The 57494-nt window shown below is 73.4% G+C and carries 48 protein-coding genes; 23 read left to right on the forward strand and 25 right to left on the reverse strand.

The genetic code is table 11. From position 1 onward, the window contains the following. Positions 1-672: NAD-dependent epimerase/dehydratase family protein (locus tag ACIP82_RS18110; protein WP_400654292.1), on the reverse strand; the 672-nt coding region annotated here is incomplete at its 3' end. A 240-nt stretch (positions 673-912) separates the two neighbouring features. On the opposite strand from ACIP82_RS18110, the gene ACIP82_RS18115 reads away from it, so the two are divergent. The 3 genes from ACIP82_RS18115 (at position 913) to ACIP82_RS18125 (ending at position 4465) form a co-directional block, all read left to right on the forward strand. Beyond that, positions 913-2238, forward strand: coding sequence for a DUF1254 domain-containing protein (locus ACIP82_RS18115; protein ID WP_400654294.1), 1326 nt, complete (start codon positions 913-915; stop codon positions 2236-2238). A gap of 102 nt (positions 2239-2340) precedes the next feature. Continuing rightward, positions 2341-3675 (forward strand): DUF1254 domain-containing protein, encoded by a 1335-nt coding sequence (locus ACIP82_RS18120; protein WP_400654296.1) that lies wholly within the window; start codon positions 2341-2343, stop codon positions 3673-3675. A gap of 118 nt (positions 3676-3793) precedes the next feature. Further along, a complete protein-coding gene (locus tag ACIP82_RS18125; RefSeq protein ID WP_363614423.1) occupies positions 3794-4465 on the forward strand; it encodes a GAP family protein in 672 nt (223 codons plus the stop codon). Between the two features lie 117 nt (positions 4466-4582). Here ACIP82_RS18125 and ACIP82_RS18130 read toward each other — a convergent pair whose 3' ends face one another. Beyond that, positions 4583-6445: a sigma-70 family RNA polymerase sigma factor gene (locus ACIP82_RS18130; RefSeq protein ID WP_400654298.1), complete on the reverse strand. Its 1863-nt coding sequence runs from the start codon at positions 6443-6445 to the stop codon at positions 4583-4585. A gap of 174 nt (positions 6446-6619) precedes the next feature. On the opposite strand from ACIP82_RS18130, the gene radA reads away from it, so the two are divergent. Both radA and disA read left to right on the forward strand, forming a co-directional pair. Then, positions 6620-8164, forward strand: a complete 1545-nt coding sequence (gene radA, locus ACIP82_RS18135; protein WP_400654300.1) for a DNA repair protein RadA — start codon at positions 6620-6622, stop codon at positions 8162-8164. Between the two features lie 138 nt (positions 8165-8302). Then, the gene (disA, locus tag ACIP82_RS18140; RefSeq protein WP_363614417.1) at positions 8303-9409 is read left to right on the forward strand and encodes a DNA integrity scanning diadenylate cyclase DisA; all 1107 of its coding nucleotides are present in this window, start codon (positions 8303-8305) and stop codon (positions 9407-9409) included. Positions 9410-9505: 96 nt separating this feature from the next. Here the strand turns inward: disA and ACIP82_RS18145 are convergent, their stop codons facing one another. After that, a complete protein-coding gene (locus ACIP82_RS18145) occupies positions 9506-10720 on the reverse strand; it encodes a S8 family serine peptidase (protein WP_363606046.1) in 1215 nt (404 codons plus the stop codon). 500 nt (positions 10721-11220) lie between these two features. Beyond that, entirely contained in the window at positions 11221-12093 is an 873-nt protein-coding gene (locus tag ACIP82_RS18150) for a hypothetical protein (RefSeq protein WP_400654303.1), read from the reverse strand. 196 nt (positions 12094-12289) lie between these two features. Between ACIP82_RS18150 and ACIP82_RS18155 the strand changes: the two genes are divergently transcribed. Next, positions 12290-13222 (forward strand): A/G-specific adenine glycosylase, encoded by a 933-nt coding sequence (locus tag ACIP82_RS18155; protein WP_400654305.1) that lies wholly within the window; start codon positions 12290-12292, stop codon positions 13220-13222. Positions 13223-13297: 75 nt separating this feature from the next. Here ACIP82_RS18155 and ACIP82_RS18160 read toward each other — a convergent pair whose 3' ends face one another. Continuing rightward, positions 13298-14914, reverse strand: coding sequence for an MDR family MFS transporter (locus ACIP82_RS18160; protein ID WP_400654307.1), 1617 nt, complete (start codon positions 14912-14914; stop codon positions 13298-13300). 232 nt (positions 14915-15146) lie between these two features. Between ACIP82_RS18160 and ACIP82_RS18165 the strand changes: the two genes are divergently transcribed. After that, positions 15147-15776 (forward strand): helix-turn-helix domain-containing protein, encoded by a 630-nt coding sequence (locus ACIP82_RS18165; RefSeq protein ID WP_363606041.1) that lies wholly within the window; start codon positions 15147-15149, stop codon positions 15774-15776. A gap of 155 nt (positions 15777-15931) precedes the next feature. Here the strand turns inward: ACIP82_RS18165 and ACIP82_RS18170 are convergent, their stop codons facing one another. Beyond that, a complete protein-coding gene (locus ACIP82_RS18170) occupies positions 15932-16876 on the reverse strand; it encodes a M23 family metallopeptidase (RefSeq protein ID WP_400654310.1) in 945 nt (314 codons plus the stop codon). Between the two features lie 348 nt (positions 16877-17224). On the opposite strand from ACIP82_RS18170, the gene ACIP82_RS18175 reads away from it, so the two are divergent. Then, positions 17225-18394 carry a beta-eliminating lyase-related protein gene (locus tag ACIP82_RS18175; RefSeq protein WP_363606038.1) on the forward strand — a complete coding sequence of 390 codons (1170 nt, stop codon included), beginning with the start codon at positions 17225-17227 and terminating at the stop codon, positions 18392-18394. 97 nt (positions 18395-18491) lie between these two features. On the opposite strand, the gene ACIP82_RS18180 is transcribed toward ACIP82_RS18175, so the two are convergent. The 16 genes from ACIP82_RS18180 to ACIP82_RS18255 all read right to left on the reverse strand — a co-directional run bounded on the left by ACIP82_RS18180 (position 18492) and on the right by ACIP82_RS18255 (position 36521). Then, complete coding sequence (locus ACIP82_RS18180) at positions 18492-20840, reverse strand: immune inhibitor A domain-containing protein (protein ID WP_400654313.1); 2349 nt, start codon at positions 20838-20840, stop codon at positions 18492-18494. Between the two features lie 352 nt (positions 20841-21192). Continuing rightward, complete coding sequence (locus ACIP82_RS18185) at positions 21193-23712, reverse strand: ATP-dependent Clp protease ATP-binding subunit (RefSeq protein ID WP_363606034.1); 2520 nt, start codon at positions 23710-23712, stop codon at positions 21193-21195. Positions 23713-24347: 635 nt separating this feature from the next. After that, positions 24348-24698, reverse strand: coding sequence for an Lsr2 family protein (locus ACIP82_RS18190; protein WP_363606033.1), 351 nt, complete (start codon positions 24696-24698; stop codon positions 24348-24350). Between the two features lie 92 nt (positions 24699-24790). Then, complete coding sequence (locus ACIP82_RS18195; RefSeq protein WP_363606031.1) at positions 24791-25327, reverse strand: amino-acid N-acetyltransferase; 537 nt, start codon at positions 25325-25327, stop codon at positions 24791-24793. A 9-nt stretch (positions 25328-25336) separates the two neighbouring features. Then, on the reverse strand, positions 25337-25753 hold the full coding sequence (locus ACIP82_RS18200) for a BlaI/MecI/CopY family transcriptional regulator (RefSeq protein ID WP_363606030.1): 417 nt from the start codon (positions 25751-25753) through the stop codon (positions 25337-25339). A 118-nt stretch (positions 25754-25871) separates the two neighbouring features. Next, positions 25872-25994, reverse strand: coding sequence for a hypothetical protein (locus ACIP82_RS18205; RefSeq protein ID WP_030304873.1), 123 nt, complete (start codon positions 25992-25994; stop codon positions 25872-25874). A gap of 4 nt (positions 25995-25998) precedes the next feature. Beyond that, positions 25999-27603: a bifunctional lysylphosphatidylglycerol synthetase/lysine--tRNA ligase LysX gene (lysX, locus tag ACIP82_RS18210; protein ID WP_400654548.1), complete on the reverse strand. Its 1605-nt coding sequence runs from the start codon at positions 27601-27603 to the stop codon at positions 25999-26001. A 66-nt stretch (positions 27604-27669) separates the two neighbouring features. Continuing rightward, positions 27670-28398 (reverse strand): hypothetical protein, encoded by a 729-nt coding sequence (locus ACIP82_RS18215; protein ID WP_363606026.1) that lies wholly within the window; start codon positions 28396-28398, stop codon positions 27670-27672. 184 nt (positions 28399-28582) lie between these two features. After that, on the reverse strand, positions 28583-29368 hold the full coding sequence (locus ACIP82_RS18220; protein WP_363606025.1) for a type III pantothenate kinase: 786 nt from the start codon (positions 29366-29368) through the stop codon (positions 28583-28585). A gap of 51 nt (positions 29369-29419) precedes the next feature. Continuing rightward, positions 29420-30391: a carboxylating nicotinate-nucleotide diphosphorylase gene (nadC, locus tag ACIP82_RS18225; RefSeq protein WP_400654318.1), complete on the reverse strand. Its 972-nt coding sequence runs from the start codon at positions 30389-30391 to the stop codon at positions 29420-29422. A gap of 4 nt (positions 30392-30395) precedes the next feature. Beyond that, positions 30396-32069: an L-aspartate oxidase gene (locus ACIP82_RS18230; RefSeq protein WP_400654320.1), complete on the reverse strand. Its 1674-nt coding sequence runs from the start codon at positions 32067-32069 to the stop codon at positions 30396-30398. A gap of 17 nt (positions 32070-32086) precedes the next feature. Beyond that, positions 32087-32563, reverse strand: coding sequence for an aspartate 1-decarboxylase (gene panD, locus ACIP82_RS18235; RefSeq protein ID WP_400654322.1), 477 nt, complete (start codon positions 32561-32563; stop codon positions 32087-32089). A 45-nt stretch (positions 32564-32608) separates the two neighbouring features. Beyond that, on the reverse strand, positions 32609-33514 hold the full coding sequence (gene panC / locus ACIP82_RS18240; protein WP_363606020.1) for a pantoate--beta-alanine ligase: 906 nt from the start codon (positions 33512-33514) through the stop codon (positions 32609-32611). Next, complete coding sequence (locus ACIP82_RS18245) at positions 33514-34479, reverse strand: Rossmann-like and DUF2520 domain-containing protein (protein ID WP_400654324.1); 966 nt, start codon at positions 34477-34479, stop codon at positions 33514-33516. The genes panC and ACIP82_RS18245 overlap by 1 nt, the downstream gene beginning before the upstream one ends. Positions 34480-34575: 96 nt before the next feature. Next, on the reverse strand, positions 34576-35265 hold the full coding sequence (locus tag ACIP82_RS18250) for a response regulator transcription factor (protein WP_363606019.1): 690 nt from the start codon (positions 35263-35265) through the stop codon (positions 34576-34578). 29 nt (positions 35266-35294) lie between these two features. Further along, positions 35295-36521, reverse strand: a complete 1227-nt coding sequence (locus ACIP82_RS18255) for a sensor histidine kinase (protein ID WP_400654327.1) — start codon at positions 36519-36521, stop codon at positions 35295-35297. A 129-nt stretch (positions 36522-36650) separates the two neighbouring features. Between ACIP82_RS18255 and ACIP82_RS18260 the strand changes: the two genes are divergently transcribed. After that, positions 36651-37688, forward strand: coding sequence for an SAM-dependent methyltransferase (locus ACIP82_RS18260; protein ID WP_400654329.1), 1038 nt, complete (start codon positions 36651-36653; stop codon positions 37686-37688). After that, positions 37685-38854 carry an NADH-quinone oxidoreductase subunit D gene (locus ACIP82_RS18265; RefSeq protein WP_363606014.1) on the forward strand — a complete coding sequence of 390 codons (1170 nt, stop codon included), beginning with the start codon at positions 37685-37687 and terminating at the stop codon, positions 38852-38854. Before ACIP82_RS18260 ends, ACIP82_RS18265 begins: the two co-directional genes overlap by 4 nt. 71 nt (positions 38855-38925) lie before the next feature. Here the strand turns inward: ACIP82_RS18265 and ACIP82_RS18270 are convergent, their stop codons facing one another. Continuing rightward, a complete protein-coding gene (locus tag ACIP82_RS18270) occupies positions 38926-39732 on the reverse strand; it encodes a hypothetical protein (RefSeq protein ID WP_363606065.1) in 807 nt (268 codons plus the stop codon). Between the two features lie 283 nt (positions 39733-40015). Here ACIP82_RS18270 and ACIP82_RS18275 point away from each other — a divergent pair, with 283 nt between their 5' ends. The 8 genes from ACIP82_RS18275 to ACIP82_RS18310 all read left to right on the forward strand — a co-directional run bounded on the left by ACIP82_RS18275 (position 40016) and on the right by ACIP82_RS18310 (position 50743). Next, complete coding sequence (locus ACIP82_RS18275) at positions 40016-40447, forward strand: hypothetical protein (protein WP_363606013.1); 432 nt, start codon at positions 40016-40018, stop codon at positions 40445-40447. Positions 40448-40518: 71 nt separating this feature from the next. After that, positions 40519-43578, forward strand: coding sequence for a toxin glutamine deamidase domain-containing protein (locus ACIP82_RS18280; protein WP_400654332.1), 3060 nt, complete (start codon positions 40519-40521; stop codon positions 43576-43578). Continuing rightward, positions 43575-44882: an SUKH-4 family immunity protein gene (locus ACIP82_RS18285; RefSeq protein WP_400654334.1), complete on the forward strand. Its 1308-nt coding sequence runs from the start codon at positions 43575-43577 to the stop codon at positions 44880-44882. Before ACIP82_RS18280 ends, ACIP82_RS18285 begins: the two co-directional genes overlap by 4 nt. Positions 44883-45035: 153 nt before the next feature. Continuing rightward, positions 45036-45995: a Ppx/GppA phosphatase family protein gene (locus tag ACIP82_RS18290; RefSeq protein WP_363606009.1), complete on the forward strand. Its 960-nt coding sequence runs from the start codon at positions 45036-45038 to the stop codon at positions 45993-45995. Positions 45996-46558: 563 nt separating this feature from the next. After that, positions 46559-47362 carry a sugar phosphate isomerase/epimerase gene (locus ACIP82_RS18295; protein WP_363606063.1) on the forward strand — a complete coding sequence of 268 codons (804 nt, stop codon included), beginning with the start codon at positions 46559-46561 and terminating at the stop codon, positions 47360-47362. Positions 47363-47392: 30 nt separating this feature from the next. After that, complete coding sequence (locus ACIP82_RS18300) at positions 47393-48172, forward strand: class I SAM-dependent methyltransferase (protein WP_400654336.1); 780 nt, start codon at positions 47393-47395, stop codon at positions 48170-48172. Positions 48173-48288: 116 nt separating this feature from the next. After that, positions 48289-50133: a dihydroxy-acid dehydratase gene (gene ilvD / locus ACIP82_RS18305; RefSeq protein ID WP_363606007.1), complete on the forward strand. Its 1845-nt coding sequence runs from the start codon at positions 48289-48291 to the stop codon at positions 50131-50133. Positions 50134-50215: 82 nt separating this feature from the next. After that, positions 50216-50743: a hypothetical protein gene (locus tag ACIP82_RS18310; RefSeq protein WP_400654339.1), complete on the forward strand. Its 528-nt coding sequence runs from the start codon at positions 50216-50218 to the stop codon at positions 50741-50743. A 15-nt stretch (positions 50744-50758) separates the two neighbouring features. On the opposite strand, the gene ACIP82_RS18315 is transcribed toward ACIP82_RS18310, so the two are convergent. Continuing rightward, the gene (locus ACIP82_RS18315; RefSeq protein ID WP_400654341.1) at positions 50759-52111 is read right to left on the reverse strand and encodes a hypothetical protein; all 1353 of its coding nucleotides are present in this window, start codon (positions 52109-52111) and stop codon (positions 50759-50761) included. 113 nt (positions 52112-52224) lie between these two features. Next, positions 52225-52674: a hypothetical protein gene (locus ACIP82_RS18320; protein WP_363606004.1), complete on the reverse strand. Its 450-nt coding sequence runs from the start codon at positions 52672-52674 to the stop codon at positions 52225-52227. 161 nt (positions 52675-52835) lie between these two features. Here ACIP82_RS18320 and proC point away from each other — a divergent pair, with 161 nt between their 5' ends. From proC to ACIP82_RS18345, 5 genes are all read left to right on the forward strand, one after another. Further along, positions 52836-53663 carry a pyrroline-5-carboxylate reductase gene (gene proC, locus ACIP82_RS18325; protein WP_400654343.1) on the forward strand — a complete coding sequence of 276 codons (828 nt, stop codon included), beginning with the start codon at positions 52836-52838 and terminating at the stop codon, positions 53661-53663. Between the two features lie 54 nt (positions 53664-53717). After that, positions 53718-54368, forward strand: a complete 651-nt coding sequence (locus tag ACIP82_RS18330; protein WP_363606001.1) for an HAD family hydrolase — start codon at positions 53718-53720, stop codon at positions 54366-54368. Between the two features lie 142 nt (positions 54369-54510). Beyond that, positions 54511-55698 carry an MFS transporter gene (locus tag ACIP82_RS18335; protein WP_400654345.1) on the forward strand — a complete coding sequence of 396 codons (1188 nt, stop codon included), beginning with the start codon at positions 54511-54513 and terminating at the stop codon, positions 55696-55698. Positions 55699-55828: 130 nt separating this feature from the next. Continuing rightward, a complete protein-coding gene (locus ACIP82_RS18340; protein WP_363605997.1) occupies positions 55829-57025 on the forward strand; it encodes an acetoin utilization protein AcuC in 1197 nt (398 codons plus the stop codon). Positions 57026-57258: 233 nt separating this feature from the next. Continuing rightward, on the forward strand, positions 57259-57468 hold the full coding sequence (locus tag ACIP82_RS18345) for a helix-turn-helix domain-containing protein (protein WP_148644250.1): 210 nt from the start codon (positions 57259-57261) through the stop codon (positions 57466-57468). The last annotated feature ends 26 nt before the right edge of the window (positions 57469-57494 follow it).

Raw genomic sequence — 57494 nt, forward strand, 5'->3', positions numbered from 1 at the left:
GGTCCGATATCCGCTCATCCGCAGGCGACTTGACCTGCCCCACCCTCGCCACACCACAACCAACGAGACACCGACCACAAAGTCACCGGCATTGGCCTTAGGGCAGGACGGCCAGCAGTCGCTGCCCCTTGGCCGGCGTGATGCCGGGCATCGTGCCACCCGGGCGGCCCTTTCGGCCCTCGGCATCGGTGTTCTCCAATTGCATCGTCCGGTTCGGATCCCCCGGGGCCGGCGCTGGGCCGTCCGTTCCAGCGCCGCACGCCCGCAACCGGCCTTGAGCGCATTGCTGAACGGCTGGCCGGGCGGGGTGTCGGCGGGGCAGGGGTGCAGCGGTGAGGTCTCGTCCACCGTTCGGGCCGGCCAGTCGGCGAAGGCGTGCACGGAGGAGACGAAGGTGTAGTGCCCGGCGTGCTCGCGCAGCAGCCCGGCGGAGAGCGCCACCTGGGCGGGCTGCTGGGCCGAGGTGTCCACGACGGCGTCCCAGTGCCGCCCCTCGACCAGGCGCGCCAGGTCGGCGGCGGAGTCACGCTCGCCCCGGACGGCCTGGACGCCGGGCAGGTCGGTGCCGGGACGGCCTCGGTTGAAGGTGGTCACCTCATCGCCGCGGGCCAGGGCTTCGGAGGCGAAGGCGCGCCCCAGAAAGGACGAACCCCCAAGCAGGAGGATCTTCATACCGGAAAGCTCTCCTGTCCCCCTCGCCCGCATGCCCCCGTTCGCGCTGAGCGGAGGCGCAGGGGATTCAGGGGAGCCCGGGGAGCAGGGCAGTCGGGTGCGGCGGGGACCGGCCGTCGGCGCCCCCGGCCGAGGTGCTGATCGAATCCGGCCCGCATAGCATCCCCTTTGTACCGATATGTCCGTATAGGAGCGGTGCTCCGGCACCGGGGCGAGCGACCACTGGGGAGAGCGACAGCAATGGGCAACCCGGCACTCGTGGACCCGGCCACCATCCGTGCGACCGCCGCCGAAGCGTGGATCCGCGGCTACCCGATCCTGCGGAACTACCGCACCCTGTACGCGCAGGCCGTGGACGACGCGGACCCGGGGTACGTCGGCGGTTTCGGCGTCTTCCGGCACTATCCGCAGCCCTTCACCCCGGCCGACACCGATGCCGACACCCCCGACAACGACACCTCCCGCTCCCGGGCCTGGCTCGATCTGCGCACCGAGCCCTGGGTGGTCTCCGTCCCCGCCGAGGACCGCTACTACGTCCTCCCGCTGCACGAACTCGACACCGTGTACGCCGGGTTCATCGGCGCCCGGGCCACCGGCCAGGAGGCCGGCGACTACCTGGTGGCCGGCCCGGGCTGGCAGGGCGAGGTCCCCACGGGCATCAAGGGCGTCATCCGCACCGCCACCCAGCTGGTCGGCATCCTCGGCCGCACCCACCTCGCCGGGCCCGCACCCGAGGCGGTCGAGGAGCTGAAGCTGGTCCAGCAGGGCTACCGGCTGCGCCCGCTGCACGAGTACGCGGGCACGCCGGCGCCCCCGCCCGCCCCCCACCCGGTCTGGCCGGTCTGGCGCGAGGAGGTCATGGACGGCATCGAGTTCTTCAGCTTCCTCGACTTCCTGCTCGGCTTCTTCCCGGTGCTCCCCGCCGAGGCCGATCTCCGTACCCGCCTGACCGACCTCGGCATCGACGGCCGCGGCGACTTCGAGCCCGCCGCGCTGCCGATCGTGGTGCGCGCCGAGATCGAACGCGGCATCGCCGACGGTCAGGCCGAACTGCGAAGCGCCGCCGACCGGACCACCACCTCGACCGGTCTCTTCGGCACCCGCGAGCAGATCGGCACCGAGTACCTCAAGCAGGCGGTCGCCGCCGCCGTGGATCTGTACGGGCTGCCCGCCGACGAGACCTGGTACGGCGGCTGGGCCGCCGACAGCGCGGGCAACCAGCCGCCGAACGCCAGCGACCGCGACTACGTCGTCCGGTTCGGCCCGGACGACCTGCCGCCCGCCCGCTTCTTCTGGTCGGCCACCATGTACGCGCTCCCGGAGCGCCGGCTCGTCGACAACACCCTGGACCGCTATGCGATCGGCGACCGCACCCCCGGGCTGGTCCGCGAGCCGGACGGCGGCCTCACCCTCCACATCCAGCACAAGCGGCCCGCCAACACCCAGCACTCGGCCAACTGGCTGCCCGCGCCCGACGGACCGTTCACGATCGTCGTCCGGCTCTACGGTCCGGACCAGTCCGTCCTCGACGGCCGTTGGCGACTCCCGCCACTGACCCCGCTCTGACCTCCGCTCCGACCCCCCGCACCGAACCCGCGCCGTCGCCCGTTCCCCGACCCCGACCCCGAGCCGCACCGCCCGTTCCCCCGGACCCGAGAAGGACTCCCGATGACCCAGCCCGAGCTGGAGGCCCTGGCCGCCGACGCCTACGTCTACGGCTACCCGCTCGTCTCCGACCTCACCATGGTCGAGCGCTTCACCCAGGGCGGCGTGGGGATCCTGCCGGCGGCGCCGTTCAACCACTTCAGCCACGCCACCCGGCTGGCCGGGCCGGACGACCCCTTCGCCTCGGTCAACAACGACACCGTCTACTCGGTCGCCCAGCTCGACCTCTCCGAGGGCCCGCAGGTGCTGAGCGTGCCGGACACCGGTGGGGCGTACTACGTGCTGCAGTTCGTCGACGCGTGGACCGACAACTTCGCCTACCTCGGCTCGCGGGCCACCGGCACCGGCGGGCAGACCTGGCTGATCGTCCCGCCCGACTGGCACGGCACCCCGGCCGACCCCCAGCGGGTGATCGTCGCGCCGACCACGGTGGCCTGCATCGTCGGCCGCTTCGCCTGCACGGGCCCCGACGACCTGCCACGGGTCCGGGCGCTCCAGGAAGGGCTGACGCTCGAACCGCTGGAGCCGGGCGGCCTGGTCGCCGGACTGCCCGAACCCGACTTCGAGGTGCCCGAGCGGCTGGCCTTCTTCGAACGGCTGCGGATCTGGATGGCGGCCTTCCCGCCCGCCGCGGCCGACATCGAGTACCAGCAGCGGTTCGCCCCGCTGGGCCTGCTCGACGTCGGCCCCTCCCCCTACCGCGCCCCCGCGCCGGAATGGACGCTGGCCCTGCTCAAGGGCATGGCGGCGGGCCGCGAACGGGTCGAGGCCGCCACCCGGCCACCGGAGGACCACCCGGCCGGCGAGTGGCGGGCGGGGCTGCACCTCTTCGACTACAACGTCGACTTCCTCGGCCCCGGCACCATCGACGACTCCGAGTGGCGCATCCCCGACCGCCGCGCCGCCTACCTCAGCCGGGCCGCCGCCGCCCGCGCCGGCCTCTGGGGCAACCACGCGTACGAGGCGGTCTACGCGACGACGTACGACGACGCCGACGGCCGGCCGCTCAGCGGCGCGCACGCGTACACGCTGCGCTTCGACGAACCCCCGCCGGCGGACGCCTTCTGGTCCGTCACCATGTACGGGCTGCCGGAGTACCACCTGGTGGCGAACCCGATCGCGCGCTACTCGATCGGCGACCGCACCCCCGGCCTGGTGTACGGCGAGGACGGTTCGCTGACCCTGCTGCTCCAGCACGAACCGCCCGCCCACCCCGCCGCGGTGGCGAACTGGCTGCCCACCCCGGAGGGCGGGTTCCGGCCGATCATCCGGCTCTACCAGCCGAAACGGCCCGCCCTGGACGGCACCTACCGGGTGCCACCGATCCAGCGGCACTGAACCCGGCTCTCCGAGTCCGAGCAACTGACCCCGAGCAACTGACCCCGAGTAGCCGCCCGAGGGTCACCGCGCCCGGTTCGCGGAGCCCCGAGGCGTCGTACCGACGAGAGGCAGGAGCATGGGCGACGCCGTCGGCCAGATGCTGGCCTCGGCCGTGGGTATCGCGATCAGCCCGTTGCCGCTGATCGCGGTGATCCTGATGCTGGCCACGCCGAAGGGCCGGGTCAACGGAGCGGCGTTCGCGGCCGGCTGGGCGGTGGCGCTGGCGGCGGTGGTCACCGTGGTGGTGCTGGCCGGTTCGGGGCTGACCACCGGTTCCTCGAAACCGGTCTGGGCGTGGTGGCTGAAGCTGGCGATCGGCGTGTTCCTTCTCCTCCTGGGCCTCACGCGGTGGAAGGACCGCCCGCGCGAGGGGCATGTGCACGGCCCGCCGACATGGATGCGGACGGTCCACCGGTCCACCCCCGGCAGAGTGGTCGGCCTGGCCGCCGTCCTGTTGACGGCCGACCCGAAGAACCTGGTGCTGGCGGTCGGCGGCGCCCTCTCGATCGCCACCAGCACGGCGTCCGGCAGCGGCAAGGCGGTGGCGGCCGCGCTGCTGGTGCTGGTCGGCTCGCTCTGCACACTGCTGCCGTCGGCGGTCCACCTGTTCGGCGGCGACGGGGCGGCCAGGACGCTGGGGGAGTGGAAGGCGTGGACGGCCGCCCACAACCCGGCGATCGTGCTGGTGTCCCTGGTCGTCCTCGGCGCGACGTACGTCGGCGACGCGATCTCCAGGCTGACCATCTGACGAACCGGCCATCTGGTGGCCCGACGACCCGGCACCCAGCCCGGTCCGGCACCCAGCCCGGTCCGGCATCCGCCCGGCTCGGCATCCGCCCGGTTCGGGCCTCGCCCGCGTCTCGGCTCAGCGCGACGAGGGAGAGACCGGAGCGGGTGTGGACGCGGTGACGGTCGGGGCCGGGGGCGAAGGCGAGGGCGAGGACGTGCTGGGGGCGGCCGTCGGTGAGGCGGTCGGCGCCGGGGAGGAGGGGACCGCCGTGGGCCCCGGACCCGTCGGAGTCGCGGACGGCGTGCCACCCGGCGTGCCGCCCTGGGACGGCCGGTCCGGGTCGGCGGGGCTCGTGGTCGGGTCGGTCGAGGCGGAGGTGCCACCGCCCCGGTTGTGCGGGCCGCCCTCCAGGGTGACCACGGCCTGCGAGGGCGGCAGCGCGATCCGGGCGGACCAGTGCACGGCCGGGGCGAGCTCCTCGTCCACGGTGACGATCACCGTGATCCGCTGGCCCGGGGCGAGCGTCCCGGCGTCCCGGCCGAGCCGGAGCCAGGCCGCGTCCACGGCGGCGTGCCAGCGGATCTCGGTGCTGCCGGAGTTGGTCAGGGTGAGTACGGTCCGGTTGCCGTACTCGCCCGCCTCGACGGTCAACTGTCCGGCCGGAGCGGGCGGCGCCGGCTGTCCGGCGGCTGTGGGCCCGGCCGGGAGGCCGCCGCCGGGGGCCGACGCGGTGACCGGCAGGGGGTTGCCGAGCGGGGTCGCGCCACGGCTCGGTACGGCGATTGCGGGGCCCGGGGCCCCCGGGGGCAACGTTTCTGCACTGACCACCCCGGTACCGGCGAGTTCCAGCCCGGCCGTCGCCGGTGCGGCACCGTCCTGGCCCATCCGGCCCACCGGATCCGGCCGGTCCACGGCCGACCCGGGGCCCTCCGGCCGGTACCCGGCGGGCCGCCCGTGCGCGTCCACCCGGACCGACGAGACCGAAGCGGCGACCCGTGCGGTGCCACCGCTCCGGTGGCCGGCCCAGAGCGCGGCCACCGGAGCGAACAGCACAGCCGCCAGCACCCCGGTGGTCACGACCCGCCGGCGCACCGCCGACCCACGACCCGCGTCCGGCGCGCGGTGACGCGGGAAACCGCTCTGGTCGAACCGCAGCCCCGGCTCGACCACCGCTACCCGTCCCGCCGACCCCGCACGCCCCACCGTCCGGGCCGCCTGCGGCAGGAACACCACACCGCCGCTCCGCCCGGGCCGGGCGGCGGGTGCGGACAGCACCGGCAGCCCGGACAGCCCCGCCGCACTCTCGGCCGCCCCTCCGGCCACCCGTTCCGCCGTACCCCGGCAGGTCGGGCAGTCCATCACGTGCCGCACCAGCTCCCGGCGCGGCGCCGGGCCGAGCACCCGGTTCCGTCGGCTCTCCGCCCCAGCCCCGCCGAGCCGGTCCAGCCCGGGGCAGCCGCGGACGCCGGGCACCAGCAGTGCCGCCCCGGTCCGGTCGACCTCCGCCTGCGCCGAGGCGAGCAGCGTCCGGGCGGTGTCGAACGGCACGCCCAGCACGGCCGCCACCTCGATCGGGCTCAGCCGATGCCGTACCGACAGCTCCAGCGCCTCGCGCTGCTCGGGATCGGTGCCCGCCGCCGCGGGCCAGGCCAGCGAGGCCAGCTCGCGCCGCCGCCGGGCGGCCTCGACGGCCGGGAGCCCCGGCCGCGGCCCGTGCGCCGCACCGGCCCCGTGGCCCGCACCGGACCAGGTCCCCGGCCCGTTCTGCAACCGGCGCAGACAGCAGTACCGCGCCAACGAGTACAGCCAGGCCCGCAGCAGCCCGGGCTCGGCCAGCCGGGCCCCGTGCCGCAGCGCCAGCTCCCGTACCTCCCGCAGGGCGTCGGCCGCCGCGTCGTGCTCGCACAGCACCGAGAGACAGTAGGTGAACAGGCCGTCCACCTGCCGGTCGTACGCCGCGAGCACGGCGTCGCGCGGCTCTTCAGCACTCGTCGTCACCTGTCCGACGGTAGAGAGCCCGGGGGCCGCACCCGGGCCATTCCCTGCTGTTGTACTTCTTTCGGGTAACAACATCGCCCATCTGTGGACCCACCCCGGTCCACGACCGGAGCCCCGACCACCGTCGTCGCCGTCGTACCCGGGCTGTCGGACCCAGGCGCTACGGTGGGCCGCATGGCTGCCCGTACCAAGACCACCGCCAAGCCGCGCCCGGCGTACCGCTGCACCGAGTGCGGCAACCAGCTGCCCAAGTGGGTCGGCCGGTGCCCGGAGTGCAACGCCTGGGGCACGGTGGAGGAGTACGGCGCGGTGCCGATCAGGACCACCGCCGCCGGCCCGGTCAGCGCGCCCGCCCGGCCGATCGCCCAGGTCGACGGCCAGGTGGCGACGGCCCGCTCCACCGGCGTCCCCGAGCTCGACCGGGTGCTCGGCGGCGGCATCGTCCCCGGCGCCGTGGTCCTGCTGGCCGGCGAGCCCGGCGTCGGCAAGTCGACCCTGCTGCTGGACGTCGCGGCCAAGGCCGCCGGCGCCCAGCACCGCACCCTGTACGTCACCGGTGAGGAGTCGGCCGGTCAGGTCCGGCTGCGCGCCGACCGGATCAACGCGCTCTCCGAACACCTCTACCTCGCCGCCGAGTCCGATCTCGGCGCGGTGCTCGGCCACATCGAGGCGGTCAGCCCGGGCCTGCTGATCCTGGACTCGGTGCAGACCATCGCCTCCGCCGAGCTGGACGGCGCCCCCGGCGGCCCGGCCCAGGTCCGCGAGGTGGCGGGCGCGCTGATCCGGGCGTCCAAGGACCGCGGCATGGCGACCCTGCTGGTCGGCCACGTCACCAAGGACGGCCAGATCGCCGGCCCCCGCCTGCTGGAGCACCTGGTGGACGTGGTGCTGAGCTTCGAGGGGGACCGCCACGCCCGGCTGCGCATCATCCGCGGTATCAAGAACCGGTACGGCGCCACCGACGAGGTCGGCTGCTTCGAACTGCACGACGAGGGCATCACGGGCCTGGCCGACCCCTCCGGCCTCTTCCTGACCAGGCGCGACAAGCCCGTTCCCGGTACCTGCCTGACCGTCACCCTGGAGGGCCGCCGCCCGCTGGTGGCGGAGGTGCAGGCGCTGATGGTGGATTCGCAGATCCCGTCCCCGCGCCGGACGACCTCCGGTCTGGAGTCGCCCCGGATCGCGATGATCCTGGCCGTGGTCGAGCGGCACGGCGGGGTGAAGCTCGGCAAGCAGGACATCTACACCGCGACGGTCGGCGGGGTGAAGCTGACCGAGCCGTCCGCGGACCTCGCGATCGCGCTCGCGGTGGCCAGCTCCTCCTCCGACACCCCGCTGCCGAGCAACCTGGTGGCGATCGGCGAGGTCGGTCTCGCGGGCGAGGTCCGCCGGGTGACGGGTGTGCAGCGGCGGCTCGCCGAGGCGCACCGGCTGGGCTTCACCCACGCGCTGGTCCCGCCGGACCCGGGCAAGGTGCCGGCGGGCATGACGGTGGTCGAGGTCGCGGACATCGGCGAGGCGCTGCGGGCCATTCCCGGCCGCCGTCGGGCCGCCGCCAAGCCGCGTGGTGAGGCACCGTCGACCCGCCGCGGGGCTTCGGAGGCCCCGCGCGAGACGCCGCCGGCCCCTCGCGCGGGGCGGCGCGAAACCCCGGTCGCGGCCTACCCGGAGGAGCTCATGGAGGGGTGGGAGCCGGTCGACTCCGACGAACTGCGCTGACCCAAGCCCTGTCGATGCCGCACGCAGTTAGACTTTCCCCTGTCTAATTGCCGATAAGGCAGTAATAAGCGACAGAGCAACAGACCGTAGGCCGGCGCACGCGCGAGGCGCGCGGTACGGGTCGACCGGAGGAGTCACGTGGCAGCCAGCGACCGGGCGGACAAGTCCTCCCGCGAGGAGGCCCTGCTGCGGGCCTCCCTCAGCGCCATCGCGCCCGGCACGGGGCTGCGTGACGGCCTGGAGCGGGTGCTGCGGGCCAACACCGGCGGTTTGATCGTGCTCGGCTTCGACAAGACGGTCGAGTCGATCTGTACCGGCGGGTTCGTCCTGGACGTCGAGTTCACCGCCACCCGGCTGCGCGAGCTGTGCAAGCTCGACGGCGCGGTGGTGCTGGACAAGGACATCACCAAGATCGTCCGGGCCGGGGTGCACCTGATGCCGGACTCCACCATCCCCACCGACGAGACCGGTACCCGGCACCGCACCGCGGAGCGGGTCAACCGGCAGACCGGGTTCCCGGTGGTCGCGGTCTCGCACTCGATGCGGCTGATCGCGATGTACGTCAACGGCACCCGCCGGGTGCTGGAGGACTCGACCACCGTCCTCTCCCGCGCCAACCAGGCGCTCGCCACCCTGGAGCGGTACAAGCTCCGCCTGGACGAGGTGGCCGGCACGCTCTCCGCGCTGGAGATCGAGGACCTGGTGACGGTCCGGGACGTCACCGCCGTCGCCCAGCGGCTGGAGATGGTCCGGCTGATCGCCACCGAGATCGCCGGCTACGTGCTGGAGCTCGGTACCGACGGCCGGCTGCTCTCGCTCCAGCTGGACGAACTGATCGCCGGTGTGGAGCCGGAGCGCGAGCTGGTCGCCCGGGACTACTTCCCGGAGCGGGCCGCCAAGAAGGGCCGGACGGTCGCCGAGGTGCTCGCCGACCTGGAGGCGCTGACCCACGCCGAACTGCTCGACCTGCAGACCGTCGCCAAGGCGCTCGGCTACTCGGGCTCGCCGGAGTCGCTGGACTCGGCGGTCTCGCCGCGGGGTTACCGGCTGCTGGCCAAGATCCCGCGGCTGCCCAACACCGTCATAGAGCGGCTGGTCGAGCACTTCGGCGGGCTGCAGAAGCTGCTCGCCGCCAGCATCGACGATCTGCAGACGGTCGAGGGCGTCGGCGAGACCAGGGCCCGCTCGGTCCGCGAGGGTCTGTCCCGGCTGGCCGAGTCGTCCATCCTGGAGCGCTACGTCTGACGGTCGGCGCACCCGCACGCACGGGACGGCCCCCGGGGATTCCACTCCCCGGGGGCCGTCCGTCGTTCCGGCCGTACTGCCGTCGTTCCGGCCGTCCTACTGGGTGACGCGCAGCAGCAGGTTGGGGCTGCCGCTGCCGATCGAGGTGAGCACGCCGCTGGTGGCGGCCGCGGTGAGGGCGCTGGTGACGCTCGCCGGGGTGTCCCCCGGGTGGTACGAGAGGTAGATCGCGGCGGCGCCGGCCACGTGCGGACTGGCCATCGACGTACCGGAGATGGTGTTGGTGGCCGTGTCACTGGTGTTCCAGGCCGAGGTGATGTTCGTGCCGGGGGCGAAGATGTCCACCCGGCTGCCGTAGTTGGAGTAACTGGCCTTGGCGTCCGTGTCGGTGGTCGCGCCGACGGTGATCGCGGTCGGGACCCTCGCCGGGGAGTAGTTCTGCGCCGGGGCGGCGGAGTTGCCGGCCGCGATGGCGTAGGTGACGCCGGAGGCGATCGAGTTGGCCACGGCGCTGTCCAGCGTGGTGCTGGGCGAGCCGCCGAGGCTGAGGTTGGCGACGGCGGGCTTCTTCGCGTTCTGGGTGACCCAGTTGACGCCGGCGATCACGCCGGCCGTGGTGCCGGAGCCGTTGTTGTCGAGCACCCGGACGCCGACCACCTTGGCGCTCTTGGCCACGCCGTAGGCGCTGCCCGCGATGGTCGCGGCGACGTGCGTGCCGTGGCCGTTGCCGTCCTGGGCCACGGCGTCGTTGTCGACGAAGTCGTAGCCGTCGGAGGCCCGGCCGCCGAAGTCGGTGTGCGAGACCCGTACGCCGGTGTCGATGACGTACGCGGTCACCCCGGCGCCGGCCGCGTCGGGGTAGGTGTAGCGGGAGTCGAGCGGGAGAGCCGGCTGGTCGATCCGGTCCAGGCCCCAGGACGGCGGGTTGACCTGGGTCGCGGCGACGGTGAAGGTCTGGTTGGCCTCGACCGCCGCGACGGCCGGATCGGCGGCCAGCCGGCGGGCCTGTTCGGCCGTCAGGGCGGCCTCGTAGCCGTTCACCGCCCGGTCCCAGGTCTGCCGGACCTGGCCGCCGTGCCGGGCCACCACCTGCCGGCCCTGCGCGGAGCCGGCCTTGATGCCCGAGGCCGCCTTGAGGATGACGATGTAGCTGCCCGGGACGGCGGTCGGCGAGTCGGCCTGCTGGACGACGCCTTCCGGGAGCTCTGCCGCGCCGGCCGGCAGGGTGGCGGCGCCGCAGAGGACGGCGGTGGCGATCGCGGTGGTGAGGGCGGCCGCGGTCCGGCGGCGGGTGATGCGCTGCACTGCCATGAGAGGTGTTCCTCCTCGTCGGTGGTGCGGAGCGGGGTCCGGGCGGTGTCACGGCCCGGGGTCATCAGGATTCGGCCAATGGCAGGAACGCGACAAGAAGGGTTTCGGGTCGTCATGGGGCCGCTATGCCGGGGACATTGCGGAGACACTCCGGGGACACGCGGAGCCGCGGCCAAAGCGGATGAAACGGGCATCCGGCGGGCGTCGGCCCGGCCTCGGTGCCACCCGGGGCCATCCGGGCGTCACCGGCCGATACCGTTCCTCAACGCCGTGGTCGCGCGGTGCCCCGTCGAGGCGGCCGGAACGCGTCGGACGGCGCCGCGGAACGCCGTCCGGGCGGCGTGCCCGGGGGCGCCAGGGGTGTCAGGGGTGTCAGGGGTGCCCGGGAAGTGCGGGAGGCACAGGAAGTGCGGGGAGGCGCTGGGAGCGCCGGGAAGGGCCGGAAACGCCGAGGCCCCGGCGCGGTGGCCGGGGCTTCGGACGGGACGGCTGAGTGGAGGTCAGTTCTCCAGCCGGATCGAGGAGCGCGCCGAGACCTGGCCGCCGGAGAGGCCGGCGAGGTCGGCGACCACCAGGTAGGTGCCGGCCGTGGCGGGCGCCGGGTCGGCCGTGGCGCACTGCTGCTTGCTGCGGCTGCGGTCCCAGGTGAAGGTCTCGGTCATGCCGCCGTTCGCCGGGACCTGCACCCAGCTGCTGCCACGGTCCGCCGGGCAGTCGCCGGAGGACCAGATCCGGTCGCCGTTGGCGGCCGTCACGGTGATGGCGGAGGTCGTCCGGCCCAGGTCCACTCGGCAGTTGCTGCCGGCGGAGTTGTGGATGGTCAGCGCCAGCCGGGGCTTGTCCTTGGGCTGGTAGGAGTTCTGCGCGCTGGCCAGCTCCAGCGTCACCTGCGACGAGGCACAGACCGGCAGGGCCATCACCTCGGTGGTGTTCACCGGCGGCGTGCCGCCACCGTTGCCGCCGGTCGAGCCGCCGCTGCCGCCCGCGCCGCCCGTACCACCGCCCGCGCCGCCGGGGGCCGGGCTGGGCGCGCTGCCCCCGCCGGTGCCGCCGGTGCTGAGGCTGACATCGCCGCCGCCGGAGCCGGCGACCGCGCCGCCGCTCGGAGCGGCACCGCCGCCGGGGCGTGCGCCGCTCACGGGGCCGCTCGGGGAGGCGCCGGGCGTGATCGCCTGGGCGGGTGACTGGGACTGGGACTGGGACGGCACGGCCTGGGCGGCCTTGCCCTGGGAGTCGTCGCCACCGCCGCCCTGATCGGACATCAGCCAGAGAATCAGGGCGATGACCACGACGGCGGCGGCGAGCACGACGATGCGCCGGCGCCAGTAGATCGAGGCCGGCAGTGGTCCCACGGGTTGACGCAGAGAAGGCACGCCCAAACTCTACGAGACAGTGTGTGTCCCTTGACGTACCAACACCGCACAGTCGCCCCTTCCTTCACATGATCCGCCATTTGCGCCGTTCGGGGGAGACCGAAACGAGGGTTTTTCCGTAGACCATCCGGAGCAGCGCGCTCCGATTCGGCCGGGGGCGCGGGCGTGAGCGCGGTCGTGGGAGGATCGAAGGGCCATGGCTGCCATCACCGTCACCCCCGCCGTCCCCGCACCCGCCGCCGCCCCGTCGGCGCTGCCGCTGCCGGTGCTGCACTCGACCGTCCTCGGCTGGTACGAGGCCAACGCGCGCGATCTTCCGTGGCGGACGCCGGAGGCCTCGCCCTGGGCGGTGATGGTGAGCGAGTTCATGCTCCAGCAGACCCCGGTGAAGCGGGTGCTGCCCGCGTACCGGGCGTGGCTGGAGCGCTGGCCCACCCCCGCGGACCTGGCGGCGGACGCGCCCGGCGAGGCCGTCCGGATGTGGGGGCGACTGGGTTACCCCCGGCGGGCGCTGCGGCTGCACGCGGCGGCGGTGGCGATCACCGAGGGGCACGACGGCCAGGTGCCGGACGACCACGCGACGCTGCTCTCGCTGCCCGGGGTGGGGGAGTACACGGCGGCGGCGGTGGCCTCGTTCGCCTTCCGCCAGCGGCATGTGGTGCTGGACACCAACGTCCGCCGGGTCTTCGCCCGCGCCGTGACGGGCGTGGAGTACCCCGCGCAGGCCACCACGGCGGCCGAGCGGCGGACGGCGACCGCGCTGCTGCCGGACACGGCCGAGACGGCGGCGACCTGGGCGGTCGGTGTGATGGAACTGGGCGCGCTGGTCTGCACCGCGCGCAGCCCCGAGTGCGGCGGCTGCCCGCTGTTCAGCCACTGCGCCTGGCAGCGGGCCGGCTGCCCGCCCTACGAGGGCCCGGCCCGGCGCGGCCAGTCGTACGAGGGCACCGACCGGCAGGTGCGCGGCAAGCTGCTGGCGGTGCTGCGGGACGCGCACGGCTCGGTGGAGCAGGCCCGGCTGGACGCCGTCTGGCCGGACGCGGTGCAGCGGGCCCGGGCGCTGGACGGGTTGGTGGCCGACGGCCTGGTCGAGCCGGTCGAGCAGGGTGTCTACCGCCTGCCGCAATGACGTGACGAACTCCGGGGCGGAGCCCGGAGAAAAAGAAATCCCCCCTCTCGGGTGAGAGGGGGGATTTGCGTAAGGTCAGATCGCCACTGCCTCGGCGTTGAGCTCGGCGGACTTCCCGCCGTCCTTCCCGTCCTCCGGCGGCGTCCCGGCGCCGCGCAGCGGCACCTCGCGCATGAAGACCGCGGCGGCGATCGCGATCACCGCGACCCCCGCGCCCCAGAGGAAGACGGTGTGCATGCCGTTGGCCACCGCGTGGTGGTAGGCGTCCTGGACCGGGGCGGGCAGCGCCCGGAGCGCGGCCGGGCTCATCTGGCCCGGGTCGGCCTGCGCGCCGCCGCCCGAGGCCGCGTCGCCGAGCCGCTCCTTCATGGTCGCGGTGACCCGGTTGTTGAACAGCGCGCCGAACAGCGCCACACCGAAGGAGCCGCCGATGGTGCGGAACAGGGTGGCGGTGGAGCTGGCCACGCCCATGTCCTTGAGCTCGACGCTGTTCTGCGCGACCAGCATGGTGATCTGCATCAGGAAGCCCATGCCGGCGCCCAGTACCACCATCCAGCAGGCGGAGGTGAAGCTGCTGGTCTCGGTGGAGAGGGTGGAGAGCAGCGCCATGCCGACGGTCATCACGATCGTGCCGATGATCGGGAAGATCCGGTACTTGCCGGTCTTGGTCACCGCCTGGCCGACCACCAGCGAGACCACCAGCATGCCGAACATCATCGGCATCAGCAGCAGGCCGGAGTTGGTGGCCGAGGCGCCCTGCACGGTCTGCTGGTAGAGCGGCAGGAAGACGGTCGAGCCGAACATCACGAAGCCGACGATGAAGCCGATCAGCGAGACCAGGGTGAAGTTCAGGTTCTTGAACAGGTCGAGCGGGAGCATCGGCTCCTGGACCCGCTGCTCGACGTAGCAGAAGGCGATCAGGGTGGCGGCGGCGAGCGCGGCCAGGCCCAGGATCTGCTTGGAGCCCCAGGCGTACTCCTGGCCGCCCCAGGTGGTGATCAGGGTGAGGGAGGTGATGCCGGTGGTGAGCAGGACGGCGCCGAGGTAGTCGATCCGGGCCTTGCTGCGGACCTTCGGCAGCTTCAGGGTGACCACCACGACGGCGAGGGCGACGACGCCGAGCGGCAGGTTGATGTAGAAGGTCCAGTGCCAGCTCAGGTGGTCGGTGATGAAGCCGCCGACCAGCGGGCCGCCGATGGTCGCGAGCGCCATCACCGCGGCGAACATGCCCTGGTACTTGCCGCGGTCGCGCGGCGGGACCAGCGCGCCCATGATCGACATCACGCCGACCATCAGACCGCCGGCGCCGAGGCCCTGGAGGGCGCGGAAGCCGATCAGCTCGTTCATGTTCTGCGAGAGCCCGGAGAGGGCCGAGCCCGCCAGGAAGATCACGATCGAGGTGAGGAAGGTGCCCTTGCGGCCGTAGAGGTCGCCGATCTTGCCCCAGATCGGGGTGGAGGCGGCGGTGGCCAGGGTGTACGAGGTGACCACCCAGGACAGGTGCTCGGCACCGCCCAGGTCGCCGACGATCGTCGGCATCGCGGTGCCGACGATCAGGTTGTCGAGCATGGCCAGCAGCATGGTGACCACCAGGCCGACCATGACCAGGCGGATCTCGCGGGGTGACCGCGGCACCTCCTCCTCGGCCGTCCTCTTCTCCGGTGCCGGGTTGTCGGCCTTCGGTTGTGACATGGGTTCCGTGTCTCCCGGACTGGATGTTGGACGACCGTCGGGCCTGCAACGGCTTACTTACTTGTCGCCCGGCTAGTTTCCTGACCGTCGGCACGGTAGGTTGTTTACCAGCCGGGCGTCAAGCCAGTTTTCCCACGGATCTCCGGGCCAGGGAGAATGAGCCCGAGGCGGGCGCTCCGACCGGCGCCCGCCGAGCGCAGCAGCAGTCACCGACGCAGTCATGAGGCAGGCCATGGGCACCACGCACAGCCCCCGTAGCGACACCCGGGCCCGCATCATCGCGGTCGCACTGGAGCTCTTCGCCGAGCACGGCTACGAGCAGACCTCGCTGCGTGAGATCGCCGACCGGCTCGGTGTCACCAAGGCCGCGCTCTACTACCACTTCAAGACCAAGGACGACATCGTCCACGGCATCGTGCAGAGCATGGCCGCGCCGATCGACGACACCATCGCGTGGGGCCGCGAGCAGCCGTGGACGCCGGAGCTCCGGGACGAGCTGATCCGGCGGTTCGCGGCCGGAATGTCCGAGCGGGCGCCGCTGCTGCGGTTCTTCCACGAGAACCAGCCCGCGCTGCGCGAGTCGCCGGCCGGGCTGGAGTTCAAGGAGCGCATGGTCGCGATGATCCGGCTGGTGCACGGCCCGGACGCGAGCTTCCAGAACCGGCTGCGCGCCGCGATGTCGCTGTTCACCATCAACTCGGCGCTGTTCATGCTCAAGCAGGACATCTCCGAATGCCAGGCGGCGGACCACCCGCAGGACGGCGAGGCGAAGGTGGCCACCCTGGGGGAGGCCATGACGGCCGCGCAGCAGGTCGCGCTGGAGATCGGCGGCCTGATCGGCCACCCGGCCGCGCACGTCTGACCCGCCCGCGCCCGTCCGGTCCACACGTCCGGTCCACACGTCCGACCCGCAGCCGGCTCGTGGCCGCCCGGGCCGCCCCGCGGCGGAGCACACCGAAGGGCGGCCCGACCGGCGAAAGCGCCGGTGACCGGGCCGCCCGGCCACCGGCGCGGTCGTCAGAACCCGGTGACCCCGTGCCCGGAGAGGTACGCGATCGGGTTGATCACCGCGCCGTAGTGGTTGCTGGCACGGATCTCGAAGTGCAGGTGGGGCCCGGTCGAGTTGCCGGTGTTCCCGGACCGGCCGATCTCCTCGGCCGCCGCCACCCGGTCGCCCGTCGACACCGAGACCGACGACAGGTGCGCGTACTGCGCGAAGCGCCCGTCCGCCAGCCGCAGGACGACCTCCTTGCCGTAGGCGCCGTCCCAGCCGGCCGAGACCACGGTGGCGTTCCCGACCGCGAGCAGCGGGGTGCCCGGGGCGACCGCGAAGTCCACCCCGGTGTGATAGCCGGCCGCGTACTCCGGGTTGGCCACGCCGTACGGGTTGCTGGTGGGCGCGCCGGGCACCGGGGCGGACCACTCCGGCGCGGGGGCGGGCGCCGGCTCCGGGGCCGGTTCGGGCGCGGGCGCCTGGTCCTCGGCGGGGGCCGGCTCGGCGGGCACCTCGACGGGTGGCTCGACGGGTGGCTCGACGGGCAGGAGATTCGCGGCGACCGTCACGTACTCCTGTGCCGAGTCCTGCTCGTGCGGCAGCTTGTACGGGCTCGGCCCCGACACCTGGACCAGGCCTGGGGCGGGGGCCGCGCCCTGCGGGGCGGTGAAGGCCGAGCTGCCGGGGGTGGTGGGTATGACCGTCTGGGCCGAGGCGCTGCCCGGGGAAGCGACCAGCAGGGCGCCGGACAGTATCACCGCGGTGGCGCCGACCGCGGTGACGGTGCGGTGCCGGTCGTCCCAGAGCCGGGTGCCGGGCAGGGCGGGAGCGGGCGCCGCGAGTGCGCGCAGCGGTGCGGTATGGGTGCGGACGGCGCGGCCGAGCCTGGGCTGCCAGGCCGCCGCCTGGGCCGCCGTGCGGGCGGCGAGGCGGCGCAGAGCCGGCCCCATGGGCGGGACAGAGGACATCGGTAGCTCAACCTCACGAACGTACGGGGGCAGCACAGGGGCCCGTTCGGGCGTGCTGAGCGGGGGACCACTCAGGTTTAACCGTCACCGAGCGGAGTCCCAAACGGTGTGACCTACTACGGCGTGTAGTCAGCGTTGCGTCGGAGATTCAAGCCGACGGAGTAACGATCATGTGATCCGATCGTCAGTTCACGGCTTTCGTCGCCCCGGCCGGCCACCGCACCGCTCTACTACCGCCGCTCGTATCGGAGCGCGGCGCTGTGACCAGTGCCACCCGCCGCCGGGGTTTGGCCGTCCGCCCGTGTCCGCACCGCTGACCGGACGGTCCCGCTGCGGGACCATCAACGCATGTATGCCAATAGGAGCAAAGAGACCGAAGGCGGCGACCGGCAGAGCATCCAGGACCGCCGCTTCGCCGCACTGCGCGGCTGTGAGCGGCTGCTCTCCGGCGCCCGGCCGCAGAGCCTGCGCGACCGCCTCGCCGCCCTGGCCGAGGAGGGCGCGAGCGTGTACGACCTGGACCGCCGGCCGGACATGTACGGCGACGGCGTGGTCCGGACCCTGGAGTGCCGGATCGCCGGGCTGCTCGGCACCGAGGACGCGGCCTTCTTCCCCACCGGCACCATGGCGCAGCAGATCGCGCTGCGGATCCACGCCGAGGCCGCCGGGCTGCGGACCGTCGCGGCGCATCCGCTCGGCCACACCGAGCAGCACGAGCGGCACGCGCTCAGCGCCCTCAGCGGGCTGCGCAGCGTCTGGCCCACCATCGCGCCGCGTCTGCCCACGGTGGCCGAGCTCCGCGGCTTCGACGAGCCGTACGCCGCCATGATCCTGGAGCTGCCGTTGCGCGAGGCCGGGTTCGTCCTGCCGGACTGGGAGGAACTGGCGGCCGTCGCCGAGGTCGTCCGGGCGGAGCACGGCGCGGCGCTGCACCTCGACGGCGCCCGGATCTGGGAGTCGGTGGTCCATCTCGGCCGCCCGCTGCCGGAGATCGTCGCGCTGACCGACTCGGTCTACGTCTCCTTCTACAAGACCCTCGGCGGGCTCAGCGGCGCCGCGCTGGCCGGCGGGGCCGGCTTCGTCCGGACCGCCAGGACCTGGCGGCACCGGTACGGTGGCCAGCTCTTCCAGCAGTGGCCGGCCGCGCTGGCCGCGCTCGCCGGGCTGGATCGTGAACTGCCGCTCCTGGAGGGGTATGTGACGCATGCGAGGACCGTCGCGGCGGCCCTGGCCGAGGCGTTCGCGGCCGTGCCGGGGGCCCGGGTCCACCCGGCCCCGCCGCACACCCACCAGTTCCAGCTCTGGCTTCCCCACGCTCCCGGGGAGCTGGAGGAGGCGGGTCTGCGGCTGGCGGAGGAGTCGCGGACCGCGCTGTTCGGCGGCTGGCGCGAGAACGGCCTGCCGGGTCTGTCGATGACGGAGGTCACGGTGGCCGCCGACGCCCTGGAGTGGACGGCCGCGGACGTCGCCGAGGCCGCGGCGGCCTTCCTCGCCCTGCTGCCGCGCCGGTCGGCCTGAACAGACGTCCGGCCCGCCCCCGCGCGGTGCGGGGACGGGCCGGACAGGGTGTATCAGTGCTGCCTGGTCACAGGCTGATCGTCACTGCTCGGTTCGATCAGTTGTCGACGGGGCGGACGCGGATCCAGGTCTCGAGGTAGTTCGAGGACTCGTTCTCGACCTCGATGCTGGTGCCGGTCTTGGGGACGATGACGCTGCTGTACGGGTTGTCCGCCGACCAGTACGACTTCAGGTCGCTGAACGAGTCGATGCCCTTGGCCTTCGGGACGACCGTCTCGACGCCGTTCTTGTGCAGGGTCAGGCTGTCGACCTTGCGCGAGCCGAAGGTGGAGTCGTAGCCCTGGATGCGCGGGCGCATCAGGGTGCCGTCGTTCCACTTCAGCGGGGTCGGGTGCGAGTCGATCGGGAGGAGCAGGCCCGAACCCTTGTGGTTGGTGACGTTGTTGTCGCTCTGGGAGGTGTCCCACAGCCAGATCAGCAGACCGGCCTGGTAGGGGTAGTGCTCCACCCAGTTCGGCCTGTCGGCGAAGCCGAAGTTGTACGGGCCGGTCTTCAGGGTCCGGTCGTACGAGATCGGCTGACGGTTCTCGGCGATGTAGTACTGGGCGTAGTCCTGGGTGAACTTGCCGGTGGTCCGCGAGAAGCCGTTGGCGGTCCAGCCGTTGTCACCGTTCTCGGCACCGTCGGAGAAGACGGTGGCACCGTTGGCGGTGACGGCGATGTCGTCCAGGGCCAGGCCCTTGAGGTGCAGGCCGCCGTCCGTGGTGTTGTGGAAGCGGACCTTGATGGCCTTGCCGGCGTAGGCGTCCAGCGGGAAGACCAGGTCGCCCCACTTGTTGCCCGAGGTGCCGCTCAGGGCGGCGTTGTCGGCCGGGTCGTGCGGGAGGGCGACGCCGTTGAAGGTGCCGTCCAGGGCCTTCCAGGTGGCGCCACCGTCGGTGGAGACCTCGCCGTAGGCGTAGTCGAAGTCCTGCTCCAGCTCGTACCAGGCCTTCGCGGTGAGCGAGGCGGTGGTCTTGCCGGTCAGGTCGACGTCGCGGGTCAGCGTGACGTTCAGGTTGTCGGCGCTGCCGCTCCACCACTCGTTGGCACCCGCGTACGGGGTGTTGATCACGGTGGTGACGGGCTTCTTCGGGAGGTCGACGACCAGTGCCTGCGGCAGCTTGGTGTTGAACTCGACCGGGCCGATGTGGTGGGTCGACTCGGTGCCGGCCTTGGCCTTGTCGAACTTCAGCCAGCCGAGCTTGAGCTTGCTCCAGGCGTCGAGGTCGTTCGGCATGTCGCCGATCGAGTTCTTGCCCTCGCCGAGCCAGGAGCCGGAGGACATCAGCGACCAGAAGCCGACCGAGTTGTCGATTCCGCTGCCCGTGGTGTCGTACAGGTCCGGGAGGCCGAGGTCGTGACCGTACTCGTGGGCGAAGACACCGAGGCCGCCGTTCTCGGGCTGCATGGTGTAGTCGCCGATCCAGATGCCGGTGTCGCCGACCGGGGTGCCACCCAGCTTGTTGTCGGACGGGCCGGTGGAGCCGGCCTGGGTGCTGTAGACGTACGAGCGGTGGGCCCAGAGCGCGTCGGTGCCCTGCTTGCCACCGCCGGCCGACTGGTCCTCACCGGCGTGCACGATCTGGAAGTGGTCGATGTAACCGTCCGGCTCGTTGAAGTTGCCGTTGTGGTTGTAGTCGTACCGGTCCCACTGGTCGTACTGCGAGATCGTGGCCTTGATCTGAGCGTCCGTCTGGCCCTTGGCCTTCTGGTCGGCGACCCAGGCGTTGATGCCGTCGCGGATCAGGTCCTGCGCGTTGTTGCAGACGTGCTGGCCGCAGAAGTCCGAGCCGTAACGGGCCTCGTTCCACGGCACCCGCACCCAGTCGGTGACCTGACCGTCCACCGAGTAGCGGCCCGAGGACTGCTTCTCGTAGTAGGTCTTCAGCGAGTCCTGGTTCTTGCTGAAGTACAGGTCCTGGTAGTGCTGCTGGTTGTAGTCGGCCTGCCACAGCGTCGAGTTGTTGGTGGCCGGGTCCGGCTTCTCGATCTGGTTGCGCTGCGGGCCGGGGGTGCCGCCGTACTTGATCTTGCCATCGGCGGTCTTGGTGGTGTTGTCCACCTGGTCGCTGAAGTCGACCAGGATGGTGAAGATCTTGTCCGTGCGCTCACGGGCGAGCTCGACGTACTTGTCCTTGCCGAGCTTGATGCTGCTGCCGCCGCCGTGCTGCTCGATCTTGGCGGTGCCGGCGAGCAGCTGCTCGGTGGCGAGCTTCTGCTCGGCCTCGACCTTCTCGGTCAGCGGGCCCGGAATGTTGTGATCAGTGCTGATCCGAACGGCGTCGGCCGGGTCGTTCGGGACGGGGGCAGAGCCGGCCGCGACGGCCATGCTCGGGAACAGCCCCGCGCCGAGCGCGGCTATGACCGCCCCGGCCGTGGCGGCCGCAGCGGCTTTCCTGGTCATCTTCAACGTTGTGACGTCCTCCCCAAACCGGTCCGGCTCTTGGCCTTCCGGTGAACCAATGAAAGACAGGTGGGACGTATTTGATCCAAGCGGGGGCGGAAAAGATAGACCTTGACCGTGACATGGCCACAGCGCTATGCTCCGCGACTCTCTATCAGCTGACGATCTGTCAATATCTGTAGCGTTAAAGTTGCCTTGAAATCCGGTCGCACGCACACCAGCCCCCGGCCGGGCCCGCCAGCTGCGACTTCGTGGGACGCGTCACGGCTTCCGCGACGCCACGCAAAACGGCCCGGGCCCCTGGCGCGAACGCCAGGGGCCCAGACCGTGTGCTGTTATCTGTTAACTGTTGCTACTTCGTCAGGTCCGGACCCGACGAGGCGACCGCGGCCGGAGTGTCCGCGACCGCGGACTTCTCCTCGCCCCGGAAGGTGAACTTCGCTTCCTTGCCCTCGCCCTCGACCCCGACGACCACGATGTGGCCGGCCCGCAGCTCGCCGAAGAGGATCTTCTCGGAGAGGTGGTCCTCGATCTCGCGCTGGATGGTGCGGCGCAGCGGACGGGCACCGAGCAGCGGGTCGTAGCCGCGCTTGGCCAGCAGCTTCTTGGCCTCGATGCTGAGCTCCAGGCCCATGTCACGGTCCCTGAGCCGACCGTCCACCTTGTCGATCATCAGGTCGACGATCTGGATGATGTCTTCCTCGGACAGCTGGTGGAAGACCACGATGTCGTCGACACGGTTCAGGAACTCGGGGCGGAAGTGCTGCTTGAGCTCCTCGCCGACCTTCGCCTTCATCCGCTCGTACCCGGTGGTGGAGTCGCCCGTGGCCGCGAAGCCCAGGTTGAACCCCTTGGAGATGTCCCGGGTGCCGAGGTTGGTCGTCATGATGATGACGGTGTTCTTGAAGTCGACCACGCGGCCCTGGGAGTCGGTCAGCCGACCGTCCTCCAGGATCTGCAGCAGCGAGTTGAAGATGTCCGGGTGGGCCTTCTCCACCTCGTCGAAGAGGACGACGGAGAACGGCTTGCGGCGCACCTTCTCGGTCAGCTGGCCGCCCTCCTCGTAGCCCACGTAGCCGGGGGGCGAACCGAAGAGCCGGGAGACGGTGTGCTTCTCCGAGAACTCGGACATGTCGAGCGAGATCAGTGCGTCCTCGTCGCCGAAGAGGAACTCGGCGAGCGTCTTGGACAGCTCGGTCTTACCGACACCGGACGGGCCGGCGAAGATGAACGAGCCGCCGGGGCGCTTCGGGTCCTTGAGGCCCGCGCGGGTGCGCCGGATGGCCTGGGAGAGCGCCTTGATGGCGTCCTTCTGGCCGATGACGCGCTTGTGCAGCTCGTCCTCCATGCGCAGCAGCCGCGAGGACTCCTCCTCGGTGAGCTTGAAGACCGGGATGCCGGTGGCGGTGGCCAGGACCTCGGCGATGAGCTCCTCGTCCACCTCCGCGACGACGTCCATGTCGCCGGCCTTCCACTCCTTCTCGCGCTTGGTCTTGGCCTGCAGGAGCTGCTTCTCGTCGTCGCGCAGGGACGCGGCCTTCTCGAAGTCCTGCGCGTCGATCGCGCTCTCCTTCTCGCGGCGCACGTCGGCGATCTTCTCGTCGAACTCGCGCAGGTCCGGCGGCGCGGTCATCCGGCGGATGCGCATGCGCGAACCGGCCTCGTCGATCAGGTCGATGGCCTTGTCCGGCAGGAAGCGGTCCGAGATGTACCGGTCGGCCAGGGTGGCGGCGGCGACCAGGGCGGCGTCCGTGATGGAGACCCGGTGATGGGCCTCGTAGCGGTCGCGCAGACCCTTGAGGATCTCGATGGTGTGCGGCAGCGAGGGCTCGGCGACCTGGATCGGCTGGAAGCGGCGCTCCAGCGCGGCGTCCTTCTCCAGGTGCTTGCGGTACTCGTCCAGGGTGGTGGCACCGATGGTCTGCAGCTCGCCGCGGGCCAGCATCGGCTTGAGGATGCTGGCGGCGTCGATGGCGCCCTCGGCGGCGCCCGCGCCGACCAGGGTGTGCAGCTCGTCGATGAACAGGATGATGTCGCCGCGGGTGCGGATCTCCTTGAGGACCTTCTTCAGGCGCTCCTCGAAGTCACCGCGGTAGCGGGAGCCGGCCACCAGGGCGCCCAGGTCTAGCGTGTAGAGCTGCTTGTCCTTGAGCGTCTCCGGGACCTCGCCCTTGACGATCGCCTGGGCCAGGCCCTCGACCACGGCCGTCTTGCCGACGCCGGGCTCACCGATCAGCACGGGGTTGTTCTTGGTGCGGCGGGACAGCACCTGCATGACCCGCTCGATTTCCTTCTCGCGCCCGATCACCGGGTCGAGCTTGGCCTCGCGGGCGGCCTGGGTGAGGTTGCGGCCGAACTGGTCCAGGACCAGCGAGGTCGACGGGGTGCCCTCGGCGGGCCCGCCGGCCGTGGCCGACTCCTTGCCGCCCCCGGTCTGGTAGCCGGAGAGCAGCTGGATGACCTGCTGGCGCACCCGGTTGAGGTCGGCGCCGAGCTTCACCAGGACCTGGGCGGCGACGCCCTCGCCCTCGCGGATGAGGCCGAGCAGGATGTGCTCGGTGCCGATGTAGTTGTGACCGAGCTGCAGGGCCTCCCGGAGCGACAGCTCCAGGACCTTCTTCGCCCGGGGGGTGAAGGGAATGTGACCGGACGGGGCCTGCTGGCCCTGGCCGATGATCTCCTCGACCTGCTGGCGAACGGCCTCAAGAGAAATCCCGAGGCTCTCCAGGGCCTTAGCGGCGACACCCTCACCCTCGTGGATCAGACCCAGGAGGATGTGCTCGGTGCCGATGTAGTTGTGGTTGAGCATCCGGGCTTCTTCCTGAGCCAGGACGACAACCCGCCGCGCGCGGTCGGTGAACCTCTCGAACATCGTTTATCGCTCCTCAGAGCGGTCGGGCAGTTCGGGGTCGGTCCCCGCCCTGTCCTTCCGCATGCTAGTCCCGCTCAGCGGCGCGGCCCACGGATTCACTCCCCGCTACGGGAGCGAGATGCTGCGCGACCAGCCGACACCAATCCCAACCTGATGCTGGGAGACGGTGTTCCCACAGGTGGGCCGGATGCACCGGATACCGCTACGCCATCGGCGAACAACACCTGCCTCGGCGCAGCCGGACGGCCCCCGGCCGGTCACGCGTACTGCCCCGGGCGGGGTACACGACCCCGTCCACCGGCATTCATACCCGGTATCGGGGTGGTTCTCGCGCAGTTTCCGTGGCGATGGTGTTCGCCTGGCGAGAAGTCGGCCGGCGGTGACGGTGGTTCAGCCGCGGCCGTCGCACCGTCCCGGTGGTGTCCGCGTTACCGCTTCGCCCTTACAGCGTTGCACGGCTCGTGATTGTTCCGCCGCCCGAGCCGGTGCCCCGGACGCCCGGGCCGGCGGCGGGCACCGGGGGCGCACCGCGGGGCGCGGAGGAGATTCCCCCCGCGCCCCGCACGTGTGCCGTGTGACGTCTCACGCGGCCGCCGGAGCCCCGCATCCGCTCCGGCGGTCGGACGGCGCCGGAATCAGGACGCGTTGGCCTTGTCGTAGGCCTCGCGGACGGTGCTCGGCACCCGGCCGCGGTCGTTGACCTCCAGGCCCTGCTCCTTGGCCCACGCGCGGATCTTGGCGGTGTCCGGAGCGCTGCCGGACGGGCGCGGTGCCGTGCCGCGGCCGGGGCGCCGGGCGCCGGCCAGCCGGCCGCTCTGCTTGCGGCCCTTCTCCACATACGGCGCCAGCAGACCGCGCAGCTTGTCCGCGTTGGCGCTCTTCAGGTCGATCTCGTAGGCAACGCCGTCGAGCGCGAACGTCACCGTCTCGTCCGCCGAACCACCGTCGAGATCGTCTTCAAGAATGACCTGCACCCTCTGTGCCACGGGCTTCCCTTTCCGTTAAACGACCCATTGCCTAAGGAAAGGAAAGCGCCTTTCCCCGGAAAACACAAACCCCTGACCGCGCCGGGAGCCGCTCAGAGGTGCAGCAGCATGCGTGAGTTGCCCAGTGTGTTGGGCTTCACCCGCTCCAGGTCCAGGAACTCCGCGACACCTTCATCGTACGAGCGGAGAAGTTCTTCATAGACATCCGTAGCGACCGCCGCCGGGTCTGTCGTACCATCATCGGTTTCCTGGAGCTCATCGATCTCGACGAAACCGTGTTTCGCGAAGAAGGGCACCTCGAACGTCAAGCAGAAAATCCGACGGACGCCGAGCCAGCGCGCGGTCTGCAGCAGCTTCTCCAGAAGGAGGTGTCCCACCCCGTGTCCGCGGCAGGACGGATCCACCGCGAGTGTGCGCACCTCGGCGAGGTCTTCCCACATCACGTGCAGCGCGCCGCAGGCCACCACGGCCCCGTTGTCGTCGCGTTCCGCGACCCAGAACTCCTGGACGGATTCGAACAGGGTGACGGTGGGCTTGTCGAGCAGAATGCCGTCGCGTGAGTAGGCGTCGATGAGCCCGCGTACGGCCCGTACGTCCGTGGTCCGCGCCCGGCGGATGGTGACCTCCATGGCGGGACGCTATCGCGTCGGGCCCGGCGCGGTCTCCTCGGTATCCGGGCTATCCGGATCGGGCGGGAACAGAGCGGCCACCCGCAACGCGTCGCGGAGTGCCTCCCGTTGCTCGGGGGACATCAGGCCGAAGAAGTGCACCAGGGCCGCCGCGGGATTGTCACTGGTGGCCCAGGCATCGTTCATCAGGGCCGCCGTGTAGGCCTCGCGGGACGAGACCGGCTCATATCGATAGGCCCGTCCGGCGCGCTCGCGGCGCAGCCAGCCCTTTCTGTGGAGCTTGTCGAGGACGGTCATCACGGTGGTGTACGCGATATCGCGTTCCGACTGCAGATCCACGAGAACCTCGCGAACCGTCACCGGTCGGTTCCACTGCCACACCCGGGTCATGATGGCGTTCTCAAGTTCGCCGAGTTGCCGGACCATAGTGCGGCCAGGATAGGGAGTGAATGGGGCAAATCTTGTGAAGTACCGCCAAACCGGCGCGCCGCCACCCCCGGAATCGGGAATGGCGGCGCGGTGGTGTTCGCGGACGGCCGACAGGTCAGTCGGCCAGATCCTCCTTGGCCTTCTGGGCTCCGCCCTGGCTGCGGATGATGGCCCGCACCAGGAAGCCGAAGCCGATCGCCATGACCAGCGGCGGGACGATCGCGCTGACGTAGTCCATCAGGTCACTCCTCCTCGGTCTTCTCCGCCGCGGTGGCGGCGGACGCCTTGGGTTCCGGCTTCACCAGCGGGAAGAGCACGGTCTCCCGGATGTTCTTGCCGGTGAGCAGCATGATCAGGCGGTCCACCCCGAGGCCGAGGCCGCCGGTGGGCGGCATCGCGTACTCCAGGGCCCGCAGGAAGTCCTCGTCGACCTGCATCGCCTCGACGTCGCCGCCGGCCGCCAGCAGGGACTGCGCGGTGAGGCGGGCCCGCTGCTCGACCGGGTCGACCAGCTCGGAGTAGGCGGTGCCGATCTCGGTGCCGAAGATCACCAGGTCCCACTTCTCGGCCACGCCCGGGACCGAGCGGTGCTGGCGGGTCAGCGGGGAGACCTCGGTCGGGTAGTCCTTGATGAAGGTCGGCCGGACGGCGTTCTCCTCCAGCAGGCGCTCGACCATCTCCAGCACGATCTGACCGTGGCCCCAGTCCTTCTCGAACGGGATGCCGTGCTCGGCGGCCAGCTCGCGCAGCTCCTCCACCGAGGTCTCCGGGGTGACCTCGGTGCCCAGGCGGGCGGAGATGCCCGGGTAGACGCCGACCTCGTCCCACGGCTCGGCCAGGTCGATCTCGTGCTCGACGCCGTGCGGGTCGAGGCCGCGGATCACCGTGGTGCCCAGCGCGTCCCGGGCGGCGTTGACGATCGTCGCCCGGATCAGCTCGGCCTGGGTGTCGTAGTCGCCGTAGGCCTCGTACGACTCCAGCGAGGTGAACTCGGGGTTGTGGGTGGAGTCCGCGCCCTCGTTGCGGAAGTTGCGGTTGATCTCGAAGACCTTCTCCGCGCCGCCGACCACCAGCCGCTTGAGGTACAGCTCCGGGGCGATCCGCATGAAGAGGTCGATGTCGTACGCGTTGATGTGGGTCTTGAACGGGCGGGCGTTGGCGCCGCCGTGCACCGGCTGCAGCATCGGGGTCTCGACCTCGATGTAGCCGCGCTCCTCGTAGGTGCGGCGGATCGAGCGGACCACCTTGCTGCGCAGGTGCAGGATCTCGCGGGCCTCGGGGTTGACGATCAGGTCGACGTACCGCTGGCGGACCCGGGCCTCCGGGTCGGTCAGGCCCTTGTGCTTGTCCGGCAGCGGGCGCAGGCACTTGGCGGTGAGCGCCCAGCGGTCCACCATCACCGACAGCTCGCCGCGGCGGGAGGTGATCACCTCGCCCTCGACGCCGACCTGGTCGCCCAGGTCGATGTCCGACTTCCAGGCCGCCAGCCGCTCCTCGCCCAGCTTGTCCAGGGAGAACATCACCTGGAGGTCTCCGGTCCCGTCGCGCAGCGTGGCGAAGCAGAGCTTGCCGCCGGTGCGGGAGAGGATCACCCGGCCGGTGATGCCGACCCGCTCGCCGGTCGCGGTGTCCGGGGCCAGGTCGGGGTGCTTGGCGCGGAGATCCGCGATGGTGCTGGTGCGGGGGAAGCCGACCGGGTACGGGTCGACGCCGGCCGCCCGGAGCCGGTCGAGCTTCTCGCGCCGGACGCGCATCTGCTCGGGAAGGTCGTCGGTCGCGGGGATGGGGCTCTGATCGCTCACCCCACAAGGGTAGCCAGCCCCCGTCGGTGCTCCGCCACGGGATATCCGCGTCGCACGCCGAAGGGGGAGACCGCGGGTGCGGTCTCCCCCTCCGGCGGGTGCGGCGGACGGTCAGCCGGTGCCGGTGGCGAGTTCCAGTTCCTCCGGGCCGTCGGTCGGCGGAGCCGGGCGGACCGGGGGCTTGGGGCGGCGGCCGAAGAGCTCGGCGGGGGTGGGCATCCGGTGGGGGCGGGGCTCGGTCGGGGGAGCGGCGGGCTGCTCGGCGGGGGAGTCGGTGCTGCTCATCGGAATCCGTCCTCCAACAGGGGTGGGGAGACTGCGCAGGGGTGCGGCAGGACTCGGTACGGCCATGAGGTGGCGCTGGCCGGTGGTGAGGGCGAGCCGCTCGCGGACGGCGGCCTCGGCCAGCGCGTGGCAGCGCCCGGCGAGCCGGGAACGGCGGACCCGCTCGCCGTGGCCGCACGGCTGACGGGTCAGGCCGCGCAGCGCGGTGAGGTCCTCGGGCCCGGGCAGGTAGCCGTCGGCCACGGCCTCCTCCAGACGTTCCAGGTAGCCGCTGGCGCTGCCGGGCAGCGCCGACCGGTACCGGCCGAGGTCGGCGAGGAGGAAGGCGCGGAGCCGGCCGCCTTCCTGGACGGCTTCGTCGATCGCCTCGGTCAGGCGCAGTGCGTCCTGGACGTCCTCCGCCCACAGTTCGGCGCCCGCGCCGGCGAACGGCAGCGGTCCTTGGAGGTGGACGGGTACGGCGGGGTGCAGGGCTTGGGCGAGGGCGCGGCGCAGCACGCGGACTTCGTCGGCGCTGAAGGCCATGCCGCCGCGCGATCCGTGTGGCGTAGGCATGGGCTGACACTACGTGAGGAATATCCGATTTGTCGGTAGCGTCGCGCCGAATCCGCACGTTCGGCCCGGTGCCGGGGGTCCGGGCCGCGGGTGGGCTGCCCCGTTCGCCGGGATGTGGCGCCCGCCACACGCCGATGGCGTGTCCGCGGGGGGACACGCCATCGGGTGAAGCGGCGGGAGGGCCTCAGCTGGGGCGGTTGCGCTCGTACACCAGGCGCAGGCCGATCAGGGTCAGCCAGGGCTCGTGGACGTCGATGGTGGTCGCCTCGCCGAGGACCAGCGGGGCGAGCCCGCCGGTGGCGATGACCTGGACGTCGTCCGGGTCCTTGGCGAGCTCGCGGGCCATCCGGTCGACCAGGCCGTCGACCTGGCCGGCGAAGCCGTAGAGGATGCCGGACTGCATGCCCTCGACGGTGTTCTTGCCGATCACGTTCCGCGGCCGGGCGAGCTCGATCTTGCGCAGCTGGGCGCCGCGGACACCGAGCGCCTCCACCGAGATCTCGATGCCGGGGGCGATCGCCCCGCCGACGTAGTCGCCGCGGGCGCTCACCGCGTCGAAGGTGGTGGCGGTCCCGAAGTCGACCACGATGCACGGGCCGCCGTACAGGTGGTTGGCGGCCAGGGCGTTGACGATCCGGTCGGCGCCGACCTCCTTGGGGTTGTCCATCAGGACGTGCACGCCGGTCTTGACCCCCGGCTCCACGATCACCGTGGGGACGTCGCCGTAGTAGCGGCGGGCCATCTCACGGAGCTCGTGGAGCACGGCGGGGACCGAGGAGCAGATCGCCAGGCCCTCCACCGCGGCCTCGGCGACCGCGGTGTGGGCGCCCATCAGGCCCTGCAGAAGCACCGCCAGCTCGTCGGCCGTACGGCGTGGATCGGTGGAGATCCGCCAGTGCTCGACCACCTCCTCGCCGTCGAACAGGCCGAGCGTGGTCTGGGTGTTGCCGACGTCGATCGTGAGCAGCATGGGGTGCTTTCTGCGGGTCGGAGCGGGCGGGGTCGAGCTGACCGACAAGCCCTAGGCGCGCAGGTCCAGGCCGATGTCCAGGATCGGCGAGGAGTGCGTGAGCGCGCCCACGGCCAGGTAGTCGACACCAGTCTGGGCGACCTCGCGCGCGGTGGCCAGGGTCAGACCGCCGGACGCCTCCAGCCGGGCCCGGCCGGCCACCAGGTCGACGGCCTCCTTCAGCCGCGGGACGGTGAAGTTGTCCAGCAGGATCAGGTCGGCCCCGGCCTCCAGGACCGGCGGGATCTGCTCCAGGGTGTCCACCTCGACCTCGACCGGCAGCTCCGGGTAGGCGGCCCGGACGGCCCGGAAGGCCTCGGCCACACCGCCGGCCGCCACCACGTGGTTGTCCTTGACCAGGGCGGCGTCGGAGAGCGCCATCCGGTGGTTGGCGCCGCCGCCGCAGCGCACCGCGTACTTCTGCAGCGCGCGCAGGCCCGGGGTGGTCTTGCGGGTGTCGCGGACCACCGCGCCGGTGCCCTCCAGGGCGTCCGCCCAGGCGCGGGTGGCGGTGGCGATGCCGGAGAGGTGGCAGAGCAGGTTGAGCGCGCTGCGCTCGGCGGTCAGCAGGTCGCGGGTACGGCTGCGGACCGAGAGCAGCACCTGGCCGGCCTCGACCCGGTCGCCGTCCTGGACGTGCCGCTCGACCTCGAACTCCTCCTCGCAGACCAGCGAGACGACGGCCTCGGCGATCCGCAGGCCGGCCACCACGCCCGCCTCGCGGGCGGTGAAGTCGGCGGTGGCGACGGCGTCGGCGGGCACGGTGGCGACCGAGGTGACGTCCTCGCCGCCGGCCAGGTCCTCGGCCAGCGCCAGGGTGGCGATGTCCTCGACCTCGACCGGGTCCAGCCCGGCCTCCTCCAGCAGCTCGGCGAGCTGCGGGTCCAGGCCGGTCTCGTAGCCCTCGCCGTCCCCGCAGGCGCAGCCGTCGCCGCAACCGCCCTGGGAGTCGGCCAGGGGGAGTTCCTCGTGGGAGTGGGTCATGGTTCTACTGCTCCTCAGGGGTGCTGACAAGATCGCCGGAGGCGGTGAGGGTGGTGATCAGGTGGCGCCGCCAGTGGGCGTCGTCCCGCTCGGGGAAGTCCTCGCGCCAGTGGCAGCCACGGGTCTCCGCGCGCTGCGCGGCGGCCGTGACCAGGGCGGTGGCGACCAGCAGCAGGTTGGCGGCCTCCCAGGTCTCCACCCGGGGGTCGGCCGGCTTCGCCTCGGCGGCGTCCGCGTACGCCTGCTCGGCGAGCAGCGCCAGCCCGGCCGCGGAGTCGGCCATCGAGGTGGCCGAGCGCAGCACGCCCGCGCCGCGCGACATCAGCCGCTGGATCTCGGCGCGTGCCTCGGGAGCGGGCAGCGGCACCGGGTGCGCGGCGCGCGCCGCGGCCACGTCCACCGACCGCTCGGGCAGCTCGCCGGCCCGGTGGCGGGCGATCAGGTCGGCGGCGATCCGCTCGGCGAAGACCAGGCCCTCCAGCAGCGAGTTGGAGGCCAGCCGGTTGGCGCCGTGCACCCCGGTGCAGGCCACCTCGCCGCAGGCGTACAGGCCGGGCACGGTGGTGCGGCCCCGCAGGTCGGTGTGGACGCCGCCGGAGGCGTAGTGGGCGGCCGGGGCGACCGGGATCGGCTCGGTGACCGGGTCGATGCCGTGCGCGCGGCAGGAGGCGAGGATGGTCGGGAACCGCCGCTCCCACATGTCGGCGCCGAAGTGCCGCCCGTCCAGGTACATGTGATCGGTGCCCTGGAGCTGCATCCGCCGGGTGATGGCCTTGGCGACGATGTCGCGCGGGGCCAGTTCGGCCAGCTCGTGCTGCCCGACCATGAAGCGCGTCCCGTCGGCGTCGACGAGGTGGGCGCCCTCGCCGCGGACCGCCTCGGAGACCAGCGGCTGCTGGCCCTCGGCGTCCGGTCCGAGCCAGAGCACGGTCGGGTGGAACTGGACGAACTCCAGGTCGGCGGCGGCGGCGCCGGCCCGCAGGGCGAGCGCCACGCCGTCGCCGGTGGAGACCGCCGGGTTGGTGGTGGCGGAGAAGACCTGGCCCATGCCGCCGGTGGCGAGCACCACCGCGCGGGCCCGGATGGCGCCGACGCCGTCGCGCTGGCCCTCGCCCATCACGTGCAGGGTGAGGCCGGCCGCGTGGCCGTCGGCGTCGGTCAGCAGGTCGAGGACGAGCGCGTGCTCGATCAGCTCGAGGTCCGGGTCGGACCGCACGGCGGAGACCAGGGCGCGCGATATCTCGGCACCGGTGGCGTCCCCGCCGGCGTGCGCGATCCGGCTCCGGTGGTGGCCGCCCTCGCGGGTGAGCAGGATCTCGCCCTCGGCGTCGCGGTCGAACGCCGCGCCGGTGGCGATCAGATGGCGGACGGCCTCCGGGCCCTCGGTGACGAGGACCCGGACGGCCTCCTCGTCGCAGACACCGGCGCCGGCCACCAGGGTGTCGTCCAGGTGCTGCTCGGGGGTGTCGCCCTCGCCCAGGGCGGCGGCGATGCCGCCCTGGGCCCACCGGGTGGACCCGTCGTCCAGCATCGCCTTGGTGACCACCGTGGCCCGCAGGCCGGCCTTGCGGACGTTGAGGGCGACGGTGAGGCCGGCCACCCCGGAGCCGACCACCACGACGTCGGTGGTGGCCGTCCAGCCGGGGGCGGGGGCGGTGAGGCGGTGCGTGACGGACATGGCGTTCAGTGGCTCCTTCAGCGCGCGGTCGGGGCCGCGCCGTTGCGGTCACCGTACGCGCCCCCGGCCCGGCGGCCGGGGGGTGCCCCCAGGTCGCCGCGGACCAGCCCGGTGCCCTCCCCGGCCTCGGCCGGGTCGCCGCCCAGGCCGGTGATCCGGTTGCGGTCGTCCACGAAGACGACCCTGGGCAGGTAGCCCTTGGCCTCGGCGGTGTCCATCTGCCCGTAGGCGATCAGGATGACCAGATCGCCGGGGTGGACCAGGCGGGCGGCGGCGCCGTTGATGCCGATCACGCCGGAGCCGCGCGGGCCGGCGATGGTGTAGGTCTCCAGCCGGGCGCCGTTGTTGATGTCGACGATGTGGACCAGCTCGCCGGGAAGCAGGTCGGCGGCGTCGAGCAGGTCCTCGTCCACCGTGACCGAGCCGACGTAGTGCAGGTCGGCCTGGGTCACCGTGGCCCGGTGGATCTTGGACTTGAGCATGGTGCGGAGCATGGGGTCACGCCTCCTGTGAGTGCATGCCTGAGGGGTGCTGCTGCGTTATCGGACGATCATGCGGACGTTGTCGATCAGGCGGGTGGTGCCCACCTTCGCGGCCACGGCCAGCACCGCCTCGCCCTGGAAGCCGTCCGCCGCCTCGGTGAAGTCGTGCGGGTCGACCAGGGCGAGGTAGTCGAGGGTGACGCCTCCGGCGGCGTCGAGGACGGCCGCGGCCGCCTCGCGCACGGCCTTCGGGCCCTGCGCGGCCACGTCGCGGCCGGCGAACAGCGCCTTGGAGAGGGCGAGCGCGTGCTCGCGGTCCTCGGCGGAGAGGTACCGGTTGCGGGAGGACCGCGCCAGCCCGTCCTCCTCGCGGACGGTCGGCACGCCGACGATCTCGACGTCGAAGTCCAGGTCGGCGGTCATCCGCTGGACGATCGCCAGCTGCTGGGCGTCCTTCTCGCCGAAGAAGGCGTAGTCGGGGTCGGTGATGTGCAGCAGCTTGGCGACCACGGTCAGCACCCCGTCGAAGTGGCCGGGCCGGGTGGCACCCTCGTAGCGCTCGCCCATCGGGCCGGCCGCCAGGCGCACCTGCGGCTCGCCGTTCGGGTAGACCTCCTCGACGGACGGCGCGAAGACCACGTCGGCGCCGTGCTCCTCGGCCAGCCGGACGTCCTCGTCCAGGCTGCGCGGGTAGCGCTCCAGGTCCTCGCCGGCGCCGAACTGCAGGGGGTTGACGAAGACCGTGACGGCCACCCGGCCCTCGTGGCCGACCTGCTTGCGGGCGGCCCGGATCAGCGCGGCGTGGCCCTCGTGCAGCGCGCCCATGGTCATCACGACCGCGTTGTCGACCGGCTGCTCGTCCGGCCAGAAGGCGGCCTCGAAGTCGGCGACGGTGTGGGTGACGACGGCCCGGTGGACCTTGGGTGCCCGCTGCGCCTTGCCGGGCTGCTTGCCGCGTGCCATCAGTGCTTCTCCTCGTTCAGTACGTCCAGCAGCGCCGCCGCCGACGCTTCGTCGATCGTTCCGTTGGCGAGCGCCCGCTGGGCGGTGGCCCTGGCCATCGCCCGGTAGGCCGCCGGGATGTCCGGGGACACCGTACTGAGCTGCGCCAGGTGGCGCCGTACGGTGCCCGCGTCGCCCCGGGCGACCGGGCCGGTGAGGGCCGCGTCGCCGGAGCGCAGGCTGTTGTCCAGGGCGGCGCCGAGCAGCGGGCCGAGCAGCCGTCCGGGCTCGGCGACGCCGGCCGTGCGCAGCAGCTCCAGCGCCTGCGCGACCAGCGTGACCAGGTGGTTGGCGCCGTGCGCGAGGGCCGTGTGGTAGAGCGGGCGGACGCCCTCCGGCACCCACTCGGGCTCGCCGCCCATCTCGACCACCAGCGCCTCGGCGACCGGGCGCAGCTCCTCGGGGGCGGTCACGCCGAACGGGCAGCCGGCCAGCCGGGCGAGGTCGACGGAGGTACCGGTGAAGGTCATCGCGGGGTGCAGCGCGAGCGGCAGCGCGCCGGCCCGGGTGGCGGGCTCCAGGACGGCGACGCCGTGCGCGCCGGAGGTGTGCACCACCAGCTGGCCGGGGCGGACGGCGCCGGTCGAGGCGAGGCCGGCGACCAGGTCGGCGAGGGCGTCGTCGGGGACGGTGAGCAGCACCAGGTCGGCGGCGGCGAGCACCTGCGGCGGGGTGACGATCCGGACGCCGGGCAGCAGCGCCTCGGCGCGGCGGCGGGAGGTGGCGGAGACCCCGGAGGCGGCGACCACGCGGTGCCCGGCGAGCTGGAGGGCGGCGCCGAGGGCGGGGCCCACCCGGCCGGTGCCGACCACGCCGACGGAGAGCCGGGCCGGGCGGTTGCCGGGGTCGGTGGGGTCGCCGAAGCCGTCGGGGAACGGGGCGGGGTCGCCGAACGCGGGGAAGTCGGCACTGTCGGACGTGCTCACGGCCAGGCCCTCGTCCTCACTCTCCGTTCCGGTCCTCCTCGGGTACCGGACGTACCGGCCCATTCTACGGCCGGGCCCGGCGGCCCCGGGCCGGGATCAGTCCGAGGCCCCGGCCCGGATCAGGCCCGCCTCGTAGGCGAGGACCACGGCCTGGACCCGGTCGCGCAGGCCGAGCTTGGCCAGGATCCGGCCGACGTGGGTCTTCACGGTGGCCTCGGAGAGGACCAGCCGGGCGGCGATCTCGCCGTTCGACAGGCCCTGGGCGACCAGCAGGAAGACCTCGCGCTCGCGCTCGGTGAGCGGGCCGAGGGTGTTCGGGCCCGGCGCGTTGTGCGGGGTGGGCAGCACCTCGGCGAAGCGGTCGATCATGCGGCGGGTGGTGGTCGGGGCGACCACCGCGTCCCCGCCGTGGACCGCCCGGATCGCGGCCACCAGCTCGGTCGGCGGCACGTCCTTGAGCAGGAAGCCGCTGGCGCCGGCCTTGAGCGCGGCGAAGGCGTACTCGTCGAGGTCGAAGGTGGTGAGGATGAGCACGTGCGGGGCGTCCGGCAGTGGGCTGCCGTCCTCGGCGAGGCAGATCCGGCGGGTGGCCTGCACCCCGTCCAGGCGGGGCATCCGGACGTCCATCAGGATCACGTCCACCTCCGTGTGCCGCAGCTTCTCCACGGCCTGCGCGCCGTCGCCGGCCTCGGCGACGATCTCGATGTCGCCCTGCGACTGGAGGATCATCCGGAACCCGGTGCGCAGCAGCTCCTGGTCGTCGACGAGCATCACGCGGATGGTCAAGGTGGCTCCTAGGGGGCGCGGCGGCGGGGTCAGTGGGCTGCCTTGAGCGGCAGTACGGCGCGGATCCGGAAGCCGCCGCCGGGGCGGGGGCCGATGTCCAGGGTGCCGCTGACCATACCGACCCGCTCCCGCATGCCGATCAGGCCGTGGCCCTGGCCGTCGGTGCCACCGGAGGACAGCTGCTCGTCGGTGGTGCCGCGGCCGTCGTCCTCGATCAGGACGGCCAGCTCGCGCTCGCCGAAGTCGACCGCGACCCGGGCGTGCACGTCGGGGCCGCCGTGCTTGCGGACGTTGGTCAGCGCCTCCTGGACGATCCGGTAGACCGTCAGCTCGACGCCGCGCGGCAGTTCACGCGGGTCGCCGGAGGTGGCGAAGTCCACCTGGAGGCCGGCCGTGCGGACCTGGTCCAGCAGCTCGGGCAGCTCCTCGACGCCGGGCTGCGGCATGTACTCGTCGGCGGTGTCGGCGGTGCGCAGCACGCCCAGCAGGCGGCGCATCTCCACCAGGGCCTGGCGGCCGGTGGAGGCGATCGTGCTGAGCGCCTGCTTGGCCTGCTGGGGCGAGTTGTCCAGGACGTACGCGGCGCCGTCGGCCTGGACGATCATGACGGAGACGTTGTGCGCGACCACGTCGTGCAGCTCGCGGGCGATCCGGGCGCGCTCGGCGGCGACCGCCACCTTGGACTGGGCGTCGCGCTCGCGCTCCAGCCGGGCGGCGCGGTCCTCCAGCTCGACCAGGTAGGCCCGGCGGACCCGGGTGAGCCGGCCCCACGCCCAGCAGAGGATGAACGGGGTGCTCATCAGGAGCGTGATGACGACCGACTCGCCCAGGTGGTACGGCTGCTGCAGGATGTTGCCCTCGCCGTCGAGCTGTGTCTTGGTCGGGTGGAGCCGCCAGAAGACCAGCGGTCCGGCCGCCAGCCCGGCCGCCAGCGCCAGCCGGGACACCCAGGTGGAGGCGAACGCGGCACCGGTGTAGGCGAAGACCAGGTACGCGATGCTGGAGATGGCGGGATCGACGTCCAGCGCGACCTGGCCGACGCCGATCGCGGCGGCGGTGGCCACGGTGGCGTCGGGCCACCGGCGCCGGACGACCATCAGCAGCGGGAGGACCACCGCGATGGCGAGCTGGACGCCGTACCGCCAGCCGTGGTTGCTGCCGTTGTCCGGCAGTACGCCGAGGAAGAGCACGATCGACGCCCAGGCGGCGTCGACCACCATGGGGTGACGGCGGAGCCAGGCGTTGAGTCGATGCACGCCTCAAGGGTAGGCAGCCACCTGGCGTGTTCAGGTCCACCGGGAGGGCGATCCCGCCTACTCCCTAGGTCGGAGAAGCCCCGGTTCCGGTTGGGCGGGTCGTGGCCGGTCCCGGTAGCGTCCCGCCGCATGAGCTGGATGCGGTGGCGGCCCGCCATGGAAGAGGCCCTGTACGCCCCGGAGGGCGGTTTCTACCGCCGGCCGGAGGGCCCGGCCGGGCACTTCCGCACCTCGGTGCACGCCTCCCCGCTGTTCGCCCGCGCGGTGGCCCGGCTGCTGCTGGAGGTCGACGCGGCCCTCGGCCGTCCGGCGGAGCTGGCCTTCGTGGACGTCGGGGCGGGGCGCGGCGAACTGCTGACGGGGGTGCTGGCCGAGCTGCCGGACGCGGTGCGCTCCCGGCTGCGGCCGTACGGCGTGGAGATCGGGGCGCCGCGCCCGGCGGGACTGCCGTCCACAGCCCTGTGGACGACCGTGGTGCCGCGCGGTGTCACCGGCCTGCTGTTCGCCAACGAGTGGCTGGACAACGTGCCGCTGGACCTGGCCGAGGTGGGCGAGGACGGGCGGCTGCGCTATGTCGAGGTGGACACCGCGACGGGCGCGGAGCGCCCGGGCGAGCCGGTGACCGAGGCGGACGCCGCCTGGGCCGCCCGCTGGTGGCCGGGCGGCCGTCCGGGGGACGTGGTGGAGCTGGGCGGCCCCCGGGACGCCGCCTGGGCCTCGGCCGTCGGCGCCCTGGAGCGCGGGCTGGCGGTCGCGGTGGACTACGGGCACACGGCCGCCGCCCGCCCGCCGCTGACCACCCTGACCGGCTTCCGGGCCGGCCGCGAGGTGCCCCCGGTGCCGGACGGCTCCTGCGACCTCACCGCGCACGTCGCGCTGGACGCCGTGGCCGTGCCCGCCGTCCACAGCCTGTGGACGACGCAGCGGGAGGCGCTGCGGGCGCTCGGGGTGAGCGGGACCAGGCCGCCGCTCGCACTGGCCTCCTCCGACCCGGTGGCCTACCTGCGCGCGCTCGGTGGCGCGGGCGAGGGCGCGGAGCTGACCGACCCGGCCGGCCTCGGCGGTTTCGGCTGGCTGGCGCAGGCCGTCCGGATGCCGCTGCCCGAAATCCTGAAGGGGGCACAGGGGCTGGAGCGGCCGGCGGGATGGCAGACTCTGACCCCATGAGGGAGACCACGGTCGGCATCGGAGCGGGAGCCGAGAGCTTCACGGGCGAGGCCGGCAGCACCGACATGGTGCTCAACATCGGCCCGCAGCACCCCGCGACGCACGGCGTCCTGCGGCTGAAGCTGGTGCTGGACGGCGAGCGGATCGTCACCGCCGAGCCGGTGATCGGCTATATGCACCGGGGCGCGGAGAAGCTCTTCGAGGCCCGCGACTACCGGCAGATCATCATGCTGGCCAACCGGCACGACTGGCTCTCCGCCTTCGCCAACGAACTGGGCGTGGTGCTGGGCGTCGAGCGGATGCTCGGCATGGAGGTGCCCGAGCGCGCGGTGTGGATCCGCACCCTGCTCGCCGAACTGAACCGGGTGCTCAACCACCTGATGTTCCTCGGCTCCTACCCGCTGGAACTGGGCGGCATCACCCCGATCTTCCACGCCTTCACCGGCCGTGAGGACCTCCAGCACGTGCTGGAGGAGGCCTCCGGCGGGCGGATGCACTACATGTTCAACCGGGTCGGCGGCCTCAAGGAGGACCTGCCGGCCGGCTGGCTTGGCCGGGTCCGGGCGGCGGTCGCCACCGTCCGCTCCCAGCTGCCGGTCTTCGAGGAGCTGGTGCTCGGCAACGAGATCTTCCGGGTCCGCACCGCCGGCGTCGGCGTGCTCACCAGGGCACAGGCCGAGGCGTACGGGGTGAGCGGCCCGATCGCGCGGGCCAGCGGCCTCGACTTCGACCTGCGCCGGGACGAGCCCTACCTGGCGTACGGCTCCGAGGAACTGCGCCGGGTGCTGACCGTGGTCACCCGCGAGGAGGGCGACTGCCTGGCCCGCTTCGAGTGCCTGCTGGAGCAGACGGTCAACTCCCTCGACCTGGCGGACGCCTGCCTGGACAAGCTGGCCACGCTGGCGCCCGGGCCGGTCAACCTGCGGCTGCCCAAGGTGCTCAAGGCACCCGAGGGCAGCACCTACGCCTGGACGGAGAACCCGCTCGGCGTCAACGGCTACTACCTGGTCTCGCGCGGTGACAAGACGCCGTGGCGGCTCAAGCTCCGCTCGGCGTCCTTCAACAACATCCAGGCGCTGACCGAGCTGCTGCCCGGCACCCTGGTCGCCGACATGGTGGCGATCCTGGGCTCGATGTTCTTCGTCGTCGGGGACATCGACAAGTGACCGGCGGGTAGCCGTCCGCGACCCCGGCGCGCGGCGGGCCGGCCGGGTACGGCGGCCACCGCGCGCCGCGGCTACGCCTTCTTCTTCGGCTTCGCCGGGTCGGCCGGGTGCGGGGCCACCTTGCGGTCGCCCTTGGTGGCGATCCGCTGCTCGCAGAGGCCGGCCAGCACCTGGTACGCGGCCTTGCCCATCAGCTCGGTGAGCTCGGGGCGGTAGCTGACGTACACCGGGTCCGGGCCGGTGTGCGCGTCCGGGCTGCCGGTGCACCACCAGTGCAGGTCGTGGCCGCCCGGGCCCCAGCCCCGGCGGTCGTACTCGCCGATGGTGACCTGGAGGTAGCGGGTGTCGTCCGGGCGGTCGATCCAGTCGTAGGTGCGGCGCACCGGGAGCTGCCAGCAGACGTCCGGCTTGGTCTCCAGCGGCTCCTTGCCCTCCTTGAGGGCGAGGGTGTGCAGCGCGCAGCCGGCGCCGCCGGGGAAGCCCGGGCTGTTGAGGAAGAGGCAGGCGCCGTTGACCCGGCGGGTCTGCCGGTCGCCGTCCTCGTCCAGCATGGTGATGCCGCCGTCGAGCCTGATCCGGCCCCTGTCGTCGGTGCCGTGCTCGAAGTTCTCCCAGATCTCCGGCGTCAGCCGGGCCGCGTGACCGGCCACCCGCTGCTCGTCGTCCTCGTCCGAGTAGTGGGCGCCGAGCGTGCAGCAGCCGTCCGACTCGCCCCGGCCCTCGCGGATGCCCTGGCAGCCGCGGCCGAAGATGCACGTCCAGCGGGAGGTCAGCCAGGTGAGGTCGCAGCGGAAGACCTGCTCCTCGTCGTCGGGGTCGGTGAACTCGACCCAGGCGCGCGGGAAGTCGAGCGGGACCTCGGCGCGCAGGGTCGGCATGGCGAGATCGATCGCGGTCGTTCCGGCCCTGGGCTTCTTCTTGGACGTGTCTGCTGCTGCCACCCGGCAAGGGTAGAGCCTTCGCGGAGGTGCGAACCGCCCGTGGCCGGGGCATTTGCGGTGATTTCACCGGCGGTCCACCGCCCGTGGGCCCGCGGCGGGGGCCTCGGGGGGAGGTGGAGACGGGGCGAAGAGGTCACCGGCGTCCTGCGGCCGGGGCGGGATCCGGCTCCAGGACTTCAGCTCTAGGATGGGCGGCCGGTCCGCGACGGGAGGTACGGGGATGGCCGGCGGCAGCGGCAAGTTCGTCATCAAGCCCTGGGAACTGCACGGCGAGGGGCGGGAGTTCGAGAAGATCTCGGCGGACCTCGGGAAGGCCGCGGCCGCCCTGGAACAGGGCCTCGCCGCGCTCGGCAGCCCCTGGGGACCGGACCGGCCGGGCAGCGGCTTCGCCACCGTCTACCGCGAGGCGCACGGCGAACTGCTCGGCGGCCTGCGCGGGTTGGCCGGGCGGCTCGGCCAGGTCGGGGCCGGGCTGCACACCATGGCCGAGCGGACCACGGACGCCGACACCTCGGCCGCGGCGGGCTTCGGCGCGACGGCCGGCACCGGGCCGGACGGCAGGCCGACGGCGGCCCCGGCACCTTCGACGGCCCCGGTGACGTCCGCAACCCCGGCGGCCGTGGGGACCGTCCCCGAGGACAGGCCGGCCTGACACCGGCCCTCCCCGCCCGCCCGCCCGTGCCGCCGCCCGGCGGTGATCCGCCTCCCGAAAGGGGAACGCGCGTGTCCCGGAAGCTGCCCGAGGAGCTCGCACCGTTGCTGGCCAGGACCGGCCACCGGTGGCCGCAGGCCGACGAGGACGGGCTGCGCAAGGCGGCCGGGCTCTGGCGCGAACTCGGCGCCGAGGCGGAGCGCCTCGGCAGGCGCGGCGGCGACTCCGCCAGGCGCGTCACCGGGGAGAACTCCGGCCGGGCGGTGGAGGCCTTCGGCGAGTACTGGCGGGCGTTCAGCGGCGGTGGCAAGGGCCACCTGGACGACGCCCACTCCGCCGCCGGGCTGGTGGCCGGCGCCTTCGACCGGGCCGCCCGGGCCGTGGACGGCTGCAAGGCCGATGTCGTCGCGGCCCTCACCGAGCTGGCCGCCGAGCTGAAGCAGGCCGAGGAACAGGCGGCCAGGGCCAGGGCGGCCGCCGTCAAGGCCGCCGAGGCCGCCGAGTCCGCCCGGAACGGGAGCGGCGCCGCTCCCGGCGGGGTCTTCGGCGGGCTGGCGGCCGGGGTGCGGAACACGGCCACCGGGCAGGTCGCCGAGGCGATGGCGGCGGTCGCCGTCGAGGCCGCCCGGCTGAGGATCGGCGGGCTGCTGGACGAACTCGGCCGGGCCATGAAGGACGGGCTGGCCACGGCGCTCAAGGAGCCCGCGGTGGTCGCCCTGCTGCGCCTCGGGCCCAGCACGCCCGGCGCGGCCGGGGTGCGGACGGCCTCCTGCGCCACCGGCCCCGGCGGGGCCTTCGACCCGCTGGCCGCCGGGCTGCCGGCCGCGCTCGCCGAGCCGGGCGTGCTGGGCGCGGGCGGTGCGGGCCTGGCGGTGGTGATCGGCGCGGACGGAAAGCCGGTGGCCGGTGCGGACGGGCAGCCGGTGGTCGGGGTGCCCGGTCTGAGCGTCAGGCTCGACGAGGCCGGCCGGCCTGTGCTGGACGAGGCGGGCAACCCGGTCATCGTCCGGGCGGACGGCACACCGGTGGCGGACGCGAGCGGGCTGCTCGTCGTCCAGGGCCCGGACGGCAGGCCGGTGGTCGGGGTCGAGGACCTGACCGTGCGGCTGGACGAGCACGGGCGGCCGCTGCTCGGCAGGGACGGCCGGCCGGTGCTGACCGACAAGGACGGCACGGAGGTCCTCGGTGTGCCGCTGACCGGCCTCGCGGCGGGCGACGCCGGGCCGGGCCGGGCCCACCGCGCGGGTGTCGGGCCGGACGGTGTCCTCGGCGGCTCCCCGGACGGCACACCGCCGGGGGAGCCCGGTCCGGTGGTGCCGGGCGCCGGGCCGGACGCCGTGGTGCGGGCGGCCGGCCAGGAGTCCGGCTCCGGCGGGTCCGTCGGCCTGGCGGGTGACCCCGGCGTTGCGGCGGGCGGTTCCGGTGACGGCCGACAGGTGCGGACCGGGCCGGTGGGCGCTGCCGACCGGGCCCCCGCCCAGGCCGAGAGCCCGGTCCGGGCCCCGGCGGCCCCGGCACACCAGAGTGGCGGCGGCTCGGACGGCGGCGACTACACCCTGGCGCCCGCGTCCTCGCACTCCGGCGGTGGTGGAGGAGGAGCTGGTGGCGGCGGAGTGCCGGTCACCGTGCGGACGGACTCGGTGCTCGCGCCGCCCGCGTCCGCGGCGCCGCCCTCCTGGTCCGCGCCGTACCACCCCGGTCCGGACGCGGCCACCGGCGGCTCGGGCGGCGGCTCCTACCCGGGTGCGTACGGGGGTTCGTACGGGGGCGGCTACGGCGGGCCGGTGGGCGCGGGAGCGGTCGGCCCCGGCCCGCTCGCGAGCAGTGCGGGCAGCGTGGGCGGCGCGGGCGGCGCGGGCGGTTACGGCGGAGGCCCCGGTGCGGCCGGGCACGGCCCGGCGCCGTTCGGCAGCGGAATCGGCGCGGGCGCCCCGGCCGGGGCCGGTGCCCTCCACCCCGGACCGGCGGGCCCGGCCATCACGGTCGCGCTCCCCGGCGCGGGCGCCCCGGTGCCCGGGCAGCCCGGATCAGGCCCGGCCGCCCCCGGACAGCCCGCGCCCACCGAACCGCGTCCGGGCGCCGTCGGAGCGGGCCCGGGCGGACCTCGCGCGGCCACCGGTGCCCCGCACCCGGTCACCACCCCCGGCCCGCTGCCCGTCCCCCCGCCGCCGGTCGCCCCACCGCTGCCCGTCCCGCCGCCGGCCGGGCCGGGCGGCGGACGCCCCGAGCCCCACCCGGGCGACACCCGCCGCCGTCCGGACGGATCACCGGCCGAGGGCCAGCCGGGGACCGGCTGGGGAGCCGTCCCGGTCGCCACCGCCCACGCGATGGCCCTCCAGCTCGCCCTGCGCGCCCCGCGCACCGGCACCGCCCCCGGCGGTCCGGTGGTCCGCCTGCGGACCATCGCCGACAGCCGCCCGTACGGCCGGCCCGGCGGGCTCGCCCAGGTCGACCCCGAGCACCAGCGCGAGGTCGAACGCCGCGCGCCCCGGGACGGCGACGGCCTGCCCGTCCGTCACCCGGCCCCGGCGGCCGGCGGCTGGGCCGAGGCCGTCAACGACGGCGGCCCCCGCGAACCGGGCCGGGCCAACAACAGCCTGGAGATCGCGCTCTCGGCCGTGGACACCTTCACCGGCCGGCCGACCTGCGCCGCACCGCGCGTCCCCACCGAGGGCGACGCGGGCGAGCGCGGCGGACGCGACCGCGCGGAGCGCGAACTCGGCGCGCCGTTCCGGGACCTCGGCGACGGCGGCCCGGCCTTCGGCCGGCTGGCCGGCGAACTGCGCCGGGCCGGCCACGGCTCCCAGGCGCTCCTGCTCACCCTGGACGGCTTCGGCCGCCCGCACGCCTGGAACGCCGTCAACCACCGGGACACCGTGACCTATCTCGACCACCAGGTCGGCCGCCAGGGCCCGGCCCCGCTGCACGACGGCCGCCACGGCCTCTGGGCGATCGCCCTCGACCCCGAGGGTCGCCCGCTCGATCTCGCCGTCCGCCGGTTCGAGGCCGTCGAGGCCGTCGAAGCTGCCGAGGCCGTCGAAGCCGCGCCCGCGCCGGGTGCGGCCTCGACGACCGTGCCGTCCGTCCCTTCCGGTTCCGGCCGGGCCGCCGCAAGGAGCACCACCCCGTGACCACTCGCGCGCAGGCGATCGAGGCCGCCCACCGCTGGATCAACGGCGAACTGCCCGGGGCCTCGGCCGGGAGCCGCCCGGTGCGCTCGCACGAGTTCGACCTCGGCTGGGTGCTCTGGGCCGAGCCCCCGCCGGTCCGGGTCGACCCGAGGACGGGCGAGCGGCGGGCCCCCGAGGAGATCGGCGCGGCCTGCGCCGTGGTGGACCGGGAGACCGGGCGGTTCACCGTCTGGCCGTCCGTGCCGGTGGACGAGGTGGTCGCGCTGTACCGGGACTTCCTCGGCGCGGGCGGATACGCCCCGGCCCTGCCACCGGCCACCGGCCGGGGCGCCCGGGCCGAACTCACCTACCGGGACGGCTTCGGCGAGGTCCGCACCATGGCGCTGCGCTCGGCGCCCGGGCTGCCGCATCCGGCGCTGCGCGGCTGGTGGCGGCTACGCGAACAGGGCGTCCGGGCCGAGGACGTGCTGGCCGTCCACACCGACCTGCGGCTGGGCGCGCTGCCCGGCGGCTACTGGGCGCACGCGCTGGCCGCCGAGCTGCCCGGGGCCCGGGTGGGCTTCGACCTGCCGTACGGGCCGCGCTTCGACCACCGGGCGGCGGCCGTCCGGGCGCTGCCGGCCGTGCCCGGCGAACCGGCCCCCAACCGGGTGCCGTTCCCGCGCACCGCGCCGTCGGCCGCCGTCGAGCGGGCCGCCGCCGAGCCGGCCGGTGCCCTGGCGGCCCGGCTGGTGCGGCGGTTCGGGGCGGGCGGCGTCCAGCGCTTCGGCCCGGACGACGTCGCCCGGGCCGATCTGCCGGAGGACTGCGCCGGACTGCTGCTCACGGTCGGCGTGCCGGTGGCCGTCGAGGGCTTCTTCGCGCTGCACCACCCCCGGCCCGAGGCCATCGCGGACGGCACCCGGCCCGGCCCGGTGCTGCCGCCGCTCGCCGCCCACCTGGCGGACGCCGGACGCGGCACCAGGATCGCCGATCGGGAGCGCCGGGCGCTGGCCCCGCAGCTGCTGCTCGGCACCGACGGCTGGGCGCTGATCACCGTGGACACCGCCCGCGGCGCCGTCCGGGCGGTCGACCCCGACTACGCCACCGCCCGGCACTGCAACGACGGCCCGGCGGCCTTCGTCCGCTGCCTGGAGCTGTTCGCCGGGCGGCTCCCCGGTCTGCGCGGCCCGGACCGACGTGCCGCCGGGACCGCCGTCGCCGACCTCCAGCGGGGCCTGGCGGCGATCGACCCGACGGTCTTCGACGATCCGGAGAACTGGTGGGCCGTCATCGTCGAGCAGCTCTGGGACGGCCTGTTGTGAGCCCCGCCGCCGGACCGTCGGCGCCCGCACCGGCGCCCGCGTCGGCCCGTCGCGCGCGGTGACCGGCCGGGGTCCGTACCGACCCACCCGGACCAGCGCGAATACCGCCGCGGCCGGGTGGGCGCGGCACCGTATCGCGTAGCGTGGAGAGTTATGCGACTCGGTGTTCTCGACGTAGGTTCCAACACGGTCCACTTCCTCGTGGTGGACGCCCATCCCGGTGCCGCCCCGCTGGCCGCGTACTCCCACAAGGCCGAGCTGCGGCTCGCCGAACTCCTCGACGAGCAGGGGGCGATAAGCGAGGCCGGGGTGGAGCGGCTGGTCGGCATGGTCGCCTCGTCCATCCGGGTCGCCGAGGACAAGGGCGTCGTCGACATCCTGCCCTTCGCCACCTCCGCCGTCCGCGAGGCGGCCAACGGCGAGGAGGTGCTGCGCCGGGTCGCCGAGGAGACCGGCGTCGAACTGCGGGTGCTCTCCGGACAGGACGAGGCGCGGCTCACCTTCCTCGCCGTCCGCCGCTGGTTCGGCTGGTCCTCCGGCCGGCTGCTCAACCTCGACATCGGCGGCGGCTCGCTGGAGATCGCCTGCGGTCAGGACGAGCAGCCCGACATCGCCTGCTCGCTGCCGCTCGGCGCCGGCCGGCTCACCGCCCGCTGGCTGCCCGGCGACGTCGCCGACCCGGACGGCCTGCGCGAGCTCAGACGCCACATCCGGGCCGAGATCGCCAGCGTGGTCGGCGAGATCTCCCGGCTCGGCGCCCCCCACCACGCCGTCGCCACCTCCAAGACCTTCAAGCAGCTCGCCCGGATGAGCGGCGCCGCCCCCGCCGAGGCCGGCCCGTACACCGACCGCCGGCTCACCCGCAGCGGCCTGGCCGCCTGGGTGCCCCGGCTCTCCGCGATGACCGTCGCCGAGCGGGCGCAGATCCCCGGCGTCTCCGAGGGCCGGGCCAAGCAGCTGCTGGCCGGCGCCCTGGTCGCCGACGCCGCGATGGACCTCTTCGGCCTGGACGAGCTCGACATCTGTCCGTGGGCGCTGCGCGAGGGCATCATCCTGCGCCGCCTGGACGCCATGGACAGCCCGACCGACCGGCACCCCGCCCTCGCCGGCTGAGGCCTTCGGCCCGCACCGGCGGGGGGACCTGGCTCCGTTCCGGGCGCGGTCCGCTTACGCTGTCTCCCGTGGCGCAACCAGCGGACGAGGACGGGACGCAGGGGGGCCGCGCTGCCGGAACCGGGCAGCCGCGGCCGGACGGCCCGCGCCGCACCCGCCCGGACGAGGGCGGCGCCGAACCCGGGACCACCGGCCGTGCCCGCAAGCTCGGCAAGGCCGTGAAGGGCGTCAAGACGGCCAAGGATGCCAAGGCCGCCAAGGCGGCCGGGGCGTCGAAGACCGCCAAGACCGCCAAGACCGTGCAGGCGGTGAAGACGGCGGCGAAGAAAGCCGTCCAGAAGACCCCCGGCGCCGAACGCGGCCCGGAACGCGGCCGCGGCACCGGACGGGCCACCGCCCGCGCCGCCAAGAGCCCCCGCGACACCCGGACGGCCCGGGCCGCCGGCGCCGCCAAGGCCGCCGTGCAGTCGGTGAAGTCCGTCAAGGCCGCCCGGCAGGCCGCGGCCCGCCCCGCCCCGCTGCTGCGCACCACCGACCGCCTGGTGCTGCCCCCGCACCCCGCCCTGCACATCCCCGACACCAGGATCGCCCTCTCCACCGCCTCGGTGTACCCGGCCGGCACCGCCATCGCCTTCGAGCTGGCCGCGAAGCTGGGCTACGACGGTGTCGAGGTGATGGTCTGGAACGACCCGGTCAGCCAGGACATCGAGGCGCTGCGCCGGCTCTCCGACGCCCACCGGATGCCGATCCTGGCCGTCCACGCGCCCTGTCTGCTGATCACCCAGCGGGTCTGGACCACCGACCCGTGGACCAAGCTGGTCCGGGCCCGGGCGGCGGCCGAGAAGCTCGGCGCCGACGCCGTCGTCGTCCACCCGCCGTTCCGCTGGCAGCGCCAGTACGCCCGCGAGTTCGTCGAGGGCATCGACCGGATGGCGGGCGAGACCGACGTCCGCTTCGCCGTCGAGAACATGTACCCCTGGCGCTACCGCGACCGCGAGATGCTGGCCTACGCCCCCGGCTGGGACGTCACCGAGGAGGAGTACCGGCACTTCACCATCGACCTCTCGCACGCCGCCACCTCCCGGATCGACGCCCTCACCATGGTCGAGCGGATGGGTGACCGCCTCGCCCACATCCACCTCGCCGACGGCAGCGGCTCCGGCAAGGACGAGCACCTGATCCCCGGCCGCGGCAAGCAGCCCTGCGCCGAACTGCTGGAACACCTGGCCAGGACCGGCTTCGACGGCCATGTGGTGCTGGAGGTCAACACCCGGCGCTCCGCCTCCCCCGCCGAACGCGAGGCCGACCTCGCCGAGGCGCTCGCCTTCACCCGCTTGCACCTCGCGACCCCCTCCCGCGTACGCTGACCGAACGAACCAGGTTTCCCTGGAGGGGATATGACGGGCGAACAGGACTATCGGGGCCTCGCCAAGTCCTTCGACTCGGTCGCCGCCGAGTACGACCGCGCCCGGCCCTCCTACCCCGACGAGCTCTTCGACGAACTGGAGCGCCTGGCCGGCCGCAGCCTCAAGGGTGCCCGGGTGCTGGACGTCGGCGCCGGTACCGGCATCTCCACCCGCCTGCTGGCCGCCCGCGGTGCCGATGTCGTGGCCGTCGAGCCCAGCCCGGGCATGGCCGCCCGACTGCACGCGGTCTCCCCGGAGATCCCCCTGGTCAAGGGCACCGGTGACGAGCTGCCCTTCCACGACCGCTCCGCCGACCTGATCACCTACGCCCAGGCCTTTCACTGGACGGTCGCCGAGCGCTCCGTCCCCGAGGCGATCCGGGTGCTGCGCCCCGGCGGCGCCCTCGCCACTTGGTGGAATGTCAGGGACGGCGGCGTCGGCTGGGTGCGGGCGATGGGCGAGCGGCTCTCCGTCGCGCTGCCCGGGCCCTACCGCTGGTACGGCCGGCTCAACGAGGTCACCGATCAGCTGCTCCCCTTCGGCCTGCGGACCCGCACCGCCGTGCTGCGCTGGGAGCGCCGGATCACCGTCGAGGGCGTCATCACCGACCTCACCTCGCATTCCTACATCGCCGCCCTCGCCCCCGAGGAGCGCGAGCCGCTGCTGGCCGTCGAACGCGAGGCGCTGCTCGCCGAATTCCCCGACGGCTGGGTGACCGAGTCGTACCTGCTGGACCTCACGGTGGCGATCACCCCGGGCGGCGACGCCTGACCGCATCGCGGACGCGCCGTCCACCGCCCGGACGGCGGGCGTAGGCTCGATAGCCACAGCGGCGCCGCACCCTCCTACCCGCGGGGCCGCCAGCAGCCCCGAAGGAGTGGAGCACAGTGCCCGAGCTGAGGTCCCGTACGGTCACCCACGGTCGCAACATGGCAGGCGCCCGGGCGCTTCTCCGGGCCGCCGGCGTAGCCCGCGAGGACTTCGGCAAGCCGATCATCGCGGTCGCCAACTCCTTCACCGAGTTCGTCCCCGGCCACACCCACCTCCAGCCGGTGGGCCGGATCGTCTCCGAGGCGATCAAGCAGGCGGGCGGCATCCCGCGCGAGTTCAACACCATCGCCGTCGACGACGGCATCGCGATGGGCCACAGCGGCATGCTCTACTCGCTGCCCTCGCGCGACCTGATCGCCGACTCGGTCGAGTACATGGTCAACGCCCACTGTGCCGACGCGCTGATCTGCATCTCCAACTGCGACAAGATCACCCCCGGCATGCTGATGGCCGCGCTGCGCCTCAACATCCCGACCGTCTTCGTCTCCGGCGGCCCGATGGAGGCCGGCAAGGCCACCCTGGTCGACGGCACCGTGCGCAAGCTCGACCTGGTCGACGCGATCGCCCAGGCGGTCAACGAGAACGTCTCCGACGAGGACATCGCGATCATCGAGGAGAACGCCTGCCCCACCTGCGGCTCGTGCTCCGGCATGTTCACCGCCAACTCGATGAACTGCCTCACCGAGGCGATCGGCCTCTCGCTGCCCGGCAACGGCTCGCTCCTCGCCACCCACACCGCCCGCAGGGCCCTCTACGAGAACGCCGGCCGGACGGTCGTCGAGATCACCAACCGGCACTACCAGCAGGACGACCACTCCGTCCTGCCGCGCTCCGTCGCCTCCCGCGCCGCGTTCGAGAACGCCATGGCGCTGGACATCGCGATGGGCGGCTCGACCAACACCATCCTGCACCTGCTCGCCGCCGCCCAGGAGGCCGAGCTGGACTTCGACATGCGGGCCATCGACGCGATCTCCCGCAAGGTGCCCTGCCTCTCCAAGGTCGCGCCCAACGGCTCGTACTACATGGAGGACGTCCACCGGGCCGGCGGCATCCCCGCCCTGCTCGGCGAGCTGTACCGCGGCGGACTGCTCAACGAGGACGTGCACACCGTCCACTCCGGCTCGCTCGACGAGTGGCTCAAGACCTGGGACATCCGCGGCGGCTCCCCGTCCGCCGAGGCCGTCGAACTCTGGTACGCGGCCCCCGGCTGCGTCCGCTCCGCCGAGGCCTTCTCCCAGTCCGAGCGCTGGGACTCGCTGGACACCGACGCCGCCAGGGGCTGCATCCGCGGCGTCGAGCACGCCTACTCCGTCGAGGGCGGCCTCGCCGTGCTGTACGGCAACCTCGCCGAGGACGGCTGCATCGTGAAGACCGCCGGCGTCGACGAGTCGATCTGGACGTTCAGCGGCCCGGCCGTCGTGGTGGAGTCCCAGGAGGACGCCGTCGAGGCGATCCTCGCCAAGCGGGTCAAGGAGGGCGACGTCGTCGTCATCCGCTACGAGGGCCCCAAGGGCGGCCCGGGCATGCAGGAGATGCTCTACCCGACGTCCTTCCTGAAGGGCCGCGGCCTCGGCAAGGCCTGCGCCCTGGTCACCGACGGCCGTTTCTCCGGCGGCACCTCGGGCCTCTCGATCGGCCACGCCTCCCCGGAGGCCGCGTCCGGCGGCGCGATCGCGCTGGTCGAGGACGGCGACCTCATCGCCATCGACATCCCCGGCCGGAAGATCTCCCTGGAGGTCTCCTTCGAGGAACTGCACGAGCGCCGGCTGAAGCTGGAGGCCGAGGGCGGCTACCGGCCGAAGAACCGCGACCGCCAGGTCAGCCAGGCCCTGCGCGCCTACGCCGCGATGGCCACCTCCGCCGACAAGGGCGCCGTCCGCGACGTGACCAGGCTCGGCTGAGCCCGCAGCACGGAGGAGGGGTCGTCCCGCCAGGCGGGACGACCCCTCCGCGTTCCCGCGACACCGGGTGATAATCGGACCTGTGACCCAGGACCCCGCCCCCGCCCCCAAGCCCGCCGGCGCCCCCGAGCCGGAACCGATCCGCTGGTTCGGCACCAGCTGGGTCGACCGGGGCGCCGACTACCGGCTGCGCCGGGTCGTCGTGCCGATCGGCGCCCTGCTGGCCGCGCTGGCCGGAGCCTTCGTGCTGCGCTTCGGCGTCGAGGGCGTCCGGCTCTCCTCCGGTGGCGGCTTCGTGAACGGGCTGCTGGTCGCGGCCATCGCGGTCTGCTCGCTGATGGCCGGTCTGCGCACCTGGAAGCTGCTCAGCGAGGGCAGGGACCAGCTGAGCGGCTGGATGGCCGAGGACAAGTCGCTCGGCGTGGTCTGGCTCATCGGCGGGGTCGGCGCGCTCCTCGCCTACTTCGTCCGCAGCCTCATCGAGGCCCCCGGCGAGGCCGTCCGGCGGGCCGGGTACGAGCGGGCCGTCGCCCAGTACGAGCGCCGGCAGGCGACCCGCGGCGGCCGGCCCGACACCAAGGCGCCGGGCCGGGGCAAGCGCAGGCGCTGAGCGCGGCCGGACCGGTCAGCTGCGGCTGACCGAGCCGCACTCCCGCTCGCCGTCGATGTCCTTGCTGCGGTCGTACGGGTCCAGGCTCGGCCCGGTCCGCTCCGGGTCCGGCTGGGCGAACTGGTCGAACTGCGGGTGGTAGTAGCCGTCGTGGACGTTGCAGGCGCTGTTGCCGGACTCGGAGTCGTACCGCCGCAGGTTGATCTTCTTCGGGTTGGACTGGTACCTGGCCGGGTCGTAGAAGCGGAAGTCCGTGATCCGCCGCACGATGGTCCTGGCGGTCCAGGTGTCGCCGGGGACATCGCCGTTCACGCTGGTCAGCGCCACCGGCTTGGCCACTCCGGGGCCGCTCGGCAGGCCGGGCGCGGGCTCGCCCGTCGTGGACGGCCTGGTGGACGGCTTCCCGGGGAGGGCCTGCTTGGCCGCCTCGGGCCCGGGGCGGATCGCGTAGACGAAGGTGTAGTCGGTGTGCACCAGCACGCCCTTCTCGCCGTCGCTCTCGAACGTCGTCCGGCCCTGCACCTTGACCACGTCGGTCACGGGGATCGCCTCGGCCGGGTTGAAGCGGCTGAAGTAGGAGATGGCGTTCCGCTCCTCGGACGGCTTGGCGAGCGCCGCCTCGGCGCTGTCCCGGTCGCCGCGGTCCAGCAGGGCCAGTGCCGCCTCGGGGCGGCCGCCCGCGGTCACCTTCGGGTCCAGGTTGGCGGCCGTCAGGTAGTCCTTGACCAGCTGGAGCTGGCCGGCCACCTCCTCGGCGCCGAAGACCCCGGTGGCCTGCGCCGCGGGCAGCACGAAGGCCTCCGCCCCGCTCGGCCAGCCTTCGGCCGGGGAGCCGGCCCACGGGTGGTCGACGGTCGGCTGCTGCTCGGCCGCCGACGGCGGGGCGGCGGTCGGCCGGGCGGTCTCCGGGGCGACGGTGGGCGCCGGCGCGACGGCGGACGGGCCGGGGGTGCCGGCGTCGCCGTAGTGCTCGGAGTACCAGCTCCGCAGCCCGTCGATGTTGAGCGCGGCGAGCAGCACCGCGATGGTCAGCACCACGTACAGCGGCGCTCGCCACTCCAGGCGGCGGCGCGGGCCCGGGTTGCCGAAGGCGTCGGGCCGCCGGGGCCCGCGGCCGAACCGCTTGCCCTTCGAGGGGCCGTCGTTCACCGAGCGGCGGCCGCCCGGGTCGACCGGCGGGGTGTGGCGCCAGCGGGCGGCGAGCATCCGGGTCCGGCCGGACTGCTCCTTCACGGTGGCGCCCTTGACGAACTCCTCGTCGAGAACGAGGTCCGCGAACGGGTCCTTCCCGCCCGCCTCGGACGGGTCGGACCCGCCCGGCTCCCGGCCCTCGGACGGGCGCGGTTCTGGATCTTCGGCTATCGGCATCGCGCCAGTATGCCGACGGGGTGTGACGATTCGCTGATCGGGGGCACACCAGGTGGTGAACGCGTGCGCGATGTGCGGAGATCGCCCCTGTTTCCGCCGTTCCGGAAACGGCGTCAGCCCTTGCCCCGGGCCTGCTTCACCGAACCCACCACGCCCGCCACGGCGAGCAGGACGCCGGCCGGCAGCAGCGAGAGGAAGAACGCGCCGAACAGGCCGGCGTCGCCGAGGAACGTCTGCGCCAGCATGTTCAGCACCAGCAGTCCGCCGGCCGCCGGCAGCGCCGACTGCCACGGGTGCTCGGCCGCCCACCGGCGCAGCCGCCGGTCGCCGGTGTCGCGGCGCAGCTGGCCGCCCACCGTGCCGACCAGGAAGAAGAAGAACAGCGCCCAGCCGGCCGGTCCGGCCAGCATGCTCAGCGACCAGTCACCGGTGATCGCATCGATCCCCAGGGCCGTCGCCCCCACCACCGCACCGACTCCCGCGGCCGTCCGCCACGGTCCCACCGTCGCGGCGGCGACGGCGAGTTGCCGGTTCTCACGTCGGGACATCTCTTCGTGTGCCATACCTCCACGGTGCGCCCGCACACCGCCCGGGGCCATAGGGGAGAACCCCGAGTTTCTCCCTAGGGCGTGGCGGGCGGCAGTCCGACCGCTGGGTGGACGCTCCCGCCGCCGGCCCGGTCGCGGTGCGAGGATGGCCGCAGTACCGGAGGTAAGGAGCGGCCATGGCCAGCAGCGGAGCACACGGACAGAAGATCGCCTTCCTGGGCACCGGCAAGATCGGCGAGGCCCTGCTCTCCGGTCTGCTGAGGGCCGGAAAGGACCCGGCGGACGTGCTGGTGACGGCCCGCCGCCCGGAGCGCGCGGCCGAGCTGGCCGGGAAGTACGGCGTCGGCACCGCGACCAACGCCGAGGCCGCCAAGCTCGCCGACACCCTGATCCTCGCGGTGAAGCCGCAGGACATGGGCACCCTGCTGGAGGAGCTGGCGCCGCACGTCAGCCCGGACCGGCTGGTGATCTCGGCGGCGGCCGGCGTCCCCACCGCCTGGTTCGAGGCGCGGCTGGCGGCCGGCACCCCGGTGGTCCGGGTGATGCCCAACACGCCCGTCCTGGTGGACGAGGGCATGAGCGTGATCTCCGGCGGCTCGCACGTCACCGAGGCGCACCTGGAGCGGGCGGAGGAGATCTTCCGCTCGGTCGGCAAGGCGGTGCGGCTGCCCGAGTCCCAGCAGGACGCGGCGACCGCGCTCTCCGGTTCGGGCCCGGCGTACTTCTACTTCCTGGTCGAGGCGATGACGGACGCGGGCATCCTGCTCGGCCTGCCCCGGCAGGTGGCGCACGACCTGATCGTGCAGTCGGCGATCGGCGCCTCGGTGATGCTGCGGGACTCCGGCGAGCACCCGGTGAAGCTGCGCGAGGCCGTCACCTCGCCGGCCGGCACCACCATCGCCGCCATCCGCGAGCTGGAGAACCACGGTGTACGGGCGGCCCTGCTGGGCGCCCTGGAGGCGGCCAGGGACCGTTCCCGGGAGCTGGCCTCCGGCGGCAAGTAGGCCCGGACACAAGGCCCGGCGGGCCCGGAGGCGGGGCCCAGTAGGCTCGACGGCATGTCCTACGACTTGGTGATTTTCGACAACGACGGTGTCCTGGTGGACAGCGAGCCGCTCTCCAACCGGCTGCTGGCCGAGTACCTGACCGAACTCGGCTACCCGACCACCGTCGAGGAGTCGTACCGGGACTTCATGGGCACCGCCGCCCACCGGGTCCACGACGTGATCGCCGAGCGGTTCGACGGGGCGAAGCTGCCGGACGGCTTCGACGACCTGTTCCACGCCCGGGTGTTCGCCGCGTTCGGCGCCGAACTCGCCGCCGTCCGGGGCGCGGAGCGTCTGCTGAAGGAGTTGCAGCAGCGTTCCGTGCCCTACTGCCTGGCCTCCTCGGCGCACCACGAGTGGATCCGGACCGCGCTCGACGTCACCGGCCTGCGCGGGAACTTCGTCGAGGAGCGGATCTTCAGCGCCCAGGACGTCGGCGTCGGCAAGCCCGCGCCCGACCTCTTCCTGCACGCCGCCCGCACCCTCGGCGTCGAGCCGGGCCGCTGCCTGGTCCTGGAGGACAGCGTCAACGGCGTGCTGGCCGCCCGGGCCGCCGGTATGGACGTGTACGGGTACACCGCGCTCACCGACCCGGCGAAGCTGACCGCCGCCGGTGCCACCGGGCTGATCGCCGATCTGGCGGAGGTCCCGGCGCTGCTCTGAGCCCGCCCGGCCGGGGAGGGCCGCCGCGGAACAGCCGCACGGAACGGCTGTTCGCAGAACTGCTGCGCGACCCCTCCCGCGATCGCGCGCCACCGCCTACGCTCTCGCCAACATCGTTGTACCGGCCAGTAGCGAGGTTGGCATGAGTACCGTGATCCCTCCTCGGCTGCGCGCGGGCAGAGCCGCGCTCGCCGCGAGTTTCCTGCTCCAGGGCGTCACCTTCGCCCTGCTGGTCACCTGTATCCCCGAGATCCAGGACCGGTACGGGCTGAGCGACGCCCTGCTGCCGGTCTTCCTGGCGGCCGTGCCGATCCTGGCCGGGGTGGGCTCGATCGGCTCCGAATGGCTGGTGCGGCGCACCGGGGCCCGGGCTGTGCTGCGGGTCGTCCAGCCCGCCGTCTGCCTCAGCCTGGCGGGCGCCGGGCTCGGCGGCACGCTCTGGCAACTCGCCCTGGCCCTCGGGGCGTTCGGGCTTCTGGTCGGTGCGCTGGACGCCAGTATGAACATGCTCGGGGTGGGCCTCCAGCGCCGTTACGGGCGCTCGGTCATGCTCGGCTTCCACGCCGCGTTCAGCCTCGGCGGCATCCTCGGCGCCGCCGTCGCGGGCCTCGGCTCACGCTACGACCTCGGCCTGCCGGTGCTGTTCGGCTCGGCCGCCGCGGTGATCGCCCCGCTCGCCGTCCTCGCCGGCACCCGCTTCGCCGGGCCCGCCGAACTGGGCGACGCCGTCCGGGAGGCCGCCGAGGCCGCCGCCCGGTCCGTACCGTGGCGGCCACTGCTGCCGCTCTGCCTGGCGATGGCCTTCGCGTACATCGCGGACGCCTCGGTCTCCAACTACAGCGTCAAGTACCTCACCGACAGCCTCGGCAGCCCGAAGGACGTCGCCAAACTCTCCTACCTCGGCTACATGGTGGCGATGCTGCTCGGCCGGGCCCTGGGTGACCGCGCGGTGCAGCGCTGGGGCGCCGTCCCCGTGGTCCGCGGCGGCGCCGCGCTGGCCGCGCTCGGCTTTGCGGTGGCCGCCGCGGCGCCCGGTGCCGGGGCGGGCATCGCCGGCTTCACCGTGCTCGGCTTCGGAATCTGCGCGATCATCCCCCAGGTCTTCGCGGCCGGCGGACGGCTCTTCCCGGCCGACTCGGACGCCGCCGTGGCCCGGCTCAACCTCTTCAACTACGTGGGTTTCCTGGTCGGTTCACCACTGGTCGGGGCGATCGCGGGCGCGAGCTCCTACCGCTGGGCACTGCTCGCCCCGATGCTGCTGGTGCTCGCCGTCCTCCCGCTCGCCGGCCGCTTCGCCCCCGCCCCGGTCGCCCGGCCCGCGGTGGCCTGAGCGCGAACCGCCCGAGCGAACCGCCCGAGCGGACGGCCGGCACCCACGGCCGGGGCGGACGGCCGGAGCGGCCCGGAACCGGCGCGCCCTGGCGGCCGCCGGAGCGGAGCCACCCGCTACGGTGGAGGCCATGCCCGAAGCCGAGCGTGACACCCCCTGCGGCCTGCACCTCTTCTGGGACGAGGCCGTCACCGCCTACGACTTCGGCCCCGGCCACCCGATGGACCCGACCCGGCTGGCGCTCACCATGCGCCTCGTGGAGTCCCTCGGGCTGAGCAGCGGCCCCGGGGTGACGGTCCGGGCCGCGCCGCCGGCCGGCGAGTCCACCCTGCGCCTGGTGCACACCCGCGAGTACGTCGCGGCGGTCAAGCACGCCGCCGCCCACCCTGAGGAGCAGGACGCCCGGCACGGGCTCGGCACCGACGACAACTGGGCCTTCCCCGCCGTGCACTCCGCCTCCGCGCTGATCGCCGGCCAGTCCGTGGCCGCCGCCGAGGCCGTCTGGCGCGGCGAGACCCCGCACGCCGTCAACTTCGCCGGCGGGCTGCACCACGCCATGCCCGGCCGGGCCTCCGGTTTCTGCATCTACAACGACCCGGCGCTCGCCATCGCCCGGCTGCTCGAACTCGGCGCCGAGCGGGTCGCCTACGTCGACGTGGACGTCCACCACGGTGACGGCGTCCAGCAGGCGTTCTGGAACGACCCGCGGGTGCTCACCGTCTCGCTGCACGAGCACCCCGCCACGCTCTTCCCGCAGACCGGCTGGGCCACCGAGACCGGAGGCCCCGACGCCCCCGGCTCCGCCGCGAACCTGCCGCTGCCGGCCGGCACCGGCGACACCGGCTGGCTGCGCGCCTTCCACGCCCTGGTGCCCGAACTGCTGGCCGCGTTCCGCCCGCAGGTCCTGGTCACCCAGCACGGCGCGGACACCCACCTGGAGGACCCGCTCGCCCACTTCGCCGTCACCGTGGACGCCCAGCGGCTGATCGCCGAGGAACTGCACGACCTGGCCCACCGGCACGCCGGCGGCCGCTGGATCGCCACCGGCGGAGGCGGCTACGCCGTGGTGGACGTCGTCCCGCGGACCTGGACCCACCTGGTCGCCACCGCCGCCGGACGGCCCGTCGACCCGGCCACCGAGACCCCGGAGGCCTGGCGCGCCGAGGTCTACCGGCGCACCCGCCGCCCGGCCCCGCTGCGGATGACCGACGGGGCCAGGCCCGTCTGGCGGGACTTCGACACCGGCTACGATCCGGCCGACCGGCTGGACCAGGCGATCCTCGCCACCCGCCGGGCCGTCCTGCCCTACCACGGCCTGCTGCCCTGAGCCCGGAGGCCCCGGACCGGCGGCCCCGTGTCCGGGGGCGTGCGCATGCCCACTGCTACAGACCGCTGAGCGACTACGTACTGCAACAGGCCTATCTCTCACCGTACGAGGACTGGGCTTCCCCCTCTTCCCACTGGTACCACCCATAACTACTCTGGGGATACACGTGTGCCGGTGGAGTCACCGGAGGGGAAGCCGGTGCCTTGCACACGGGTAAGGGTCGGGTGATGGTCATGAGTTCCGGCGAACGCCCCCTGCAGGAAGTTGTCTTCCTGACCGTGGCGGAGGTGGCCGCGGTCATGCGGGTGTCCAAGATGACGGTGTACCGGTTGGTGCACAGCGGAGAACTGCCGGCCATCCGGGTCGGACGGTCCTTCCGGGTGCCCCAGCAGGCGGTGCACGAGTACCTCAAGGAGTCCTACGTGCGGCTCGAGAGCGCGTAGGGCCGGGCGGCGGGGCGGGGTCCGCA

Origin of the sequence: Kitasatospora sp. NPDC088548 (genome assembly GCF_044753005.1) — a bacterium.
Classification (GTDB): domain Bacteria; phylum Actinomycetota; class Actinomycetes; order Streptomycetales; family Streptomycetaceae; genus Kitasatospora.

What these genes read in the sequence shown, in the direction of transcription:
- ACIP82_RS18290 (WP_363606009.1), top strand. Translation starts at nt 45,036, where the DNA reads ATGCGACTCGGTGTTCTCGACGTAGGTTCCAACACGGTCCACTTCCTC.
- ACIP82_RS18160 (WP_400654307.1), bottom strand. Translation starts at nt 14,914, where the DNA reads ATGTCACAACCGAAGGCCGACAACCCGGCACCGGAGAAGAGGACGGCC.
- ACIP82_RS18200 (WP_363606030.1), bottom strand. Translation starts at nt 25,753, where the DNA reads ATGGTCCGGCAACTCGGCGAACTTGAGAACGCCATCATGACCCGGGTG.
- ACIP82_RS18175 (WP_363606038.1), top strand. Translation starts at nt 17,225, where the DNA reads ATGTATGCCAATAGGAGCAAAGAGACCGAAGGCGGCGACCGGCAGAGC.
- nadC (WP_400654318.1), bottom strand. Translation starts at nt 30,391, where the DNA reads ATGACCCACTCCCACGAGGAACTCCCCCTGGCCGACTCCCAGGGCGGT.
- ACIP82_RS18330 (WP_363606001.1), top strand. Translation starts at nt 53,718, where the DNA reads ATGTCCTACGACTTGGTGATTTTCGACAACGACGGTGTCCTGGTGGAC.
- ACIP82_RS18120 (WP_400654296.1), top strand. Translation starts at nt 2,341, where the DNA reads ATGACCCAGCCCGAGCTGGAGGCCCTGGCCGCCGACGCCTACGTCTAC.
- ACIP82_RS18315 (WP_400654341.1), bottom strand. Translation starts at nt 52,111, where the DNA reads ATGCCGATAGCCGAAGATCCAGAACCGCGCCCGTCCGAGGGCCGGGAG.
- ACIP82_RS18335 (WP_400654345.1), top strand. Translation starts at nt 54,511, where the DNA reads ATGAGTACCGTGATCCCTCCTCGGCTGCGCGCGGGCAGAGCCGCGCTC.
- ACIP82_RS18220 (WP_363606025.1), bottom strand. Translation starts at nt 29,368, where the DNA reads ATGCTGCTCACGATCGACGTCGGCAACACCCAGACCACGCTCGGCCTG.
- ACIP82_RS18165 (WP_363606041.1), top strand. Translation starts at nt 15,147, where the DNA reads ATGGGCACCACGCACAGCCCCCGTAGCGACACCCGGGCCCGCATCATC.
- ACIP82_RS18125 (WP_363614423.1), top strand. Translation starts at nt 3,794, where the DNA reads ATGGGCGACGCCGTCGGCCAGATGCTGGCCTCGGCCGTGGGTATCGCG.
- ACIP82_RS18345 (WP_148644250.1), top strand. Translation starts at nt 57,259, where the DNA reads ATGAGTTCCGGCGAACGCCCCCTGCAGGAAGTTGTCTTCCTGACCGTG.
- ACIP82_RS18230 (WP_400654320.1), bottom strand. Translation starts at nt 32,069, where the DNA reads ATGTCCGTCACGCACCGCCTCACCGCCCCCGCCCCCGGCTGGACGGCC.
- proC (WP_400654343.1), top strand. Translation starts at nt 52,836, where the DNA reads ATGGCCAGCAGCGGAGCACACGGACAGAAGATCGCCTTCCTGGGCACC.
- ACIP82_RS18340 (WP_363605997.1), top strand. Translation starts at nt 55,829, where the DNA reads ATGCCCGAAGCCGAGCGTGACACCCCCTGCGGCCTGCACCTCTTCTGG.
- ACIP82_RS18170 (WP_400654310.1), bottom strand. Translation starts at nt 16,876, where the DNA reads ATGTCCTCTGTCCCGCCCATGGGGCCGGCTCTGCGCCGCCTCGCCGCC.
- ACIP82_RS18145 (WP_363606046.1), bottom strand. Translation starts at nt 10,720, where the DNA reads ATGGCAGTGCAGCGCATCACCCGCCGCCGGACCGCGGCCGCCCTCACC.
- ACIP82_RS18260 (WP_400654329.1), top strand. Translation starts at nt 36,651, where the DNA reads ATGAGCTGGATGCGGTGGCGGCCCGCCATGGAAGAGGCCCTGTACGCC.
- ACIP82_RS18320 (WP_363606004.1), bottom strand. Translation starts at nt 52,674, where the DNA reads ATGGCACACGAAGAGATGTCCCGACGTGAGAACCGGCAACTCGCCGTC.
- ACIP82_RS18155 (WP_400654305.1), top strand. Translation starts at nt 12,290, where the DNA reads ATGGCTGCCATCACCGTCACCCCCGCCGTCCCCGCACCCGCCGCCGCC.
- radA (WP_400654300.1), top strand. Translation starts at nt 6,620, where the DNA reads ATGGCTGCCCGTACCAAGACCACCGCCAAGCCGCGCCCGGCGTACCGC.
- ACIP82_RS18195 (WP_363606031.1), bottom strand. Translation starts at nt 25,327, where the DNA reads ATGGAGGTCACCATCCGCCGGGCGCGGACCACGGACGTACGGGCCGTA.
- ACIP82_RS18270 (WP_363606065.1), bottom strand. Translation starts at nt 39,732, where the DNA reads ATGCCGACCCTGCGCGCCGAGGTCCCGCTCGACTTCCCGCGCGCCTGG.
- ACIP82_RS18115 (WP_400654294.1), top strand. Translation starts at nt 913, where the DNA reads ATGGGCAACCCGGCACTCGTGGACCCGGCCACCATCCGTGCGACCGCC.
- ACIP82_RS18275 (WP_363606013.1), top strand. Translation starts at nt 40,016, where the DNA reads ATGGCCGGCGGCAGCGGCAAGTTCGTCATCAAGCCCTGGGAACTGCAC.
- ACIP82_RS18205 (WP_030304873.1), bottom strand. Translation starts at nt 25,994, where the DNA reads ATGGACTACGTCAGCGCGATCGTCCCGCCGCTGGTCATGGCGATCGGC.
- panC (WP_363606020.1), bottom strand. Translation starts at nt 33,514, where the DNA reads ATGGCACGCGGCAAGCAGCCCGGCAAGGCGCAGCGGGCACCCAAGGTC.
- ACIP82_RS18300 (WP_400654336.1), top strand. Translation starts at nt 47,393, where the DNA reads ATGACGGGCGAACAGGACTATCGGGGCCTCGCCAAGTCCTTCGACTCG.
- panD (WP_400654322.1), bottom strand. Translation starts at nt 32,563, where the DNA reads ATGCTCCGCACCATGCTCAAGTCCAAGATCCACCGGGCCACGGTGACC.
- ACIP82_RS18180 (WP_400654313.1), bottom strand. Translation starts at nt 20,840, where the DNA reads ATGACCAGGAAAGCCGCTGCGGCCGCCACGGCCGGGGCGGTCATAGCC.
- ACIP82_RS18185 (WP_363606034.1), bottom strand. Translation starts at nt 23,712, where the DNA reads ATGTTCGAGAGGTTCACCGACCGCGCGCGGCGGGTTGTCGTCCTGGCT.
- ACIP82_RS18215 (WP_363606026.1), bottom strand. Translation starts at nt 28,398, where the DNA reads ATGCCTACGCCACACGGATCGCGCGGCGGCATGGCCTTCAGCGCCGAC.
- ACIP82_RS18265 (WP_363606014.1), top strand. Translation starts at nt 37,685, where the DNA reads ATGAGGGAGACCACGGTCGGCATCGGAGCGGGAGCCGAGAGCTTCACG.